Origin of the sequence: Rhizobium sp. Root149 (assembly GCF_001427345.1) — a bacterium.
GTDB classification, from domain to species: Bacteria; Pseudomonadota; Alphaproteobacteria; order Rhizobiales; family Rhizobiaceae; genus Neorhizobium; species Neorhizobium rhizoryzae.
In genome coordinates this window covers 228,238-285,908 of record NZ_LMGD01000012.1, presented here as the reverse complement: position 1 = coordinate 285,908, position 57,671 = coordinate 228,238, and the positions used below count along the sequence as shown (strand labels likewise).

50 protein-coding genes and 1 tRNA gene are annotated in these 57,671 nt (G+C 57.5%); 24 read left to right on the top strand and 27 right to left on the bottom strand.

Annotated features, from left to right (window positions below; all coding sequences use genetic code 11):
* Window positions 1–158: 158 nt before the first annotated feature.
* Entirely contained in the window at window positions 159–1,211 is a 1,053-nt protein-coding gene (locus ASD54_RS08310; protein WP_244484712.1) for a lytic transglycosylase domain-containing protein, read from the top strand.
* 78 nt (window positions 1,212–1,289) lie between these two features.
* Here ASD54_RS08310 and ASD54_RS08305 read toward each other — a convergent pair whose 3' ends face one another.
* The gene (locus ASD54_RS08305; protein ID WP_244484711.1) at window positions 1,290–2,603 is read right to left on the bottom strand and encodes a serine hydrolase; all 1,314 of its coding nucleotides are present in this window, start codon (window positions 2,601–2,603) and stop codon (window positions 1,290–1,292) included.
* A gap of 139 nt (window positions 2,604–2,742) precedes the next feature.
* Between ASD54_RS08305 and ASD54_RS08300 the strand changes: the two genes are divergently transcribed.
* From ASD54_RS08300 to ASD54_RS08285, 4 genes are all read left to right on the top strand, one after another.
* Entirely contained in the window at window positions 2,743–3,990 is a 1,248-nt protein-coding gene (locus ASD54_RS08300; protein WP_062554126.1) for a DUF3419 family protein, read from the top strand.
* Between the two features lie 47 nt (window positions 3,991–4,037).
* Window positions 4,038–4,673 carry a class I SAM-dependent methyltransferase gene (locus ASD54_RS08295; protein ID WP_062554753.1) on the top strand — a complete coding sequence of 212 codons (636 nt, stop codon included), beginning with the start codon at window positions 4,038–4,040 and terminating at the stop codon, window positions 4,671–4,673.
* 112 nt (window positions 4,674–4,785) lie between these two features.
* Entirely contained in the window at window positions 4,786–5,568 is a 783-nt protein-coding gene (locus tag ASD54_RS08290; RefSeq protein WP_062554125.1) for a GH25 family lysozyme, read from the top strand.
* A gap of 165 nt (window positions 5,569–5,733) precedes the next feature.
* A complete protein-coding gene (locus tag ASD54_RS08285) occupies window positions 5,734–6,888 on the top strand; it encodes a lytic murein transglycosylase (RefSeq protein ID WP_244484732.1) in 1,155 nt (384 codons plus the stop codon).
* Between the two features lie 535 nt (window positions 6,889–7,423).
* Here ASD54_RS08285 and metF read toward each other — a convergent pair.
* From metF to ettA, 4 genes are all read right to left on the bottom strand, one after another.
* Window positions 7,424–8,323 carry a methylenetetrahydrofolate reductase [NAD(P)H] gene (metF, locus tag ASD54_RS08280; RefSeq protein WP_062554123.1) on the bottom strand — a complete coding sequence of 300 codons (900 nt, stop codon included), beginning with the start codon at window positions 8,321–8,323 and terminating at the stop codon, window positions 7,424–7,426.
* Window positions 8,320–9,339 carry a metalloregulator ArsR/SmtB family transcription factor gene (locus tag ASD54_RS08275; protein ID WP_082547143.1) on the bottom strand — a complete coding sequence of 340 codons (1,020 nt, stop codon included), beginning with the start codon at window positions 9,337–9,339 and terminating at the stop codon, window positions 8,320–8,322. Before ASD54_RS08275 ends, metF begins: the two co-directional genes overlap by 4 nt.
* A gap of 128 nt (window positions 9,340–9,467) precedes the next feature.
* The gene (locus ASD54_RS08270; protein WP_082547142.1) at window positions 9,468–11,756 is read right to left on the bottom strand and encodes a methyl-accepting chemotaxis protein; all 2,289 of its coding nucleotides are present in this window, start codon (window positions 11,754–11,756) and stop codon (window positions 9,468–9,470) included.
* Window positions 11,757–12,004: 248 nt separating this feature from the next.
* Window positions 12,005–13,654, bottom strand: a complete 1,650-nt coding sequence (gene ettA / locus ASD54_RS08265; protein ID WP_062554122.1) for an energy-dependent translational throttle protein EttA — start codon at window positions 13,652–13,654, stop codon at window positions 12,005–12,007.
* A 218-nt stretch (window positions 13,655–13,872) separates the two neighbouring features.
* Between ettA and ASD54_RS08260 the strand changes: the two genes are divergently transcribed.
* From ASD54_RS08260 to ASD54_RS08250, 3 genes are all read left to right on the top strand, one after another.
* Window positions 13,873–14,844: an alpha/beta hydrolase gene (locus tag ASD54_RS08260; protein WP_062554121.1), complete on the top strand. Its 972-nt coding sequence runs from the start codon at window positions 13,873–13,875 to the stop codon at window positions 14,842–14,844.
* Window positions 14,845–14,924: 80 nt separating this feature from the next.
* Window positions 14,925–16,130 (top strand): CaiB/BaiF CoA-transferase family protein, encoded by a 1,206-nt coding sequence (locus ASD54_RS08255; RefSeq protein WP_062554120.1) that lies wholly within the window; start codon window positions 14,925–14,927, stop codon window positions 16,128–16,130.
* Window positions 16,127–17,776 carry a thiamine pyrophosphate-binding protein gene (locus ASD54_RS08250; RefSeq protein WP_062554119.1) on the top strand — a complete coding sequence of 550 codons (1,650 nt, stop codon included), beginning with the start codon at window positions 16,127–16,129 and terminating at the stop codon, window positions 17,774–17,776. The genes ASD54_RS08255 and ASD54_RS08250 overlap by 4 nt, the downstream gene beginning before the upstream one ends.
* A 45-nt stretch (window positions 17,777–17,821) precedes the next feature.
* Here the strand turns inward: ASD54_RS08250 and ASD54_RS08245 are convergent, their stop codons facing one another.
* Window positions 17,822–18,220 carry a RidA family protein gene (locus ASD54_RS08245; protein ID WP_062554118.1) on the bottom strand — a complete coding sequence of 133 codons (399 nt, stop codon included), beginning with the start codon at window positions 18,218–18,220 and terminating at the stop codon, window positions 17,822–17,824.
* Window positions 18,221–18,331: 111 nt separating this feature from the next.
* Between ASD54_RS08245 and ASD54_RS08240 the strand changes: the two genes are divergently transcribed.
* Window positions 18,332–18,928, top strand: a complete 597-nt coding sequence (locus tag ASD54_RS08240; RefSeq protein ID WP_062554117.1) for a TetR/AcrR family transcriptional regulator — start codon at window positions 18,332–18,334, stop codon at window positions 18,926–18,928.
* Between the two features lie 66 nt (window positions 18,929–18,994).
* Here ASD54_RS08240 and ASD54_RS08235 read toward each other — a convergent pair whose 3' ends face one another.
* The 3 genes from ASD54_RS08235 to ASD54_RS08225 all read right to left on the bottom strand — a co-directional run bounded on the left by ASD54_RS08235 (window position 18,995) and on the right by ASD54_RS08225 (window position 20,638).
* A complete protein-coding gene (locus ASD54_RS08235) occupies window positions 18,995–19,336 on the bottom strand; it encodes a RidA family protein (protein WP_062554116.1) in 342 nt (113 codons plus the stop codon).
* A gap of 47 nt (window positions 19,337–19,383) precedes the next feature.
* A complete protein-coding gene (locus ASD54_RS08230) occupies window positions 19,384–19,722 on the bottom strand; it encodes a TIGR01244 family sulfur transferase (RefSeq protein WP_062554115.1) in 339 nt (112 codons plus the stop codon).
* A gap of 76 nt (window positions 19,723–19,798) precedes the next feature.
* Window positions 19,799–20,638: a DUF4432 family protein gene (locus tag ASD54_RS08225; protein ID WP_062554752.1), complete on the bottom strand. Its 840-nt coding sequence runs from the start codon at window positions 20,636–20,638 to the stop codon at window positions 19,799–19,801.
* Window positions 20,639–20,874: 236 nt separating this feature from the next.
* Between ASD54_RS08225 and ASD54_RS08220 the strand changes: the two genes are divergently transcribed.
* Window positions 20,875–22,236: a L,D-transpeptidase gene (locus tag ASD54_RS08220; protein WP_244484731.1), complete on the top strand. Its 1,362-nt coding sequence runs from the start codon at window positions 20,875–20,877 to the stop codon at window positions 22,234–22,236.
* 66 nt (window positions 22,237–22,302) lie between these two features.
* On the opposite strand, the gene ASD54_RS08215 is transcribed toward ASD54_RS08220, so the two are convergent.
* The 6 genes from ASD54_RS08215 to ASD54_RS08190 form a co-directional block, all read right to left on the bottom strand.
* Window positions 22,303–23,019 (bottom strand): ParA family protein, encoded by a 717-nt coding sequence (locus tag ASD54_RS08215; RefSeq protein WP_062554114.1) that lies wholly within the window; start codon window positions 23,017–23,019, stop codon window positions 22,303–22,305.
* 218 nt (window positions 23,020–23,237) lie between these two features.
* Window positions 23,238–24,383, bottom strand: coding sequence for an iron-containing alcohol dehydrogenase (locus ASD54_RS08210; protein WP_062554113.1), 1,146 nt, complete (start codon window positions 24,381–24,383; stop codon window positions 23,238–23,240).
* A 6-nt stretch (window positions 24,384–24,389) separates the two neighbouring features.
* Entirely contained in the window at window positions 24,390–25,769 is a 1,380-nt protein-coding gene (locus ASD54_RS08205) for an aldehyde dehydrogenase family protein (protein WP_062554112.1), read from the bottom strand.
* Between the two features lie 92 nt (window positions 25,770–25,861).
* Entirely contained in the window at window positions 25,862–27,232 is a 1,371-nt protein-coding gene (locus ASD54_RS08200) for a glutamine synthetase family protein (protein WP_062554111.1), read from the bottom strand.
* Between the two features lie 72 nt (window positions 27,233–27,304).
* Window positions 27,305–28,879 carry an amino acid permease gene (locus ASD54_RS08195; protein WP_062554110.1) on the bottom strand — a complete coding sequence of 525 codons (1,575 nt, stop codon included), beginning with the start codon at window positions 28,877–28,879 and terminating at the stop codon, window positions 27,305–27,307.
* A gap of 102 nt (window positions 28,880–28,981) precedes the next feature.
* On the bottom strand, window positions 28,982–29,755 hold the full coding sequence (locus tag ASD54_RS08190) for an N-formylglutamate amidohydrolase (RefSeq protein ID WP_062554109.1): 774 nt from the start codon (window positions 29,753–29,755) through the stop codon (window positions 28,982–28,984).
* A 173-nt stretch (window positions 29,756–29,928) separates the two neighbouring features.
* Here ASD54_RS08190 and ASD54_RS08185 point away from each other — a divergent pair, with 173 nt between their 5' ends.
* The 7 genes from ASD54_RS08185 to ASD54_RS08155 all read left to right on the top strand — a co-directional run bounded on the left by ASD54_RS08185 (window position 29,929) and on the right by ASD54_RS08155 (window position 37,133).
* Window positions 29,929–30,816, top strand: coding sequence for a MurR/RpiR family transcriptional regulator (locus tag ASD54_RS08185; RefSeq protein WP_062554108.1), 888 nt, complete (start codon window positions 29,929–29,931; stop codon window positions 30,814–30,816).
* 136 nt (window positions 30,817–30,952) lie between these two features.
* Complete coding sequence (locus ASD54_RS08180) at window positions 30,953–32,059, top strand: ABC transporter substrate-binding protein (protein WP_062554107.1); 1,107 nt, start codon at window positions 30,953–30,955, stop codon at window positions 32,057–32,059.
* Between the two features lie 115 nt (window positions 32,060–32,174).
* Window positions 32,175–33,065: an ABC transporter permease subunit gene (locus ASD54_RS08175; RefSeq protein ID WP_062554106.1), complete on the top strand. Its 891-nt coding sequence runs from the start codon at window positions 32,175–32,177 to the stop codon at window positions 33,063–33,065.
* Complete coding sequence (locus tag ASD54_RS08170) at window positions 33,062–33,844, top strand: ABC transporter permease (protein WP_062554105.1); 783 nt, start codon at window positions 33,062–33,064, stop codon at window positions 33,842–33,844. Before ASD54_RS08175 ends, ASD54_RS08170 begins: the two co-directional genes overlap by 4 nt.
* A gap of 13 nt (window positions 33,845–33,857) precedes the next feature.
* A complete protein-coding gene (locus tag ASD54_RS08165; RefSeq protein WP_062554104.1) occupies window positions 33,858–34,916 on the top strand; it encodes an ABC transporter ATP-binding protein in 1,059 nt (352 codons plus the stop codon).
* Entirely contained in the window at window positions 34,913–35,776 is an 864-nt protein-coding gene (locus tag ASD54_RS08160) for a protein phosphatase 2C domain-containing protein (RefSeq protein ID WP_062554103.1), read from the top strand. Before ASD54_RS08165 ends, ASD54_RS08160 begins: the two co-directional genes overlap by 4 nt.
* Window positions 35,777–36,380: 604 nt before the next feature.
* Window positions 36,381–37,133 (top strand): hypothetical protein, encoded by a 753-nt coding sequence (locus tag ASD54_RS08155; protein ID WP_156379132.1) that lies wholly within the window; start codon window positions 36,381–36,383, stop codon window positions 37,131–37,133.
* Window positions 37,134–37,310: 177 nt separating this feature from the next.
* Here the strand turns inward: ASD54_RS08155 and metH are convergent, their stop codons facing one another.
* Window positions 37,311–41,078 carry a methionine synthase gene (gene metH, locus ASD54_RS08150; RefSeq protein WP_062554750.1) on the bottom strand — a complete coding sequence of 1,256 codons (3,768 nt, stop codon included), beginning with the start codon at window positions 41,076–41,078 and terminating at the stop codon, window positions 37,311–37,313.
* 160 nt (window positions 41,079–41,238) lie between these two features.
* Between metH and ASD54_RS08145 the strand changes: the two genes are divergently transcribed.
* Window positions 41,239–42,486: an AGE family epimerase/isomerase gene (locus ASD54_RS08145; RefSeq protein WP_062554101.1), complete on the top strand. Its 1,248-nt coding sequence runs from the start codon at window positions 41,239–41,241 to the stop codon at window positions 42,484–42,486.
* Window positions 42,487–42,532: 46 nt separating this feature from the next.
* Here ASD54_RS08145 and ASD54_RS08140 read toward each other — a convergent pair whose 3' ends face one another.
* The 3 genes from ASD54_RS08140 to ASD54_RS08130 form a co-directional block, all read right to left on the bottom strand.
* Entirely contained in the window at window positions 42,533–43,093 is a 561-nt protein-coding gene (locus ASD54_RS08140; protein WP_244484710.1) for a DUF2799 domain-containing protein, read from the bottom strand.
* Window positions 43,094–43,289: 196 nt separating this feature from the next.
* Window positions 43,290–46,178 (bottom strand): response regulator, encoded by a 2,889-nt coding sequence (locus tag ASD54_RS08135; RefSeq protein WP_062554099.1) that lies wholly within the window; start codon window positions 46,176–46,178, stop codon window positions 43,290–43,292.
* Between the two features lie 161 nt (window positions 46,179–46,339).
* Complete coding sequence (locus ASD54_RS08130; protein WP_062554098.1) at window positions 46,340–46,552, bottom strand: hypothetical protein; 213 nt, start codon at window positions 46,550–46,552, stop codon at window positions 46,340–46,342.
* Window positions 46,553–46,967: 415 nt separating this feature from the next.
* On the opposite strand from ASD54_RS08130, the gene ASD54_RS08125 reads away from it, so the two are divergent.
* Window positions 46,968–47,198 carry a hypothetical protein gene (locus ASD54_RS08125; protein WP_062554097.1) on the top strand — a complete coding sequence of 77 codons (231 nt, stop codon included), beginning with the start codon at window positions 46,968–46,970 and terminating at the stop codon, window positions 47,196–47,198.
* Between the two features lie 119 nt (window positions 47,199–47,317).
* On the opposite strand, the gene ASD54_RS08120 is transcribed toward ASD54_RS08125, so the two are convergent.
* The gene (locus tag ASD54_RS08120) at window positions 47,318–48,112 is read right to left on the bottom strand and encodes a polysaccharide deacetylase family protein (RefSeq protein ID WP_062554096.1); all 795 of its coding nucleotides are present in this window, start codon (window positions 48,110–48,112) and stop codon (window positions 47,318–47,320) included.
* 358 nt (window positions 48,113–48,470) lie between these two features.
* On the opposite strand from ASD54_RS08120, the gene ASD54_RS08115 reads away from it, so the two are divergent.
* Window positions 48,471–48,674, top strand: a complete 204-nt coding sequence (locus ASD54_RS08115; RefSeq protein ID WP_062554095.1) for a hypothetical protein — start codon at window positions 48,471–48,473, stop codon at window positions 48,672–48,674.
* 110 nt (window positions 48,675–48,784) lie between these two features.
* Here ASD54_RS08115 and ASD54_RS08110 read toward each other — a convergent pair whose 3' ends face one another.
* A complete protein-coding gene (locus ASD54_RS08110) occupies window positions 48,785–49,540 on the bottom strand; it encodes an SIMPL domain-containing protein (protein WP_062554094.1) in 756 nt (251 codons plus the stop codon).
* 254 nt (window positions 49,541–49,794) lie between these two features.
* Between ASD54_RS08110 and ASD54_RS08105 the strand changes: the two genes are divergently transcribed.
* Window positions 49,795–49,870 (top strand) — tRNA-Ile (locus tag ASD54_RS08105).
* Between the two features lie 8 nt (window positions 49,871–49,878).
* On the opposite strand, the gene ASD54_RS08100 is transcribed toward ASD54_RS08105, so the two are convergent.
* From ASD54_RS08100 to ASD54_RS08090, 3 genes are all read right to left on the bottom strand, one after another.
* The gene (locus tag ASD54_RS08100; protein ID WP_244484709.1) at window positions 49,879–50,853 is read right to left on the bottom strand and encodes a tyrosine-type recombinase/integrase; all 975 of its coding nucleotides are present in this window, start codon (window positions 50,851–50,853) and stop codon (window positions 49,879–49,881) included.
* 160 nt (window positions 50,854–51,013) lie between these two features.
* On the bottom strand, window positions 51,014–51,280 hold the full coding sequence (locus ASD54_RS08095; RefSeq protein WP_062554093.1) for a helix-turn-helix domain-containing protein: 267 nt from the start codon (window positions 51,278–51,280) through the stop codon (window positions 51,014–51,016).
* 10 nt (window positions 51,281–51,290) lie between these two features.
* Window positions 51,291–51,509 carry a helix-turn-helix domain-containing protein gene (locus tag ASD54_RS08090; protein ID WP_062554092.1) on the bottom strand — a complete coding sequence of 73 codons (219 nt, stop codon included), beginning with the start codon at window positions 51,507–51,509 and terminating at the stop codon, window positions 51,291–51,293.
* Window positions 51,510–51,574: 65 nt separating this feature from the next.
* On the opposite strand from ASD54_RS08090, the gene ASD54_RS08085 reads away from it, so the two are divergent.
* From ASD54_RS08085 to ASD54_RS08075, 3 genes are all read left to right on the top strand, one after another.
* Window positions 51,575–52,018 (top strand): helix-turn-helix transcriptional regulator, encoded by a 444-nt coding sequence (locus ASD54_RS08085; RefSeq protein ID WP_062554091.1) that lies wholly within the window; start codon window positions 51,575–51,577, stop codon window positions 52,016–52,018.
* The gene (locus ASD54_RS08080) at window positions 52,015–52,368 is read left to right on the top strand and encodes a hypothetical protein (RefSeq protein ID WP_062554090.1); all 354 of its coding nucleotides are present in this window, start codon (window positions 52,015–52,017) and stop codon (window positions 52,366–52,368) included. Before ASD54_RS08085 ends, ASD54_RS08080 begins: the two co-directional genes overlap by 4 nt.
* Window positions 52,369–52,564: 196 nt before the next feature.
* A complete protein-coding gene (locus tag ASD54_RS08075; RefSeq protein ID WP_062554089.1) occupies window positions 52,565–52,858 on the top strand; it encodes a helix-turn-helix transcriptional regulator in 294 nt (97 codons plus the stop codon).
* 82 nt (window positions 52,859–52,940) lie between these two features.
* On the opposite strand, the gene ASD54_RS08070 is transcribed toward ASD54_RS08075, so the two are convergent.
* Genes ASD54_RS08070 through ASD54_RS08060 form a run of 3 tightly spaced genes read right to left on the bottom strand, consistent with a single transcriptional unit; the run spans window position 52,941 to window position 56,382 of the window.
* Complete coding sequence (locus ASD54_RS08070) at window positions 52,941–53,942, bottom strand: HNH endonuclease (RefSeq protein ID WP_062554088.1); 1,002 nt, start codon at window positions 53,940–53,942, stop codon at window positions 52,941–52,943.
* Window positions 53,942–55,336, bottom strand: coding sequence for a restriction endonuclease (locus ASD54_RS08065; protein WP_062554087.1), 1,395 nt, complete (start codon window positions 55,334–55,336; stop codon window positions 53,942–53,944). The genes ASD54_RS08070 and ASD54_RS08065 overlap by 1 nt, the downstream gene beginning before the upstream one ends.
* Window positions 55,333–56,382 (bottom strand): DNA cytosine methyltransferase, encoded by a 1,050-nt coding sequence (locus ASD54_RS08060; RefSeq protein WP_062554086.1) that lies wholly within the window; start codon window positions 56,380–56,382, stop codon window positions 55,333–55,335. The genes ASD54_RS08065 and ASD54_RS08060 overlap by 4 nt, the downstream gene beginning before the upstream one ends.
* Window positions 56,383–57,671: the final 1,289 nt, after the last annotated feature.

The following is a 57,671-nucleotide window of genomic DNA, read 5'->3' as shown; positions in this document are numbered from 1 at the left end:
ATTGTGAACATGCGTTAATGGATTGCGTGGCGGTCAAAGACCGGCGGGCTGGAAACAATCATCTTCATGAAAGTGAGACGATGGCGATAACCCGATTGATCGGTAAGAAAGCGGTTGTTGCGGCAGCGGTTTGCGGAGCAGTTTCTGGTTGCTCCAGTGTGCAGACAGCATCCAATGCACCGGCCAAGACAGACGTTGCTGCGGCCCAGCCGCAAGTCGCTCAAGTCTCAGCATCCCCGGCAAATGGTCAGGCCGCTCCTTCAGGCGCACAAGCTTCCGTTACCGCCATGACAACCAATGCAGGCGCCGCGCAAAAGGGCGGCCGCGTCGGCACCGATCAGATGGCAGCGATGCAGCAGCAGGGACCGGTCGCCGTTCCAGTTGGCATGACCACGCAGGTTGCGGAAAAGGGTGGCCGTGTTCACCAGATCGCTCTGCCAACCGGTGCATCCGCCATCAAGGCTCAAAACGACTCCGTCATCGCATCGCTTGCTGAAAAGCAGCAGCCCTTCCCTGCTGCAGCACATCCGCAGGCTCTCGCGGTTGCGCCAACGTCGATCGACAAGAATGGTGGCCTCCAGGCCATCAATATGGCGACGGCTGAGCGAAGTGCATCTGCACCCGTCTCGTCGCCCGCAGCTCTCACAGCCTCCGCACAAACGGCCCAGGTCGTTCCTGCAGCACTTCCGCCCGAAATGACCGCGGCCTACACGGCAATCCCAACGCCGCGTCCGCGACTGACGACGTCGACACCGTCTAACATGGTGGCATTCGCCGGCCCGGTTCGTCCGGGCTCCGGGATGGCAGGTGACTTCTTCCCGCCAGCGCCCGGTGCGCCGATCCCGCCGACGGCAGAAGCAAGCACGCCAACGCTCAATGCTCTCATCCGTCGTTATGCCGGTCTGTACGGCGTGCCGGAATCGCTTGTTCACCGCGTTGTTCACCGTGAAAGCAAGTATGACCCGCGCGCCTACAACAAGCGCGGCTATTGGGGCCTGATGCAGATCAAGTATTCCACCGCGAAGTCCATGGGCTATGCCGGGACGCCGGATGGTTTGCTCGATGCGGAAACCAACCTGAAATACGCCATCAAATATCTTCGCGGTGCCTGGCTGGTGTCTGAAAACGACTCCGACGACGCGATCAAGATGTATGCGCGCGGCTATTACTACGATGCCAAGCGCAAGGACATGCTGGACGTTATCCAGTAATCCTCGAGACAGATCGCAGTCTACGGCTTCTACCGGCAACCGCTCAATCGAACGGTTGCCGAATTGCTTTTATGGACTTCAACGCAGAGCCAGAACGGCTGCCACCAGCGCGTTGGGGCTATAGTCGAGCTTTCTGGGGGTCAGCCCCATGCGCAGGATCACGGTGCGCGTGGCGGGAATGACGGTAATCGTCTGTCCGTCATGTCCCTGGAGACGGAACCAGCCTGCAGGGATAGAGGTTCCATCCGGCGCTTTCGGAAGCCAAGTCTGTGCCTGTGAATACCGCCCATCCGAAGCGTTGTTTGGCTTTGCCATCAGCGCGGTGAAACCTTCCGGCAGGATCCGGCTACCGTTCCAGACTCCATCCTGCGCCAGCAGCAGACCAAACCGCGCCCAGTCACGCGCCGTGGCATAGAGATAGGATCCGCCAACGAAGGTTCCTGCGGCATCCACCTCCATAACCGCACTGCTCATGCCAATCGGGTCGAACAGCGCCTTCTGGGGAAAGCGAAGTGCCTTGGCCGTATCGCCCATATGGTCCATCCAAAGCCGCGACAACAGCACCGGAGAGCCGGTGGAATACGTGAACACTGTACCCGGTGGCGCTGCTGCGGGACGTTGCGTCATGAACGACACCATGTCCGACTCCAGATAGAGCATCCGCGTCACGTCGGAAACATTGCCGTAATTCTCGTTGAAGGCCAGGCCATCTTCCATGGAAAGAAGATCGGCAACACGGATACTTGCGCGGGTATCGTTCTTCCACTGCGCAAAGAGAGCGGCATCATCGAGCTTCATGGCGCCCTGCCCCATGGCGATGCCCACAAGTGCTGCATTCACGGTCTTGGTCATGGACCATCCGAGAAGCGGGGTCTGGGGGCTGAACCCCTTCGCATAGCGCTCCCCGACAAGACGGCCGTCCCGGATCACGACGATCGCCCGCGCGCCCGGACCAGCGAGATCTTCGCGAGCAAGAACATCCTGCACTGCGGGGTCAAGTTGCACCGCGCCACCTTGCGGCCACAGGAGAGACGAGTCCGGCGCGGGCTTTGGCGCTTCCGCAATCACCGGCAGCGGAACGACCTTCGCGCCCGCAGGGAGAACGCGGCAACCGAGGCCGGCATGATATTCCGCAGTAGTCCTGGCAATGCCACCTGTCAGCGAAGTCGTGACTGTCTGACGTTCCCGGTCGACAGTCGCGCTCATCAGTTTGAGAAGCGGGTGGCCGGGCGCTTGAACATCATCGGCAAGCACCAGATCCGCATCACGGTTGGCGATGAAGACGTTCGAGCAGATGATCTTGGCTGCGTATCCGGCACCGACGCGCAGAAGTTCCGGCGGACGGGCGTAAAGCCACGCATACCCGCCCACCAGCAGCAAGACGATAGCCAAACAGGTCCACTTCAGTATTCGCTTCAAGAATATCACAACAAACTCCCAATCGTCTTTTGATGGCCTTTTAGCATCGTCATGAAACTGTAGCAGCCCCCGTCTACAGCCATGTGAATTCCACATGAGGCGGGATTCGCAAATGGCAGAACTGGTACCGGATGCCGGTTTCCTGAAAAACGGGAAGCTGAAAAACGCATTGCTTCAACACAAGGCGCTTTCCCGAAACGGATTGTCGGAACGCCTCTTTGGCCTGCTTTTCTCCGGGCTCGTCTACCCGCAGATCTGGGAAGACCCGGATGTGGATATGGCCGGTATGGAATTGTCGCCGGGCCACTCCATCGTCTGCATCGGCTCCGGCGGCTGCAACATGCTTGCCTACCTGTCACGCCACCCGAGCTCGATCGATGTCGTCGATCTCAACCCACACCATATCGCATTGAACCGGCTGAAGCTTGCGGCCTTCCGCTCTCTCCCCGGCCACTCAGACGTCGTTCGCTTCCTTGCCATGGAAAATGTCTCGGGCAATGTCGAAGCCTTCGACAGGGTTATCGCACAGAACCTTGACGCGACCAGCCGCACCTACTGGCAAAAACGCCGTTGGAACGGCCAGCGTCGCATCGAAGTGTTCGAGCGCAACATCTACCGGACAGGGCTTCTCGGTCGCTTTATCGCTGTTGGCCATCTGCTTGCACGGCTACACGGCGTGCAGTTGACGGAACTGGCAAACGCCAAATCGCTGCGCGAGCAGCGTAATGTCTTTGATACCCGGATCGCGCCGCTCTTTGACAAGCCGCTGATCAAGTGGCTCACCAGCCGCAAGAGTTCACTCTTCGGCCTTGGCATTCCGCCGCAGCAATATGATGAACTGGCAAGCATTGCGACGGATGGTTCCATTGCGCCGGTGCTGCGCCAGCGGCTGGAAAAACTCGCCTGTCATTTCCCGCTGAAAGACAACTATTTCGCCTGGCAGGCCTTCATGCGGCGCTATCCGACTGGCGATGAAGGATCATTGCCAACCTATCTGAAGGTCGAGACCCATGCCGCGATCCGCGAGAATGTGGACCGTGTGCAGGTGCACCACGCCACCTTCACGGAGCTTCTGGCGTCGAAGCCTGCAGACTCGGTGGACCGCTATGTCCTTCTGGATGCACAGGACTGGATGACTGATCAACAGTTGAACGATCTGTGGACGGAGATCTCGCGCACGGCAACCGGCGGCGCACGCGTGATTTTTCGAACAGCGGCAGAAAGGAGCATCATTGAAGGCCGCCTTTCTCCGGCGTTACGCGCACAGTGGACCTATCTGGAAGAGAGGTCTCACGCGCTGAACCTTCAGGATCGTTCCGCGATCTATGGCGGCTTCCATATCTATGTGAGGTCCGCGTGACACCTCTGGAAAACCTCTCGCAGCCGCTGGGCGATCATGCGCAACGCATGGATCGCATGTATCGCTATCAGCGGCACATCTATGACCTGACACGCAAACACTATCTGCTCGGCCGCGACAGGGCGATCGAGCAGCTCCAGATCCCCTCAAACGGCAGCCTCTTGGAGGTCGGTTGCGGAACAGGCCGCAATCTCGTTCTCGCGGACAGACATTATCCGCAAGCCCGCCTCTTCGGCCTCGATATATCGGCGGAGATGCTGGCCTCGACCACGAAGGCTTTCATACATCTGGAAAACAAACCACACCTGCGGATCGCAGACGCGGCCCGATTTTCCGCAGCAGAATTCGGCGAAGATGCAGGCTTTGATCGCATCCTGATCTCCTATGCGTTTTCGATGATTCCCGAATGGGAGACCTCGATTGAAGCGTCTCTCGCAGCGCTCAAGCCAGGCGGATCGCTTCACATCATCGATTTCGGCCAGCAGGAGCATCTTCCGGCCTGGTTCCGCAAGGCGCTTCAGGCATGGCTGAAACGTTTCCATGTCACGCCCCGTGTCAATCTGGCTGAGGCGGTCGAGGAAAGACTAGCCCGCTTCGGCGCGGACATGATGGTGGAAGGCTTGTATCGGGGCTATGCCTGGCACATCATCGTTCGGCGCCGCGTTTGCGATAAACCCGCTTGAGCGCCCTCTTGCGCTCATGAAAAATTTACGACGTTATGGTTAATTAGGAATGACTGTTCTGTCTTGCGCGGCAAGCCGGACGAAATCCTGAGCGCGAACCAGACGGAGCCCCATGTCTCGCATTTTGCTTGCCCTTGCGACCACAGCTCTTCTTCTTTCCGGCTGCACATCCGCCAGCTTCGATCTGATGGAGACGACGGCGATCCGCAAGCCGAAGTTTCAGGATCTGGACCCGCAGGATTTCGGCAGCAACCATCCGGACCGCCATCAGGTCCATGGCATCGACGTCTCCAAGTGGAATGGCAATGTCGATTGGCAGACTGCGAAACGGTCGGGCGTATCCTTCGCGTTTATCAAGGCAACCGAAGGCAAGGACATGATCGATCCGGCCTTCGAGGCAAGCTGGAAGGGCGCGTCCACGGCCGGCATACCGCACGCGCCCTATCACTTCTACTACTTCTGCTCCACGCCGGATGAGCAGGCGGACTGGTTCATCCAGAATGTGCCGAAGCGCGCTTCGCTTCTGCCACCCGTCATCGACGTGGAGTGGAACCCTGCCTCGCCAACCTGCAGGACGCGCCCCGATCCGGAGACTGTTCGCAAGGTCATGCAGCGTTTCATGGATCGGCTGGAAGCGCATTACGGCAAGAAGCCCATTATCTACACATCCGTCGATTTCCACCGCGACAATCTGGTCGGGCATTTCCAGAATTATCATTTCTGGGTCCGCTCCGTTGCCGCCCATCCGCAGAAGATCTACGACTCACGGCGTTGGTCCTTCTGGCAATACACCTCGACAGGTGTCGTACCGGGGGTTCCGGGCAAGACGGATATAAATGTCTTTTCGGGCTCCGAGAAGAACTGGCATGCCTGGGTGGCATCCGTTTCGAAATAAGGGCTTGAACTGCAACCGGTGACCTGTTGTAACGCGGTCAAATTGCGCTCTGCCCTTGTTTGGTCACAAATATTACCGACATGGCGGGGACTGTCCGTACGAGGTTTCCCAATGTCTTTTCCCCTGTTTCGCCGTGCTGCATTCGCTGCTTCACTCACCGCTCTCATGGGCACCACTGCGCTGGCGCAGGAGGCAAAGCCTGCGGTTGCCTGCGGCGGCGATCTGGCTGCCTTCCTGAAGGACGTTAAGGCTGAGGCGATCGCCAAGGGCGTGCCGGCAGAAGCCGCCGACAAGGCTCTCGCCGGCGCACAGATCGACCCGAAGGTTCTTGCGCGCGATCGTGCCCAAGGCGTCTTCCGTCAGACCTTCCTGGAATTCTCGCAGCGCACCGTCAGCCAGGCACGCCTCGATATCGGGCGTCAGAAACTCAAGCAGATGGCACCGGTCTTTGATCGGGTCGAGAAGGAATTCGGCGTAGCGCCGGGTGTTGTCACTGCATTCTGGGCCATGGAAACAGACTTTGGCGCCGTTCAGGGCGACTTCAACACGCGCAATGCTCTCGTCACCCTCTCTCACGACTGCCGTCGTCCCGAGATCTTCCGCAAGCAGTTGATCGCCCTCATCGAGATGGTGCAGCACGGCGATCTTGACCCGACGACCAACACCGGCGCCTGGGCAGGTGAGATCGGTCAGGTGCAGATGCTGCCGGACGACATCATCCATTATGGAGTCGATGGAGACGGCGATGGTCATATCAACGTCAAGACCAGTTCCGCCGATGCCGTGCTGACTGCTGCTGCCTTCATCAAGGGCATGGGCTTCAAGGCTGGCGAACCCTGGCTGCAGGAAGTTGAACTGCCCGAAAATCTGCCTTGGGAAAAGTCCGGCCTCGGAAATGAAATCCCGGCCTCAGAATGGTTCGCGCTTGGCGTCAAGCCGCGTGATGGGGATACGAAGTTCAGCAATCTGCCGACGGCGCTTGTCCTGCCGCAGGGGCGCAAAGGACCGGCTTTCCTTGCCTATCCCAATTTCGGCATCTACCTGAAATGGAACCAGTCGTTCATCTACACGACGTCGGCTGCCTATTTCGCCACGCGCCTCTCGGGCGCCCCGACCTATGTCAAGGGCAACCCGGAACCCGGCATGGATGATGCGACGATGAAGGCACTGCAGACCAAGCTTCAGGCCCGTGGTCATGACGTCGGCAAGATCGACGGCATTCTCGGATCCGGCACGCGCGTCGCCGTTCAAAAGGAGCAACAACGTCTGGGCTTACCCGCTGATGGCTGGCCGACTCAGTCCCTGCTTGACGCACTTTGAAATCAGTCGGGCCGCTGAATGTTCTGTCGTCAGCGGCCCTGATTTTCATTGAACTTCTGCTCTTGCAGCGCAATAAAAGTCACAAAATATGACGATTTTTAACAGTGTCGACGCGAGCATTAACGCTTTGCACACCAAAATCGCTAACGAATTTTATAGAGCAAAATCAAACTGCTGATACGTTTAATCAGGGCCTTAACCTGTCGTTCACGCCGCATTGCAGCACATTATTTACTTTGAAACTCAACGCAAATGCCTCATCTTTGACTCGTTAAACCAAGGAGGCAGACATGGGACGCACCTATTCCTTCAATGCCCTTCTCGTCGGTGCAGCGTTCGTATTTGTGGCGTCGATGCTATTCATGTGAACTGTCGGCAGGCTGTTGCGGTTCTGCCTTATTGGATATCGAAGCGGGCCCAAAGGCCCATGACGACCTGAAACTGGTAACTGATCGACATTGGTTCCTGCGTGCAAAGCAGCGCATTCATGGAAAGTGAAGGCCCGGCAGTAGCCGCGCCTCACCTATAACAAGGCTCAGGCCGCCGCCCCGGTCTGGGCCTTTTCCTTTGGCAATCGTCCAAGATTGGTCAGGACTGCGGAAACCAGCGGTGCGCGGTTCATCGTATAGAGGTGAAACTCGTCCAGACCACGTCGCATCAGATCCTGGATCTGTTCAGCAGCCACCTCTGCGGCCACCTTGGCGCGCTCTTCCGGCTTGTCGTCCAGACCCTCGAACCGAGCATCGAGGAAGGCCGGAATACCGGCACCACAGCGGCTAGCAAAGCGCTTGAGCTGCGTCAGGTTCTGGATCGGCATGATACCGGGTACGACCGGGATCAAAATCCCTGCCTTGCGTACCTGCTCCATGTAGCGCTCGAAAACGTCATTATCGAAGAAGAACTGCGTCAGCGCGCGATCTGCACCTGCGTCCGCCTTCCGCTTCAGCATCTCGATATCGGCGTTCACGTCCCGGCTTTCCGGGTGCTTTTCCGGATAGGCAGAGACGGAGATTTCGAAACCACCTTCCGCCTTCAGGGCCGCGACAAGCGCTGCCGCATTCTCATAACCATGCGGATGCGGCACATAGGCGGTGCCCACGCCGCTGGACGGATCGCCGCGCAAGGCAACGATATGCTTCACGCCCATCGCCCGAAGCTCATTGATGACGTCATGCGTCTCATCACGATCTGCATCGACACAGGTCAGATGTGAGGCTGTCGGCAGGTTCGTTTTCGAGATGAGGCGTTCGACCGTGGCGAAGGTGGGCCTTTTGGTAGTTCCGCCTGCCCCATAGGTCACGGATACAAACTCCGGCTCGAAGAGCGCCAGTTGATCCACAGTCTGCCAAAGCTGCTCCTCCATTTCCGGCGATTTCGGCGGAAAGAATTCGTAAGACAGGCGAAAGTCATGCGCGGGGCGGACCGGATGTGTCATTGGGCGGCTTCCGATTTCAGTATGTCATAGGTGTTGGAAGAAGCGGCTGGTTCTGCGCCGCTCCGGGCACGCGCGAGCCAGATCGTCACTGTCAGTGCAGGCGTGCCTTTGGTCGCAACAGGCTTGAGGTCCAGAATGTCTTCGACGACGAGACCCGCTTTTTCCAGCCATTCCTGAACCGTCTGGTGCGAGAAACCGAGCCGAACGTGGGCATGATCTTCGCGCAGATAATCCAGCGTATGCGGTGCCAGATCCACGATCAGCAGACGACCGTCACTCCGCAGCACGCGTGCTGCCTCCGTCACGGCCTTTTCGGGTTGATCCAGGAAGTGCAGAACCTGATGGACGGTAACGAGGTCGAAGTCGCCCGCTTCCGCTGGCAGGTTGAAAATATCGCCGTGCCGAACCGAGGCCTTCAGAATACCCGCCCGATCGAGATTGGCGCGGGCAACAGCCAGCATGTCGCGGCTGGCATCAATTCCGACGGCACGCCGATAATGTGCATGAAGCTGCTGGAGTACCCAGCCGGTGCCTGTGCCGAGATCGAGCAGAGAATCGATCTGCGCGTCACCAATCAAGTGCGCCAGCGCTTTTTCCACCTGCTCGTCACTCACGTGCAGGCGACGCAACTCATCCCATTCGGCAGCGTTACGGCTGAAATAGGCCTGTGCTCTCGCGGCTCTCTCCCGCTTTACGTCCGAAAGCCGCTCGCCATCGCGCACCAGAACCGGATCCGACAGATCGACGGCCCCCAGCAGTTGACGAACCACAGCTGCCGCCTCCCCTTCGTGGCTCAACCGGAAAAACGCCCATGCGCCTTCCTGGTAGCGCTCGATAAGCCCCTCTTCCGACAGCAGCTTCAGATGGCGCGAAATGCGTGGTTGCGACTGCCCGAGAATATCGGTCATATCGCTGACCGTCAGATCCCCTGCCGACAGCAGGACGAGCAGACGAAAGCGGGTGGTTTCACCCGTCGTCTTCAGCACGTCCACCAGCTTTTCGAGACCCAAGGTCATTACGCATCCACCACAATCAAGATATAAAGATATCTTTATGTGACATTGCAGAGGATGACAAGCCTAATTTTCCAAACGGGCATGGGCGGACCCTTCCATCCGCCCATGTTCGCTGCTTCCGTCAAAGATCAGAATTCTTCCCAATGCTGTGAGGCGGTTGCTGGCGATCCCATTGCCGAAACGGCGGCGCCACTTCGGATTGCCGATGCCGAAGGCTGCCGCATGGTCTTCGCGACCTGACGCAAGGCAGAACCTGATGACGTACCCGGACCCGCCTGAACCAGCTGGAAGCGCGCGATCAACTCATGCAATTTATGGCTTTCACCCGCAAGGCCTGCGCCAGCGGCGTTCATTTCCTCCACCATCGCTGCGTTTTGCTGCGTTGCCTGATCCATATGGTTGACCGCGGTGTTGACCTCAGCCAGACCGCTTGACTGTTCATGCGCAGCGGTCGCAATCGCGTCCATGTGGGTGTTGATCGTCAGCACCAACTCCTCAATCGCTGTCAGGCCCTGGCCTGTATCGCTGACAAGTTTCACACCCTCGGAGACAGCAGCGGTAGAGTTGGCGATGAGTCCCTTGATTTCCTTTGCCGCATTCGCGGAACGCTGGGCCAGCTCTCGAACTTCCTGTGCAACAACCGCAAAGCCCTTCCCGGCCTCACCGGCTCGCGCCGCTTCGACGCCTGCATTCAGGGCAAGCAGGTTGGTCTGGAATGCGATCTCGTCAATAACGCTGATGATCTGGTTGATTTGACGCGAGGCCTGCTCGATACGCTCCATCGCTGTCACGGCATTGCGCACCACGCTTCCTGACTTCTCCGCCTGATTTCGGGCGTGGCGGACAACCTCGCGCGCCTCAATGGTGCGGTGCGATGTCGAGGTGACGTTTGCCGTGATTTGTTCAAGGGCCGCTGCCGTCTCCTCAAGCGAAGCGGCCTGCTGCTCCGTACGACGCGCCAGATTGTCGGAGGCGTCCGAAATCTCGCGAGACCCTCCTGCAACGACAGTGACGGTCGAACCGACTGCCTTGAGCGTTTCACGCAACTGAGCCACGGAGGAGTTGAAGTCGGCACGCAGGCTTTCAAACTGTGACGCAAGAGGCTGATGAATATCGCACAGCATATCGCCACCGGCCAGTCGGCGAAGGCTCGCGGCCAGTGCGCCAGTCGCCTGGCGAAGCCGCTCGTCTGCCTCCCGTTCGGCCTCCGCCTGCAATGTCGCCCGTTCGGCTTCCATGCGAGCACGGTTTCCGTCGGCTTCCGCTTCCAGCTCGGCATTGCGCAGAGCCGCCTGGCGGAACACTTCGACCGAATGCGCCATGGTGCCGATTTCGTCGCGACGGTCCGTGTAGGGAATGGCTGCTGCGGTGTTACCTTCGGCCAGTACCGTCATCGACTTACTGATCCCGAGGATCGAAGACGACAGACTGCGGGTAATCAGAACGCCAAGAGCAATGACCAGAACGACGAACGCTGCAACGCCCGAGATGATGGCAACCATCGAGAACCAGGCGGCATTCAACCGCGCATCGGCACCCTTGATGAGGTTCTGACCGTTTTCACGAAGAAAGCCGGCGATGACTTGAGTTCGCTTGCCGGTAGCTTCGGTAAAAGCATCATAAACCTCGGGCTTGCCCTTATAGTCTTCCAGGCTTGCCATGGCCGCATATATGTCTGTTAAAACCTTGCCATCGGGCGATGCGAAGAAGGCATCGACACGCTCCTGGATAGGCTTGGACACGAAAGCGCGGAAGTCAGGGTCGAAGTTGCGGATCTGATTGGAACCCTCATCGAAAAGAGCCTGTTCAACCTTACTGAAACTGCGCTTCTGAATGTAGATTTGCCCCATACGTCCAGACAGAAGCTGACCTTCGTTGACCTTCATCCAGGCATGATAGCCGCGAATATCACGCGCAAGTGCTACGTCGTCGGTGAGACCACCGGCACGAGATGCCATGGCCATTCCAGCCTGTACAACCGGCTTTGCATATCGCAGCGGCATAAGCGGGTCTGTATCACCCGCATCCTGCTTCTGGCGATATTCCGACATTCTTGAATAGGCTGTCTCAAGATTTGACCGCAGCCTCAGCGTCAGCTCATCATTGTAGCCCAAGGCCTTCAAACGATCGAGTTGCTCGATCATGTTGTTGTATGTGGCATCCGATACGGTCCGGGTTTTCGGGCGTTCTGATGGCGGGAGCATGCTCTCCAAGGGAACCGTCAGCATCAACTCGCCGCCTGCATAGGCGAGCTCAGCCATGATCCGGGCTCGCTGAAGACGCTCATACTCTTGATAGCTCTTGAAGCCAACCATCATGCCCAATCCCACGACAGCAGCAAGCGGTACCAGCGCCAATGTAACGAGCGCCTTTCGAAATGGAAGCTTCCTTAATGACAGCAACAGTACATCCCCCATCTAAGTGTTCCTGCTTCCAGAACGGAAAGCTGAATACGTGTAATTTAGGGATATACAATTCTAAGATTGATAATTATTTAAAGCAAAAAATAACAAATTCAGCATTACTGTATATTATAATAAATAGACATATAAAAACTAATCCACGAAAAACAATAAAAGCCGCTATTCGATCATGAATAGCGGCCTTTAAAGAATTATCATCCATGATTATCGAGCGACGTTAAGTTCGCTCGACTAAGTCAAGACTAACGCGTCAGACGCTTGTAGGTCACGCGCTTCGGATTGACCGAGTCTGCACCCAGGCGACGGATCTTGTCCTGCTCGTAATCCTCGAAGTTGCCTTCGAACCATTCCACATGGCTATCGCCCTCGAATGCGAGAATATGGGTCGCAAGACGGTCGAGGAACATGCGATCGTGGCTGATGATGACAGCGCAGCCCGCGAAGTTTTCAAGCGCGTCTTCCAGCGCACCCAGCGTTTCGGTGTCGAGGTCGTTGGTCGGTTCGTCGAGCAGAAGAACGTTGCCACCAGCCTTCAGCATCTTGGCGAGGTGAACGCGGTTGCGCTGACCACCGGAAAGGTTGCCGACCTTCTGCTGCTGATCGCCGCCCTTGAAATTGAAGGCGCCGCAATAGGCTCGGCTGTTCATCTCGTATTTGCCGAGCTTGATGATGTCGTTGCCGCCCGAGATTTCTTCCCAGACATTCTTGGAACCATCAAGCGAGTCGCGGCTCTGGTCGACATAGCCGAGATGCACCGTCTCGCCGATACGGATATCGCCGGAATCCGGTGTTTCCTGACCGGTGATGATGCGGAACAGCGTCGACTTACCGGCACCGTTCGGACCGATGACACCCACGATGCCGCCCGGCGGCAGCTTGAACGACAGGTTTTCGAACAGAACGCGACCGTCGTACGATTTCGAGATGTTTTCCGCCTCGATAACCACCTGACCAAGACGCTCGCCAACAGGAATGATGATCTGGGCTTCGCCGGGACGACGATTTTCCGCTGCTGCCACCAGTTCGTCATAGGCACGGATACGGGCCTTGGACTTTGCCTGACGCGCCTTTGGAGACGATGCAATCCACTCCTGTTCGCGGGAAAGGGCCTTCTGGCGGCTGCCTTCCTCGCGCTCTTCCTGTGCAAGCCGCTTTGCCTTGGCATTGAGGTAGGCGGAATAGTTGCCTTCGTACGGGATGCCGCGACCACGGTCGAGCTCGAGAATCCAGCCAGTGACATTATCGAGGAAGTAGCGGTCGTGGGTAACCATCAGGATGGCGCCCGGATACTCGCGCAGGTGCTTTTCGAGCCAGGCGATCGTCTCGGCGTCCAGGTGGTTGGTCGGTTCGTCAAGGAGCAGCAGGTCTGGCTTGCGCAGCAGGAGCTGGCAGAGCGCAACGCGGCGCTTTTCACCACCGGAGAGGTTATCGACCGATGCATCGCCCGGAGGGCAACGCAGGGCGTCCATGGCCATTTCCACTTGGCTTTCGAGATCCCAGAGATTCTGGCTGTCGATGATGTCCTGAAGCTTCGCGCCCTCTTCCGCCGTTTCGTCGGAATAGTTCATCATCAGTTCGTTATAGCGGTTGAGGATCGCCGTCTTGTCGGCAACGCCTTCCATCACATTCTCGAACACGGTCTTGGTCGGGTCGAGCTGCGGCTCCTGCGGCAGGTAGCCAAGAGTGGCGCCGTCGGCAAGCCAAGCTTCGCCCGTCCACTCCTTGTCGAGTCCGGCCATGATCTTGAGAACCGTGGACTTACCCGCGCCGTTGGGGCCGAGGATACCAATCTTGGCGTCCGGATAGAAAGAGAGATGAATGTTCTCAAGTATCTTCTTGTTGCCGTAGGCCTTGTTGAGGCCAGCCATGTGATAAATGAATTGACGTGCCATAGGGACAATCGCTCCGGCGCCAGTGTGGGAAAAGTGCCCGCTATGTAAGCGAAATGGGCCTGAGGGGCAACAGCCAAAGGCACAGCGACGCAGGTGCCCCAAACTGCTCTCCACGAAAGGCTTGGACGATTGATGCGAAACATGCCCGTTGCCTTCCGAACGCACTCCCGTCACAACTGGCTTCACAGTCAGGAAGACGGCGAGGAGATAGCACGTTCATGTTCGAATCGATCGAGCGGCTGAAAAGCGGAAGCGGCGCAGATCTGGCGCTCCGGCATCAACAGGCTGTTGGCGAACCCAAAGGCGTGATTCAAATTTGCCACGGACTGGCCGAACATTCAGGACGCTACGAGCAATTTGCGCGCGCCATGGCGCAACAGGGTTTTGCTGTTTATGCGCATGATCATCGCGGGCATGGGCATACCAAGGCCGCCGATGCTCCTGTCGGCCGTTTCGCGAAGGAGGATGGCGTTGGGAAGGTCATTGCCGATGTGACCGCCGTTACCGATCACGCCAAAGCCGCCTATCCTGATCTACCCATCTTTCTCTTCGGCCACTCCATGGGTGGGCTCATTGCCCTGAATACGGCCGTAAGCCAGCCTCGCACCTATTCCGGGGTTGCCATCTGGAATACCAACTTCGCCGTTGGCGCAATGGGGAGGCTGGCGCAAGTGGTTCTCAAGACCGAACGCGCGCTGAAGGGCTCGGATGTCCCCAGCCTGATCTTGCCCAAGCTCACCTTCGAGACCTGGGGCAAATCCATGCCCGATTCTAAAACTCAGGCAGACTGGCTGAGCCGGGATCGTTCCGAAGTAGAAGCCTACGAAGCCGATCCGCTTTGCGGTTTCGATGTCAGCATATCCATGTGGCTTGATGTGTTCGAACTGACCTTCCGTGGGACGGAGGCGAGCCTTCTATCCAGACTGCCAAAAGCCCTGCCCTTCCACTTGGTCGGAGGCGGACAGGATCCCGCAACGGAAAAGGCAAAAGCCATCGACTGGCTCTCCCACCGTCTCGCGAGGGCCGGCTTCACGAATATCCACAAGCGCATCTATCCACTGATGCGTCATGAGACCCTGAAGGAAATCGGCCGCGAAGAGGCTATGCAGGAGTTTAGCGACTGGATGTCTGCGACGCTTTCTCGACCGACCGCGCCTATTCAAGCTCTTTCGACTGGAATGATGTCATGATTTTTAATCAAGTGTCGTTTGCGCGTGACGCCGCTATGAATGGATGAAACATCAGCCAAGGCGGAGCTTGTCGTCCCATCATGATTGCCTCACCTCCCCACGCCGCCCCTCTGCACGGCATTCGCGTCATTGAACTCGCTCGCGTTCTGGCAGGCCCCTGGGCAGGCCAGATGCTGGCTGATCTGGGTGCAGATGTCATCAAGGTCGAAAATCCAAATGGCGGCGACGATACACGGGCCTGGGGGCCTCCTTTTGTGGAAAGCGTGAATGGCGACAACCTCTCTGCCGCCTATTACCACTCCACCAATCGCGGCAAACGCTCGGTGGCGGTCGATTTCAGCGCGCCGGAAGGTCAGGAAATCGTCCGGGAACTGGTAAAGGATGCCGATGTCATCATCGAAAACTTCAAGCTCGGCGGCCTGAAGAAATACGGCCTGGATTATGAGAGCCTGAAGGCCATCAACCCGAAGCTCGTCTACTGCTCCATCACAGGCTTCGGTCAGAATGGCCCTTATGCCTCCCTCGCGGGTTATGACTACATTGTTCAGGGCATGTCCGGCTTCATGTCCATCACCGGCACGCCGGACGGCGAACCCATGAAGGCAGGCGTTGCGATTGCCGATATCTTTACCGGCATCTATGCGGTTACGGCCATTCAGGCGGCCCTCATCCATGCGCTGAAGACCGGCAAGGGCCAGCATGTCGACATGGCACTTCTGGATGTCATGTCGGCAGTCCTCGCCAACCAGAACATGAACTATCTCATTTCTGGCAAGGCGCCGGTGCGGCTGGGCAATGCCCACCCGAATATCAGCCCCTATGAAGTGGTTCCGACTGCTGACGGCCATCTCATTCTCGCCGTTGGCAATGACGGCCAGTTCGCGCGGCTCTGCAAGATTTTGCGGCTAGAAGAAATGAGCGCAGACGCGCGCTTTGCCACCAACAAGGCACGCGTGGCAAACCGCGAGGCGGTTCGTGCCGCCGTCATCGCCAAAACGGAAACATGGACGAAAGCGGACCTGCTGGCCGCCTGCGGGGAGAATGCCGTACCCGCCGGTCCGATCAATTCGATCGACGAAATGTTCGACGATCCGCAGATCAAGGCGCGCGACTTGAAGATCGATCTCGCTGCGCAGGATGGTACGGTCATTCCCGGCGTGCGTACGCCGATCATTCTGTCCGAAACGCCATTGACCTATCACAGACCAAGCCCTGCACTGGGCGAACACACAGATGAAGTCCTCGCAGAGCTTGAGGCAAAGAAACAGGAGAGGAAACAGGCATGAAGACCGGCGGCCAACTTATTGTCGATGCGCTGAAGGCCAATGGCGTCAAACGGGTTTCCTGCGTTCCCGGCGAAAGCTACCTCGCCGTTCTCGACGCTCTCTATGACAGCGGCGTCGAGGTGATGATCTGCCGTCAGGAAGGCGGCGCGGCAATGATGGCCGATAGCTGGGGCCGCCTGACAGGCGAGCCGGGCATCTGCATGGTCACACGCGGCCCGGGCGCCACCAATGCCTCGGCTGGCCTTCACGTCGCGATGCAGGATTCAATCCCGATGATCCTCTTCATCGGGCAGGTTCAGCGCGATGCGCGTGAACGCGAAGCCTTTCAGGAAGTGGAATATCGCCGCGCCTTCACCGAATTCGCCAAATGGGTCGGCGAGATCGACGATGCACGCCGTATCCCGGAATTTGTAACCCGCGCCTTCGCTGTCGCCACGTCTGGTCGCCCCGGCCCTGTAGTGCTTACCCTGCCGGAAGACATGCTGCGCGATGTCGTCGACGCGCCGGAAGCCAGACCCTACACACCGGTGGAAAGCCACCCGGGCGAATCGCAGGTCAAGGCGTTCGGGGAAATGCTGCGCGAGGCCAAGCGCCCGATGTTCATCATCGGTGGCACGCGCTGGAATGAACAGGCGGTCGTCGATTTCCGGGCTTTCGCTGAGAGGTTCCGCGTGCCCGTCGGCTGCTCCTTCCGCCGCCAGATGCTGTTCGATCACACGCATAGCTCTTACGCGGGCGATGTTGGCATCGGCATCAACCCGGCACTGGCGAAGGAGATCAAGGAGTCAGACCTGATCGTGCTGCTCGGTAGCCGCATGTCGGAAATGCCCTCCTCCGGCTATACGCTGCTGGACATCCCCTACCCGTCGCAGAAGATCGTGCACGTCTTCCCTGACCCGGAAGAGCTTGGCCGCATCTATCGCCCCGATCTTGCCATCGTTGCAGCGCCTGCCGAATTCGTGGCGGCCATCAAGGATCTGGAAGCGCCCGCACAGCCTGCCTGGGCTGAGCGTACCGCCACCATGCATGATGCCTATCTGCGCTGGTCCACCCCGCCGGAAACCGGACCGGGCGATGTGCAGATGGGCCCGATCATGAACTGGATCGAGGCGAATGTGCCGAAGACCGCCGTCTTCACCAATGGCGCTGGCAACTACGCAACTTGGCTGCATCGCTTTCACCGCTTCCAGGCCTACAACACGCAATCGGCCCCGACCTCCGGTTCCATGGGCTATGGCCTGCCTGCCGCCGTGGCGGCCAAGGCCCTGTTCCCGGAACGCGAAGTCATCTGCTTTGCGGGTGATGGCTGCTTCATGATGCACGGCCAGGAATTCATCACCGCGGTGCGCTATGGTCTGCCGATCATCACCGTGCTGGTCAACAACGGCACCTATGGCACCATCCGCATGCATCAGGAACGCGATTACCCGGGCCGTGTCAGCGGCACTGATCTCGTCAACCCGGATTTCGTCGCTTTTGCGCAAGCCTATGGCGGCCATGGCGAGCGGGTCTCAAAGACCGATGAATTCGGTCCGGCCTTCGAACGGGCCCGCGCAAGCGGCAAGCCCGCCATCATCGAGGTCATGCTGTCGCCCGAAGCCATCACGCCGACGCGCACGCTGACGCAGATCAGAAACAAAGCCTGACGTGTCAGTGGCTGCGGCACTTGCGAATGCCGCAGCCCGACAGGCTCAGTTGTCGCCCGGAATGCGGGCGATGACCTTGATCTCGAAATCAAAGCCTGCCAGCCAGTTCACGCCAACGGCAGTCCAGTTTGGATAGGGCTTTGTCGGAAATATTTCCTGCTTGACGGACATGATGGTCGGAAACTGGTTTTCAGGGTCCGTATGAAATGTCGTGACATCCACAATATCGTCAATGCTGCAACCGCCTGCCTTCAAGACCGCCGAGAGATTGGCGAAGGCCTGACGGACCTGGGCTTCGAAATCTGGCTCCGGCGAACCATCAGCGCGGCTTCCAACCTGTCCGGAGACAAACAGCAAATCGCCGGACCGGATGGCGGCGGAATACCCATGCTTTTCATACAGTGCATGCCGTTCTGCCGGGAAAACAGCTTCACGTCGACTCATCTCATACTCCTTGCGATTTTCAAGCGCCTCAAATACGCTTCGTATGTGAGAAAATAATTACATACGCGACGTATGTCAATTCAGATACGCAGCGTAGGTGAGAGAGGGTGGATGTCAGCAACACGCGTTGAGAAAGCCGAACAAAACCGGAAAAAGCTGCTTGCGTCAGCGCGGAAGGCCTTTGCAGAAAAGGGCTATGCCGAGGCTTCCATGGATGAATTAACCGCCGAAGCAGGCCTTACACGCGGCGCTCTCTACCACAGCTTCGGCGACAAACGGGGGCTTCTGGCCGCCGTCGTGGATCAGATCGATTCAGAAATGGCCGCCAAAGCGAAGATACGTGCATCATCCGCGCAAAATGATTGGGATGCGATGCTTCTGGAGGCGAAGGCTTACATCGAGATGGCTCTGGAACCAGAGGTTCAGCAGATCGTGCTGCGTGATGGACCGGCTGTATTAGGTGATCCGTCTCGTTGGCCAAGCCAGAGCAGTTGTCTGGCAGAAACGCTTCGCACGGTTGAGAGCTTGATCGCGAAAGGAATCCTGCGGCCGGTCGATCCGGAAGCAGCTTCTCGCCTGCTCAGCGGCGCAGCTTTCAACGCCGCCATGTGGGTCGCAGCCAAGGAAAATCCGCAGGCTTCGCTGTCGCAGGCAATCGAGGCATTCAAAGCTCTCGCGGAAGGACTTCTGCTTGATAGGCAGTCCTGAATTACGAAAAAGCCCGGCGGATCAAGCCGATCCACCGGGCTTTTGAATCAATATGTCAGGCGCTGATTACAGCGCAGCCGTGACGATGAACTCGACCTTGTAGTCCGGCGTGGCAAGCGCTGCTTCGCTCGTTGCGCGGGCTGGCGGGTTCGCCGGATCGATCCAGCTTTCCCAGACGGCGTTCATTTCACCGAAGGTGGACATATCCGACAGATAGATGATCGTCTGAAGAATCTTGGACTTGTCCGAACCGGCAGCGGCCAGCAGGCGGTCAACTTCAGCCAGAGCCGACTTGGACTGTTCGGTAACGCTTGCGCCTTCACCAACCTGACCAGCCAGGTATACCGTGTTGCCGTGAACGACGGCGCCGCTCATGCGCTTGCCGGGTTCGATACGCTTGATGCTCATAATATGCTCCTCAATGGATTGAGCTTGCAGAAGGTCGTAAACAGAAATCAGCCGCGCAGATGCAGGCTCTTCTCGTAGATGGCAGTCGAGCGCGCGCCCGAGCGGCAATAACCCAGCATGGGGCGCGGAAACTCATCCAGCGCATCCACCATGCCCTTTACCGCCTCCGCATCGACACCCATCCGACCGACCGGCACATGCGCGATGTCGAGGCCAAGCTCCTTGGCGCGCGCCGCAATCTCGGCAAAGGAAGGCTGCCCCGGCTCTTCTTCATCCGGGCGATTGCAGACGATGGATTTGAAACCCAGAGCCTTGATCTGGTCGAGATCGCTGGGAAGAATCTGCCCTGTGACGGAATACTCGTCGTTGATCTGGCGGATATCCATGGTTCAGCCTCCGGCTTGGAAAATGTTGGGCTTTCAATTACGACGCAGGCTCGCCCCCGTCAATCGCGGTACCAGTTCAAACGAAACTGAAGCGAAGCGCGTAGTCTGCGCTTTCACCCGGCTTCAGCATCTCCAGTTCTCCTGAGCGGGCCAATTCTTCGCGGCTTGCCAGACGATGCGACACGGGCTCGATGCCCAGCACATGCGCCGGTTGCTTCTGATTTCTCCACACCTGCAGATAGGGAAGCGTGCTGGTCAGAAACTTCACACGCAGCGTCACGCCGCCAAGGCTGGCAATCGGGCCGAGCGACACCTCTGCCCAATCCTCACCTTCAGCACGGGCTGGTACGCAGAACACCCCGCCCGGATCGTCCCCGAAATTCCATGGAAAGCCACCGCCCTCCAGCATTTGGCCATTGAGCCTTACATTGTCATCGAAGAGCCAGGCCCCGATGTTCATATGGTACATATGCACCTTGGCTATGGGCTTCTCGCCAACATTGGTCACCTTGTCAGAAAGGCAGACCTCCCCCGTCGCGCCATTCATCCGCCAGTGACGGTCGAGAACGACAGAGCCGCCATCGGCGGTTTGAACCGGAATGCGCGCCGTGCACTCCGCCTCGTCTCCCTGCGCATCCCAGAACAGGATTTCAGCCGGATGGGAGGAGAAGGATCCGTGCAACGGATAGCGCTTACCCGAAGCATCGCCATCGATCGGAACAGGGTGGCGGATATGATCAGGCCCGCAGGTGAACAGAAACCCTTCGAGCGAATGGTCGATGCGTGCATCTCCATCGTCGGGAATGGCGCGTCCGGGTGCAATATCGGTATTGGCGACAATACAGTTGCCGATATCCATGACGCTTGTCGGATCGAGATGGATGATCGGCCCACGGCCCGCAGAAAATTGCTTCACATTCGCCTCCCAGACCTGTGATTGGTTCACAGGCTAATAAAATGTTCACGTTAAGCTCGTGTTCACCCTGAATTTTTATCTTTTCCACACTTGCGTCAAAATCGGCCTGTCTGACAAAAGTCGGTAAGGTGGGGTGGAACGCGACGGCGGATTCGCCGTTTCCATTCGTGTTCTCTAACGGTGATATCGTGAAGCGCTTATTTGTGACAAGCCTTGGCATTGCAGCCCTCGTCAGTGTGCAGGTGGCATCCCCTGCCCTTGCGCAAACACGCTACGTGCGTTCGCCCTCCAACGTCGTGCTGGTCGCTCCCGATGGCGCCATTCTGGATTACACGCCAGATAGCCGCGATGTCGTGATCAGCCGAGACAATATGGGTCGCCGTGTCTATCTTGATCACTGGGGCAATCTCGTTGCCACCGAAATGCGCAACGATACCTACGGCGGCAATCGCTATGATCCGTCCGCCGGCGGCTATGGCCGGCAGGACCCCTACGCTCCGCGCTACAACGATCGCTACGGCCAGAGTGCGCGCGGTGGCGGCTATCAGGATTACCGCCAGTACCGACCGGGTGAGCCCGGAGAGGTGACAGGTTCCATTCCGCGTGATGCATCCATTGATCGCCTGCCGCTGGATGCCGATGGCGCGATCATGGACGATGGCCAGGAAGACGCCAGCATAGAGCCGCAGCGCGCGCTTCCGCAGCCTAACATTGCCCCGTCGAGCAACAAGCCCATCATCGCCGTGACCAAGAAGCCGCAGGCGGAGATTGCTGCCCTTCAGGTGTTCCTTGACCGGCAGGGCATTTCTCCCGGCGTTATAGACGGTCATCTGGGCGACAACGTCAACAAGGCTGTCGCCGCCTGGCAGGAAATGACCGGCGAGACGCTCGATCCGAACAATTCCGAAGACATCATGCAGCGCCTGACCTATGAGGGCGGGCTCCCAATCGTGGACTACACGATTACCGCAGCCGATGCGGCGGGCCCTTATGTTGCGTCCATCCCGGATGATTATGCCCACAAGGCGCAGCTTCCAGCCATGTCCTTTACATCCGTGACAGAGGCGCTCGCGGAACGCTTTCACATGGATGAGGAATACCTGAAGTCGCTGAACCCCGGCGTCGATTTTTCCGTGCCCGGCTCGATCATCAAAGTCATCAATCCGGGTCAGCCGAAAACCGGCGAAGTGGTTCGCGTCGTTGCCAACAAGGCCAAGAAGCAGGTCTTCGCCTATGGTGCGGACGGCCGCCTGATCGCAGCCTATCCGGCAACCATCGGTTCGTCCGACACGCCTTCCCCGAGTGGCACCCACACAGTGGAGCGCATTGCGCTGAATCCGGGCTATACCTACAACCCGAAGATCAACTTCAAGCAGGGCAATAACGACAAGATCCTGCAGATCCCCCCGGGGCCGAACGGGCCGGTCGGTACGGTGTGGATTGCGCTTTCCAAACCCACCTACGGCATTCACGGAACGCCGGAACCCTCCAAGATCGGTAAAACCAACAGCCACGGCTGTATCCGCCTGACCAACTGGGACGCAACCGAACTCGCCAAAATGGTAAAGCAGGGAACCGTGGTGGAGTTCGTGGATTGATCTGCTTACCTGCGGACATGCAAAGGGGCGCCGCGGCGCCCCTCATCTTTTCGGCCATTGTCTCATTCAAGCGGCTGAACGATTGAAGTTCAGCACACGCGCCACGCCGGAGCGAACGATGCGCATGGGCATCAGGCGCTTCACCTCATCGGCCAGAGCGCGAATATTGTCGCGGGCCTTGTCGAGGTTTGAAACCTTGGCCGCATCCAGCGAATAGAGCGTGCCGCCTACTTCGAACAATTCGCGGAAGGCCGTGCGTTCGCCAATCGGCGTATTCAGCACGTTCACACCGCGCTGAGCCAGCAGGCCCTTGATCGCGAGAAGAGAGCGCGTCGTGACCATGGGCGTGACGCGGGTCAGCACCACGGAATGGGCGACGGCATGGCCTGCCTTTTCCTTCATCAGCGCCAGGAGGTCGAGGATCTGTGCCGCGCCCTTGGCATCCATGGCAGAACCCTGGACAGGAATGAAAACGTGATCAGAGAGACCGAGCGCAGTCGTCACCAAAGCGTCGCGCGCGCCGGCAAGATCGATAACGAAGTAATCCGTCTGTCCCGCCATCTCGCGCAGATGACACTGCAGAGACGCAACAGATACTTCCGTAATGATGGAGATGTTTCGGACAGCGCCTGACAACTCATGCCACTGGCTGATCCAACGCTGAGGATCCGCATCGATCAACGTTACACGATAGCCCTGATGAGCGAGTTCGGTGGCCAGTAGCAGTGCTGCGGTGGTTTTGCCTGCCCCACCCTTGGCATTCGCGAAAGAAATCACGGGCATAAATCGGCATCCTCGTCTGTAATCGAGCCGCATCGCTCAAACGAGCACCGGAACATGTGCTCTTGATGCAAAGTTTCTCTAAACAGGGTTAACGATGTGTAAATTCACAATCCGTTAAATTTACCTAACAGAACTTAGGATTGGGCACGCCGGGGAATACGCGCAAAAAGAGGCCCGACGATAGGCCGGACCTCCACAGGTTTGATAATCGTCAAATCTCAGAAGCAGTCGCGGAAAAGCTGCTTGGTATTTTCCAAAGTCAGCGTTACCGGATTGCCGCCGCAGGACGGGTCCTCAATGGCCATGGCGGCGAGTTCATCGATTCGGTCCGGCTGAATTCCCATGGCCGTCAGGTTTTCCGGCACGTGAAGTTCGCTGCGCAGTTTCAGAACGTAATCGTAGAAGCCGTCAAATCCGCCCGCGATCCCAAGGTAAGCCGCGGCACGCTCGATCTTCTCCTCGATCTTCGAACGGTTGAACTTCAGCACGGGCGGCATCACGACAGCATTCGTCATGCCGTGATGCGTATTGTAAACGGCACCGATCGGGTGGGATAGCGCGTGGATGGCACCCAAACCCTTCTGGAACGCAACGGCACCCATAGCGGCCGCCGCCATCATGTTGGTGCGGGCTTCAATATCCGTGCCTTCGTGGAAAGCGCGCGGCAGAAACTCCTTCACCAGCCGCATGCCCTCCAGCGCAATACCCTGGCTCATGGGATGGAAGAAGGGTGAGCAATAGGCTTCCAGGCAATGGGCGAAAGCATCCATGCCGGTTCCAGCCGTAATTGCCTTCGGCATGCCGACCGTCAGTTCAGGATCGCTGATCACGACACCCGGAAGGAACTTCGGGTGGAAGATGATCTTCTTGACGTGCGTGACCGAGTTGGTGATGACCGAAGCGCGGCCCACTTCCGAACCGGTACCCGCAGTCGTCGGAACCGCAACGATAGGCGCAATGCCTTCCACCTTGGCGCGTGTCCACCAATCACCAATATCCTCGAAGTCCCAGACCGGGCGATCCTGCCCAACCATGAAGGCCACGCATTTTCCGAGATCGAGGCCGGAGCCGCCGCCGAAAGCAACGACACCATCGTGCCCGCCTGCGCGGAAAGCCTTGATGCCCGCCTCAAGGTTCTTCTCATTCGGGTTTGGATCGACATCCGCGAAGATGGCGCGGCCAAGGCCCGCCTCTTCCAGCACGTCCAGCGCCCCTTGGGTGATCGCCATATTGGCAAGACCACGGTCGGTGATCAGCAGCGGCTTCTTCATGCCCAGCGATTTGCAGGCGTCCGCCAGTTCCTTGATACGGCCACGGCCAAGCTTGACGGCGGTCGGATAGCTCCAGTTTGCGGTAATGTTCATGGCGTCTCAGGCTTTCTTGAGGTGATAGGACTTCGGACGGGTCAGGCTGTGGAAACCGAGAACGGAGAGCGAACCGCCCCGTCCGGTTTCCTTCACGCCCGTCCAGACCAGTGCCGGATCGAGATAATCGCAACGGTTCATGAAGACCGTGCCGGTTTCGAGTTCGGTGCCGATGCGGGAAGCGCGTTCCTCATCCTTGGTCCAGAGCGAAACGGTGAGCCCGTATTTGCAATCATTCATCAGGTCGAGCGCCTCGGCATCGCTCTTCACCTTCATGATGCCAACGGCGGGACCGAATGTTTCCTCGCGCATGAATTCCATGGAGTGGTCCACATTCACCAGGATCTGCGGCATCAGATAGGCACCACCATCATCCTGCGGAAACAGCTTCGGATCGACCAGCGCCTTGGCGCCCTTGGCAACCGCATCCGCCACCTGCTGACGCACGGTCCTGGCAAAACGTACATTGGCCATCGGCCCGAGCGAGGTTTCCTTGTCCAGCGGATTGCCCAGCTTGTAGTTGGAAACCCAGGCCACGGACTTCTCGACAAAGGCGTCGTAGAGGCTCTCATGCACGTAAATGCGCTCGATGCCGCAGCAGCACTGGCCGGAATTGAAGGTCGCGCCATCCATCAATGTATCAACGGCAGCGTCCAGATCCGCGTCTTCCATGACATAGCCCGGATCCTTTCCGCCCAGTTCCAGCCCCATGCCGGTAAAGGTTCCGGCAGCGGCTTTCTCCACGGCACGGCCACCTGCGACAGAGCCGGTGAAATTGATGAAGTTGAACGAACCGGCGGCAATCAGCTTTTCGCTTGTTGCGTGGTCGAGGAACAGGTTCTGAAACACGTCAGCCGGCACGCCTGCTTCCACGAAGGCACGCACCATGCGCTCACCAACCAGCAGTGTCTGAGCCGCATGCTTGATGATGACCGTATTGCCAGCCATCAGCGCCGGAGCGACCGTGTTGATTGCCGTCATGTAGGGGTAGTTCCACGGCGCGATGACGAAGACGACGCCATGCGGCTCGCGCTCTATGCGGCGCGTAAAGGCGGCGCTCCTCTCGATCTCGATCGGCGCCAGCGCCTCTGCGGCCACGCTTGCGACATAGTTCGAGCGCTCGTTGAAACCCTTGAACTCGCCGCCATAGCGAATGGGGCGACCCATCTGCCATGCCAGTTCCGGCACGACCTCGTCCACCATCTCGTTCAGGCGCGCAACGCCCTTCATCACCAGTTGAACGCGATCCTCCAGCGGGCGCTTGGCCCAGTCCTTCTGCGCCCGGCGCGAGCGAGCAACCGCTTCGCTGGCAGCTTCCAGAGAACTGGCAGGACGTTCGGCATAGACCGAACCATCTACCGGCGAGATACATTGGATCATTGTCATGATCGTTTTCCTGTTACCCTTCAAAGAACGACAGCGGCACCGCCGCTGCCATGATGACATAGCTGTTTATACGGCCAGACAGACCGTGGGCCTTACGCCCGTTCGAAACCGCGCGCTACTTCCCAATCCGTGATGCGGCGGTCATATTCTTCCTGCTCCCATTCGGCTGCGCGCACATAATGGTCGATGACGTCGTCACCGAATGCCTCCCGCAACATGGCAGAATTGCGCAACAGCTCGGTGGCATGGCGCAATGTGCGCGGAATTTCCCGCACGCCCTTGCCGCCATAGGCATCTCCGACGAAGGCAGGCTCAAGCTCCATACCGTTCTTGATACCCTCGATACCTGCCGCGAGCAAAGCTGCCATGGCGAGATAGGGGTTCAGATCCGAGCCACCAACCCGGCATTCAATGCGGATGCCCTTGGTATCTTCACCGCAAAGCCGAAAGCCTGCCGTCCGGTTATCCTTGCTCCACACGATCTTGGTCGGCGCGAACGTTCCAGCCACGAACCGCTTGTAGGAATTGATGTAGGGCGCGAGGAAATAGGTGATCTCTGACGCGTGGGCCAGCAGACCAGCGATATAGTTCTTCATCAGCGGCGAAATGCCATGTTCGGCGTCCTTGTCGTAGAACAAGGGCGTCTTGCCGTCGGCGCTCCAGAGCGACTGGTGAATGTGCGAGGAAGAACCGGCCGCCGAATAGTTCCACTTGGCGAGGAAGGTTGCAGCCTTGCCCTTGGTCCAGGCAATCTCCTTGACGCCGTTCTTGATGATGACGTGACGATCCGCCATGGTCAGCGCCTCGGCATAGCGCACATTGATTTCTTCCTGACCGGCGGACGCCTCTCCCTTGGAGTTCTCGACCGGCACCCCCGCCCCCTGCAGACCGGTGCGAATGGCGCGCATGACCTCTTCTTCCTTGGTCGTCTGGAAGATGTGGTAATCCTCGTTGTAGCCGCTGGCGAGCTTCAGGTTGCGATAGCCGCTCTCGCGGGCCGATTCGAAGCTTTGGTCGAACAGGAAGAATTCCAGCTCGGTCGCCATGAAGGCCGTGAAACCCATGTCTTCCAGCCGCTTGACCTGCTTTTTCAGGATGGCGCGCGGCGAGTGCGGCACTTCTTCGTGAGTATGATGGTCCAGCACATCGCACAGCACCAGCGCGGTGCCTTCCAGCCACGGAATCTTCCGCAGCGTCGCAAGATCGGGCTTCATGGTGTAATCGCCATAGCCTTTTTCCCAACTGGTGGATTTGTAGCCGGAAACGGTTTCCATCTCCATGTCGGTCGCCAGCAGATAGTTGCAGCTGTGCGTTTCCTTCCAGGCGCTTTCGACGAAATATTCTGCCTGGAAGCGCTTGCCCATCAGGCGGCCCTGCATGTCCACCTGCGCAGCGACGACGGTGTCGATCCGTCCGGCGGCAACATCAATCTTCAGGTCGTCGAAAGTATAGGTCGAGCTCATTTTTCTTTATCCGTTCTCGAATGGAAAACCGCCGCACCTCCCGTGCGGCGGCGATGATTGTTCAAAACCGTTTCACGCCTCGCCGACGGCCGCCTCCGCAGCAGCGATCTGCTCCTTGCGCTTGGCAATGGCATCGCCGATCGGCGGGCCCTGGAAGCGGCGGTTCTCGAAGCCGAACCAGACGATGGCGGTCAGAACCAGGAAGCCGAGCGTGATTTCAAGCGCCCAGTCATTTGGCGGCTGCACCCCGATATAGAAAATGATGGCCATCGAAACCACTGCGAGAATGGCCACGAGCTTGTACGCGCCTACCCCCATGTTCCAGGGGCCCATCACCGGCCATTTTGACGTGCCGATAGCGGCAAATCCCAGTGCGATGGGTAGGACGAAGGACAGGAATATGAAGATGACCGTGCAGGAGACGACGATGGAATAGGCAGGCGTCCCGGCAATGGTGATGGCAGACGTGAACCACACGAACAGAACCGCCAGGACTGCACCTGTCCAGATCGCAGCAACCGGTGTTCGGTACTTGCTGCTGACCTTCGCGAGAGCGGATGAGGCCGGAAGTCCCTTGTCACGCGAAAAGGCATAGATCATGCGTGAAACGGAGGTTACGGTCGCCAGCCCGCAAAGAAGCTGTGCGAGGAAGATCAGGACATAAAGGATAGTCTTTACCGTACCATTCACCTGTGCATCCATCGCCCAGAAGAAGACGTTCCAGCCCTGTTTGGCGGCGTCATCCATGTTCGGCAGCATCAGCACGAAGGCGCAGAGCATGATGTAGCCGAAGACGGTAGACCAGATGACGGATGACACCATGCCCTTCGGCACGGACACGGCAGCCTTCACGGTTTCCTCAGATGTGTGGGCCGACGCGTCATAACCTGTGATCGTGTAGATCGGCAGCAGAAGGCCCAGCAGAAATGCCATGCCAGCGGATACCGCCGTTGGCCAGACGGCAGCGCCGGTCATGGTGCCATCGGCTGCCATCGTCGGCTGGCCGGTATAATTGCCGAATGTGAAGAGGCGCGCGAATTCGTAGGATGGTGCGCTGGCAAGGCAGACAACTGTCAAAATCACTGCGGTTGCCAGGATCAGGTAGCCGGAGAAATCCGTCAGCTTTGCGGTGAGACCGATACCGAAATGGTTGATCAGGGCCTGAAGCGCGGTGATGACGGCCACAAACAGCACGCGGTGCGTCAGCGTGTCTTCAATGCCGAATGTGGAGCCGAAGGCCCCGAAGAAGAAATAGAAAGTGCCGACGTTGATCGCGCCGAGAACGGTGACAAGACCGAGCAGGTTGAGCCAGGCCGAAAGCCAGCCGGTGAACCGGTTACCCAGAATGGAGCCCCAGTGATAGAGGCCGCCTGCGGTAGGATAGGCAGAGCTGATCTGGGCGAGACCCAGCGCAAAGATGCCAGAGATCAGGCAACCCAAGGGCCAGCCTATGCCGATGGAGGCGCCACCGGCGCCCGCTGTTGCCTGTCCCAGCGAATTGATGCCGCCGGAAAGAATGCAGATAATGGAAAAGGAAATCGCAAAATTGGAAAAGGAGCTCATGCGCCGTTCGAGTTCCTGCGCATAGCCCATGGAGTGCAGGATCTGCACGTCCTCTTTCTTGTCATTCTCCGTGTAATTTGACATGACGTTCCCCTGTTATCGAATGGCCGCCTGAACGGCCTCGAATTCTCTCCCGCTCCCTTCTGGTTGCGGGCACGCCAACAACTGTCTCCCCGGGTCTTCTTTTTATTCCGGCTGCTGCAGGCTTTCCCGCAATAGGCCGGTCAGGAAATCAGCCACGACCCCTTGGCCGACTTCGTCTTCTATCAAATCGTTACGCACTTCGATCATCACGTTCAGAAGCCCGTTCGGTAGGGCATGAAGCTCCAGCGTATGGGTCACACCGTCCGCCGGACCGTATGGCTCATTGCGCTCCACGCGGTAGAGCGATGTATCGGCAGCAGCGGCAAGCATGCGGTCAGCCAGACGGCTATCGGTATCGTGCAGGATCCCGATCTCAACCTCGCGCGGCTTGCCGAAATAGACAGGTGTGAACGAATGCACGGTCACCAGAACAGCAGGTTGGCCACGGCTCGCGCGCGCCTCGAGCTCATCGCGGATGCGGTTCTGGAAAGGAAAATAGAGGGCCTGCGTCCGGGCCACCTTCTCCTGCTCGCTCAGGTTCTCGTTGCCAGGGATACGAAAGACCTCGCTGACATCGCGCATGGCGGCAGGCGATTCCGGAGGACGATTGCAATCATAGACGAGCCGGGAAAAGCGCTGGTAAATCAGCATGGCATCCAGACTTTTGGACATCAGCCGGGAGACTGCCAATGCACCCGGATCCCATGCGATGTGCGATGACAGCGCATCGTCCGAAAGCCCCAACGTGCCAACGGCCTCCGGCAGGCGCAAGGAAGCATGCTCGCAAACCAGCACAACGGCGCTACGCCCATCGGCATTTTCCACGGCGACCGGTTGCCCGTCGCGTTCAGTCAGGAAGTCCGTTTGCGCCAACATTACTTTTATCCAGCATCATGCCTTGAGGGTGTGGCGAAGAGAATTCTTCATCATCTTGTCATCGTCAACGATTTTTTGAAAATTTCTTTTCAGTCGCCGGATTGACTCTTGGGCTGTCACAAATGTTAACTGGCGCTAAACCGGCATAAGACCGGAAGGGGAATTGAAGACCAGTGACATCTCCATCGCACACCGTGCTGGAGGTAATCCGTCAGCGCTATGACGGGTTAACCCCGGCTGAGAAACGGCTCGCAGACAGCCTGCTGGAGAACTATCCCGTTTCCGGGCTGGGCAGCATTACTGCGACTGCCGACAATGCCGGTGTCTCGACGCCCACAGTCGCGCGCATGGTGCAGAAACTGGGCTACAAGGGCTATCCGGAATTTCAGGCGCACCTGCACGTCGAACTTGAAGCCACCATTTCAAACCCGATCACCAAGCATGATCGCTGGGCATCCGGTGCTCCGACGGCACATATCCTGAACCGCTTTGCGGAGGCCATCACCGACAATCTGCGCGAAACCTTGTCGACCATGGATGTCGCGACTTTCGATGCCGCAGCCGCCCTGTTGAGGGACGACAAGCGATCGGTCTATTTCGTCGGCGGGCGCATTACCGGCGCGCTGGCCGAATACTTCTTCACGCACATGCAGGTCATCCGGCCTCGCGCCACCCTCATCTCCACCAATCGCAGTTCCTGGCCGCAATATCTGCTCAACATGAGCGAAGGTGACGTCATCGTTATTTTCGACATACGTCGCTATGAGCAGGAGTTGGCGACGCTTGCAGAAACGGCTGCGGCCAATGGTGTGGTTATTATCCTCTTCACAGACGTCTGGGCATCGCCAGTGGCTCGTCATGCGCAACATGTTTTCAAAGTGCGCATCGAGGCCCCATCGGCCTGGGATTCGTCCGTGGTGACACTCTTCACTGTCGAGGCTCTGATCGAAGCCGTTCAGAGTGCGACGTGGGAAAAGACGAGAGAGCGTATGAACTCTCTCGAAACGCTTTTTGAACGCAGTCGGCTGTTTCGGCGGACTGCCCCTAGCAGGGAGCGTTAGTACAAGAAAAACAAGGGGAAAGCTGCCGAATAACAACAAGCATTTCCGCGGCAGACTACATTTTGAAAGTGTCACATGCCATTCATGAAGTGGCACTACGAGTTGCGCCCACACGAACCAGACAACGGAGGACATCGTGATGACCAAGACCAAAAGACTGCTGTCACTGACCACGGCAATCATGGTTGCATCAAGCAGCCTGGCACTCGCAGAACCAAGCGCAGAGCTGATCGCCGCCGCCAAGAAGGAAGGCATGCTGACCACCATCGCCCTGCCCCATGACTGGTGCGGCTATGGCGAAGTTATCGCTGCCTTCAAGAAGAAGTATCCGGAAATCAAGGTCAACGAACTGAACCCGGATGCCGGTTCGGCCGATGAAGTTGAAGCCATCAAGGCAAACAAGGACAACAAGGGCCCGCAGGCCCCTGACGTTGTCGACGTTGGCCTGGCCTTCGGCCCGCAGATGAAGGCTGAAGGCCTTCTGCAGCCCTACAAGGTATCGACCTGGAACGAGATCCCGGACAACGTAAAGGACGCTGACGGTTACTGGTACGGCGACTACTACGGCGTCATGGCGATGCTGGTGAACAAGGATCTGGTCAAGAATTCCCCGAAGGACTGGTCTGACCTTCTGAAGAAGGACTATGCTGGCCAGGTGGCTCTGGCGGGTGACCCACGTGCTTCCAACCAGGCAATCCTGGCAGTGCTTGCAGCGGGCATGGCAACCGGTGCCAAGGCTGGCAAGGAAGCTGGCGAAGCAGGTCTGAAGTACTTCGCCGAGATGAACAAGGCTGGCAACTTCGTCCCGGTCATCGGCAAGTCGGGAACCCTTGCGCAGGGTGCAACGCCGATCGTCGTCATGTGGGACTACAACGCGCTTTCCGCCAAGGCGACACTTGCCGGCAACCCGCCGGTTGACGTCATCGTTCCGGAAAAGGGCGTTCTCGCCGGTGTCTACGTGCAGGGCATCTCCGCCTACGCTCCGCATCCAAACGCCGCAAAGCTGTGGATGGAACACCTGTACTCCGACGAAGGCCAGATCGGCTGGTTGAAGGGCTACTGCCACCCGATCCGCTTCAACGCCATGGCGAAGGCAAACAAGATCCCGAAGGATCTGCTTGACAAGCTGCCTCCGGCAGCTGCCTACGAAAAGGCTTACTTCCCGACCCTCAAGGAAGTTGACGACAACAAGGCCGCAGTCACCGCTGGCTGGGACAAGGTCGTTGGCGCAAACGTGAAGTAACAGGCTTCAAGTGCAGCTGCCCCGGTTGCAATCATCGGGGCAGCACCGCAAAACTATCGGACTGACATCCACCAGAACCAATAACGTTGAACCACAACGAGCGGGAACGAGGGGAATGACCACACAGTTACAACCGGCGGCCAAGGCCCCGGTGAAGCGGCTTCGATTGCCCCTGCATTGGCTTGGCGTGCTGCCCTTTGCCGCCTTCGTCGTGCTGTTCATGGTACTGCCAACACTGAAGATCGTGGTCGGAGCCTTCCAGCGACCGGACGGCAGCATCAGCCTCGACAATATTGCCAACCTGTTCACACCCTCCATCATGGCCGCCTACGGCATCTCGATACGCATCAGCGTCGCCTCGGCCTTCTTCGGCTGCCTGATCGGGTTTTTCGTCGCTGCTGCCGTTGTGCTCGGAGGACTTCCACGCTGGATCCGCGGCCCGCTGCTGACGTTTTCGGGCGTCGCGTCGAACTTCGCAGGCGTCCCCCTGGCATTCGCCTTTCTCGCCACATTGGGCCCTCTCGGCATCATCACCGTCTTTCTACAGCAGCAGTTCGGCATAAATCTGCGTGCGCTCGGCTTCAATCTCCTCTCCTTCTGGGGTCTGACGCTCACTTATCTCTTTTTCCAGATTCCTTTGATGATCCTCATCATCACGCCAGCGCTCGATGGCCTGAAAAAGGAATGGCGGGAAGCAGCCTCCATTCTGGGCGCTACGAATGCGCAGTACTGGCGCATGGTTGCCCTGCCTATCCTGACACCCGCCATTCTGGGCACCTTTGCGCTTCTCTTTGCCAATGCCTTCGGCGCCGTCGCTACAGCCATCGCGCTGACGGGCTCGTCGCTCAGCATCGTGCCGATCCTCTTGTTCGCGCAGATCCGCGGTGACGTTCTGGGCGACCCTCATCTGGGCTATGCTCTTGCTTTCGGTATGATCGTCGTCACCGGAGTTGCCAATACGGTCTACATCGTGTTGCGTGCACGCAGCGAAAGGTGGATGAAATGAAGCGTCTCTGGGCCTGGGCCGCACTGATCGTCGGCCTTCTTTATTTCATCCTGCCGCTCATCGGCATGACGAATTTCTCGCTGAAGATGCGGCGCGGCGAATACTCGTTCGATGCCTATATGAAGGTGTTCGGCGACGACCGTTTCCGGGAGACCTTCACCTACTCGGTCACGCTCGCGCTCTTCACCATTCTGGTCGGTGTATTGCTGGTCGTGCCGACAGCCTATTGGGTTCGCCTGAAACTGCCCTTCCTGCGTCCGTATATCGAGTTCGTCACCCTCCTGCCGCTGGTCATCCCGGCCATTGTCATCGTTTTCGGCTATATCCGGCTGTACAACACGTCGAGCTGGCTGCCGCTGACAGGCAGCGCCTTCGGCACGGATCTGCTTCTGGTCTGTGGCTACACCACCCTTGCGCTTCCCTACATGTATAGAGCCGTCGACACCGGTCTGCGCACCATCGATGTAACGACATTGACGGAAGCAGCCCAGAGCCTGGGTGCCGGCTGGATTACCATCATCGGCCGCATCATCCTGCCGAACGTGCTGGTCGCGGTGCTTTCCGGCGCCTTCCTGACCTTTGCCATCGTCATCGGTGAATTTACCATGGCTGCGCTTCTGAACCGTCCGGCCTTCGGTCCATACATGCAGTTGCTCGGCGCAAACCGGGCCTATGAGCCCGCAGCACTCGCCGTCATCGCCTTCGTCATCACCTGGGGCTGCCTTGGCTTGATCCAGTTGGTCTCCCGCCTGCAAAAATCCACGCAGCGCCCGGTCTGAGGAATTCTAGTACATGAGCTTTTTGACACTCTCCCATATCAAGAAGGCATTCGGACCGGTTCAGGTCGTCCATGACTTCAACATGTCGATTGAAAAAGGCGAATTCGTCTCCTTCCTCGGGCCATCCGGCTGCGGCAAGACGACAATCCTGCGCATGATTGCGGGCTTCGAGACCCCCTCGGATGGATCGATCGTCATCAACGGAAAAGACCAGACGAGCCTGAAACCGAACCAGCGGAATATCGGCATGGTGTTTCAGGCCTATGCACTGTTTCCGAACATGAACGTTTTCGACAACGTCGCTTTCGGACTCAAGGTCGCGGGCAAACCGAAGGCTGAGATCAAGGCCCGCGTTGAAGAAATGCTGAAGCTCATTCATCTGGAGCATCTGGCGGACCGCTATCCCTACCAAATGTCCGGCGGTCAGCAACAGCGTGTGGCGCTTGCCCGTGCGCTTGCCCCTGCCCCGCAGGTTCTGCTGCTTGATGAGCCGCTTTCTGCGCTTGACGCCAAGATCCGTGTCTCGCTGCGCGAGGAAATCCGCCAGATCCAGCGCCAGCTGGGTATCACGACAGTTTTCGTCACCCATGATCAGGAAGAAGCGCTGTCGATCTCGGATCGTATCGTTGTCATGAACGCCGGCAAAGCGGACCAGATCGGCACGCCCTCTGAAATTTACAGCAAACCGACAACCCGCTTCGTCGCAAACTTCGTCGGCACCCTGAACGTCGTGGAAGCGCAGGTGCGCGAGCCTGCATCGGGCGTCGTCTCCATCGCAGACCACGTCCTGGTCCTGCCGAAACCGCTCGATGGCAAGAAGGCAGGAGACAAGGTCTCGCTCGCTTTCCGCCCCGAAGCAGCGAGCCTTGCACCGACGAGTTCGACCGGCACTCTCAAGGGAACAGTCATCTCCTCGCACTTCCTCGGTTCCGTTGTGCGCACGAAAGTCGATGTGCAGGGCAGCACCATCGCATTCGATGCCTTCAACGACCCCAACAATCCGCCGCCCATTTCGGGCCAGCCAGTCGCCATTCAGCTCAATCCTGAAGGCCTGATGTTGCTCGCGGAATGATCCGTCTCGAGATCGTCGAAACCCTCTCGGATCCGGGCAAGGCCGATCGCGCGAACGAGGATCGCTTCGGCTTTAACGAAGCGTGCGCCTTTGTCGTGGACGGAGCGACCGGATTGGGCGACAGGCAATTCATGCCGGGCTTCGGTTCCGACGCGGCCTGGATTGCACAGTTCGCCGCTGAGCGGCTTGCCCGCCAGTTGAACGCGACTGCCGATGTCGTTCAGGTCATACGCGGAATCTCGACACAGGCGCGGGATACCTTCCTGCAGACTGCAGGCCAGCAGCCGCGCTATGCCTGGCCGCTCGCTGCGTTGGCAGCTCTGCATGTGTCCGATACGGGCTTGGAGTTCATCGGCCTTGGAGACAGTGTCGTGTATCTCCTGCATGAGAATGGCGAGGCCGAAATATTCACCGCACTGCCGCATGCTTTTGCCAACGAACAGGCGGCAGCCCGCCTTCATATCGAGCGCGTCGGTGGCATCGGTGTCTCGGGCAGTGCTGTCAACGATCCGCAGACACTGGAGAAATTGCGCCGCGGGCGCGAACGACAGAATACCCCGGAAGGCACCGTCTGGTCGCTCGGTCTCGTTCCCGAAACTGCCGATCACCTCGTGCGAACAAAAATCCACTTAAACGGAAGCGCGACAGCACTCGTTTGCTCCGATGGACTTGCAGACCTCGTCAGCCTTTACGGGCGTTACGATGCGGCTTCACTGGTGAGACGTGCTGCGGCGGAAGGCCTCGCACCGCTTTTTGCAGAGCTGCGCCATATGGAACGCGAAGTCGATCCCGATGGCCTTACCTATCCGCGTTACAAGCAGTCGGACGATACGACGGCCATCCTTTTGACGATCGGCTGATTCCAAGCAGGTCTGCCACTCCATCAGGCGCAAACAAAATCTCCGGAGGATAGGCGAGAAAGCCCGCCATCATTATTATTTCATTACAGAAAAAATTACGTATACATAAATTTATAGTTAAATTTCACAATTGTTTCCCTTAAATATTTTCTGTATTAAAGGCGCCATTACTACCCGAAGTCACACGGCAATATGGACTAAGCGAGGTAACCGCAAGGAATATTGCGCTTGCCAAAGCTCAACGTCGCGACCCTTTCGGCAGCGCCTCAGGTTTTAATATTCAACAATGCGCCCTGAATCATTTGAATGCGGAAACGCAGAGCAAAACATTCCGCTCGATACTTTTTTTCACGAAATTGAAATCGCCTCAATAATCAAAAGAGCAGATAAAAATAAATATAAAATATTAATAATTACGTATTTTATTAATATGAAAAAATATTATTGAATAAAATACCGTATAGATGCGGAGATTTTTCTTAAATTACCATTGAAATTTTCCATAAAAGAGTCTAAATGGCGAGAAAAATACCATATTTCGCATTTGGCACATACAATAAGATCATTAAATACTTACCTCTATTGGCAAAAAGGAGAGCTTGCCATGAAAATAGGTAATCAGACCAATCCATTAGCAAACGACAGAATACCGACTGGCGGCGACAGCAAAGGCGCCATGCCAACGACGGGTGATGGCGGTTCGCCACGAAAGGTATCACCTGGCGAAGGGAAACCGATCCTGGTTTCATCCTTGCCGGGTATTCCAAACTCGGGCGCGGCGCAGCCAACCGGCGGTGGTCCAACGCCACAACCGGCCGGAAATGGTTCTCCCACGATGCCGACAGGCGGCGATAACCCGATCCCGGTTTCATCCCTTCCGGGTATTCCAAACTCGGGCGCGGCGCAGCCAACCGGCGGTGGTCCAACGCCACAGCCGGCCGGAAATGGTTCTCCCACGATGCCGACAGGCGGCGACAACCCGATCCCGGTTTCATCCCTGCCCGGCATTCCAAACTCGGGCGCAGCGCAGCCAACCGGCGGCGGCCCAGTGCCGCAACCGGCCGGAAATGGTTCGCCAACAATGCCGACAGAGGGCGGCGGAACGGGTCAAATGCCGGGTGATCCGGCGCCGGGCAACCAAAGAGAAACAGACAGATGGGGCAATCCGGCGGGCGGTACGCCTGTTCCAGGCATTGAAGGCGGAGTGGTTATCCGAACCCCAGACGGTCTCAACCAGCTTTGGATCAAGGGCGAATATCAGATGAGTTATCCCTCAGACGGCTTTATGTCTCAACCTACACCGGGAAATCCCAGCAAGGCCAATCCCGGCCCGGGCGACGGCATGGATCTGGCCTGACAAAAGATATTACTGTCCTATGCACATCCGACCCGCAGCTTTACCGCTGCGGGTTTTTGTCTGTTCAGGAAGAGGATGGCCCACGCCGCAGCGCAGCTGGGCACAGGATTAGTCAAAGGTCTGAATCTTGCGGGATTTCGCCGACTCCTACAGGGTCATGAGCTTGCTTGAAAGGTTTCAAGCCGCCTCTTCCGTCTCCTGTCGAGTGGGAACGTAGTTCAGCACAGGCCCAAGCCAGCGTTCAACGTCTGCGATCTCCATGCCCTTCCGGCGCGCATAGTCTTCCACCTGATCGCGCTCCACCTTGGCAACGCCAAAGTAATAGCTGTCAGGATGACCGATGTAGAGGCCGGAGACGGAAGAGCCGGGCCACATGGCATAGCTTTCCGTCAGTGTCACACCGGTTGTCTTTTCCGCATCCAGCAGATCGAACAAGGTCCGCTTTTCGGTATGATCCGGCTGGGCTGGATAGCCGGGTGCCGGGCGGATTCCGGCATAGGCTTCGGCGACGAGCTCCTCATTTGAGAATTGCTCGTCCTTGGCATAACCCCAATACTCGCGGCGCACCTGCTCATGCATGCGTTCGGCAAAGGCTTCCGCAAAACGGTCGGCGAGTGCCTTCACCATGATGGAGGAGTAATCGTCGTTCGCCCGCTCGAAGCGTTCGGCAATCGCCACTTCCTCGATGCCCGCTGTCACAACGAAGCCGCCGACATAGTCCGCTTTGCCGCTATCCTTCGGTGCCACGAAATCCGCAAGTGCCACGTTAGGCCGCCCGTCCCGCTTTGACAATTGCTGGCGAAGCGTGAAGAAGGTTGCCAGTTCCTCGCGGCGCGCTTCGTCTGTGAAGAGCTGGATATCGTCACCCACGGCGTTCGCCGGCCAGAAACCGATGACGGCCCGCGGACGGAACCACTTCTCCTCCACGATCTTGGCAAGCATGGCCTGCGCATCCGCGTAGAGTTGGCGGGCTGCTTCACCCTGCTTCTCATCCTCCAGAATTGCCGGGAAGCGCCCCTTCAGTTCCCACGTCTGGAAGAAGGGTGTCCAGTCGATATAGCGCACGAGGTCTTCCAGCGAATAATCGTCAAACACCTTCGTGCCGAGGAAGCTCGGACGAGTGGGCTGATAAGCTGCCCAATCCACCTGCTGGGCGTTTGCCCGCGCCCGCGCAATGGGAAGCCGCGTCTTCTCGGCTTCGGCACGTGCATGGGCGGCCGCCACTTTGGCATATTCGGTGCGAATGTTCTCGACATAGTCTTCGCGACCGCCTTCTGCCAGCAGACTGGAGACGACACCCACCGCACGGCTCGCATCCGTTACGTAAACCGCCTGCCCTGCCTGATAATTCGGATGGATCTTCACCGCCGTATGCACGCGGCTGGTCGTGGCCCCTCCGATCAGAAGCGGGATATCGAAGCCCTGCTTCTGCATCTCGGCAGCCACATGCACCATCTCGTCCAGCGAAGGCGTGATGAGACCGGACAGACCGATGACATCCACCTTCTGCTCTTTCGCCACCTCGAGGATCTTCGTCGCGGGAACCATGACGCCGAGGTCGATGATCTCGTAATTGTTGCAGGCGAGAACGACGCCGACGATGTTCTTGCCAATGTCGTGAACGTCTCCCTTGACGGTCGCCATCAGCACCTTGCCCGCCGCCTGACGCTCATCGCCGCCATTCTGGCGCTTTTCCTCTTCCATGTAGGGAAGCAGAACGGCAACCGCCTGCTTCATCACGCGGGCAGATTTCACCACCTGCGGCAGGAACATCTTGCCAGCGCCGAACAGATCGCCCACGACGTTCATGCCCGCCATCAGCGGACCTTCGATCACGTGCAGCGGGCGATCAGCCTGAAGACGCGCCTCTTCGGTATCGGCTTCGATATACTCGGTTATGCCGTTGACCAGCGCGTGTTCCAGGCGCTTCGCCACCGGCCATTCCCGCCAGGCAAGATCCTGTGCCTTTGCTTCCTTGGCCCCCGTGCCGCGGAAGCGTTCGGCGATTTCCAGCAGGCGCTCGGTCGAGTCAGCGCGACGGTTCAGCACAACGTCTTCGCAGGCCTCGCGCAGCTCGGGATCGATATTCTCGTAGATCGCCAACTGACCGGCATTGACGATGCCCATGTCCATGCCCGCCTGAATGGCGTGGTATAGGAATACGGCATGCATGGCTTCGCGCACCGGCTCGTTGCCACGGAACGAGAAGGACAGGTTGGATACACCGCCGGAGATGTGCACCAGCGGCATTTCCTTGCGGATCGTGCGCGTCGCCTCGATGAAATCGACACCGTAGTTATTGTGCTCTTCGATCCCGGTTGCGACCGCGAACACGTTGGGATCGAAAATGATGTCTTCCGGCGGGAAGCCCACCTCTTCCGTCAGGATCTTATAGGCGCGACGGCAGATTTCCACCTTGCGATCGTAGGTGTCCGCCTGCCCCGTTTCGTCAAAGGCCATCACGACAACAGCGGCACCGAAGGCACGAATGAGCCGAGCCTGCTTGACGAAATTCTCTTCGCCTTCCTTCAGCGAAATGGAATTGACGATTGCCTTACCCTGAACGCACTTCAGGCCGCCTTCGATAATCTCGAACTTGGAACTGTCGATCATCACCGGCACGCGGGCGATATCCGGTTCGGCAGCGATGAGGTTCAGAAACTCCACCATGGCGCGGCCGGAATCGATCAGGCCTTCGTCCATGTTGATGTCGATGATCTGCGCGCCATTTTCGACCTGATCGCGAGCAACGGCCAGCGCCGCCGTGTAATCCGCATTGGTGATCAGCTTGCGGAATTTGGCCGAACCCGTCACGTTGGTGCGCTCGCCAACGTTGACGAAAGGAATGTCCTTGGTCAGCGTGAAGGGTTCCAGGCCGGACAGCGACATGAAGGAGCGGTGCTCAGGCACCTGGCGCGGCTTGAATTCGGCTACGGCCTCGGCAATCGCGCGAATATGGTCCGGCGTCGAACCGCAGCAGCCGCCAACGACATTGACCAGACCTTCCTTGGCGAATTCGCGAACCTGCTTCGCCATAGCCTCCGGCGACTGGTCGTACTGGCCGAACTCGTTGGGCAGGCCGGCATTGGGATAGGCGCAGATGAAGGTATCCGCGACAGCGGAAACTTCCTGCAAATGCGGACGCATGGCGTCGGCACCGAGCGCGCAGTTGAAGCCGACGGTGAACGGACGCGCATGGCTGACGGAATTCCAGAACGCCGTTGGCGTCTGACCGGACAGCGTGCGACCCGAAAGATCGGTAATCGTGCCGGAAATCATCACCGGCAGGCGGATGCCCTTGGCGATAAAACGCTCTTCGCAAGCGAAGATCGCGGCCTTGGCGTTCAGCGTATCAAAGATCGTCTCGATCAGAATGATATCGGCACCGCCATCGATCAGTCCGTCGATCTGCTCGGCATAGGCTAAGTGCAAATCATCAAACGTCACGGCACGATAGCCGGGATTGTTCACATCCGGCGAGATGGAGGCGGTCCGGTTCGTCGGGCCGATGGCGCCTGCCACAAAGCGGCGCTTGCCGTCTTCGCGCGTAGCCCGCTCGATGGCGCGGCGAACGACCTGCGCACCTTCCTTGTTGAGATCGTAGACCGCGCCTTCCATCTGGTAATCGGCCTGAGCAATGCGGGTCGAGGAAAAGGTATTCGTCTCGATGATGTCTGCGCCAGCCTTGGCATAGCGATAGTGAATGTCTTCGATGGCCTGTGGTTGGGTCAGGATGAGCAGGTCGTTGTTGCCCTGCTGATGACAGGCACAACCGATAAAGCGATCCCCCCGGAAATGGTCTTCATCGAAGCCCAGCCCCTGGATCTGCGTTCCCATGGCGCCGTCGAGAATGAGAATCCGTTCGCGCGCAGCCTTTGCCAGCGCTTCGAAAATCTCATTGCCATCTCGTGACGCGCCTTCGGGACCAAACAGCTGATCAAACACGGGCATCTCCTCAAACCACCTTATTCCTTACTCGCTTAATCACATAAAGATATCTTTATGTCAATCTAAGCGACTGATATCGCAGACACGAGCATGACAGTTTCCTGCCTAAAGGATATACGCATTTTCTGTTCAAAGTTCCAAACCCCGGAGATCGTCCATGAGTGCAGCCGGCCACAACCCTTCGAACTGGGCTCAGCGTCCCTATCATTGCAGATGGCTGATGGCGCAGGCGGAAGGCCTGATGGATTTCTTCCAGTACCGGGCCATCAATCCAAAGGGCGGCTTCTACGATCTCGATCCGACAGGAGTACCGCTCGACACCAATAATCCGGCACGCGGCATCCACGCCAGCGCCCGCATGGTTCATTGCTTTGCCATCGCCGATCTTCTGGGTCGCCCGGGTGCAGCGGATGTCGTGGATCACGGCATGCGCTATCTCTGGGAAAAGCACCGCGACCAGAAACATGGCGGCTATTTCTGGCAGGCCAATGACGACGGCGCCGCAGATGCCTCAAAGCAGGGCTATGGCCATGCCTTCGTGCTGCTAGCTGCCTCTTCCGCGAAAGTGATTGGCCACCCGCTGGCGGACAGGATGCTGGCAGACATTACCGAAGTTCTGGAAACGAAATTCTGGGAAGAGCGCCACGGCGCCATCGCTGAGGAGTTTTCTGAAGATTGGCAGCCGGTTCCGGGCTACCGCGGCCAGAATTCCAACATGCATCTAACGGAAAGCCTGATGGCAGCGTTCGAGGCGACCGGCGAGCGGCACTATCTGCAGAAGGCAGAGCGCATAGCAGATCTTCTCATCAACCGTCGCGCCCGTGAGGAAGGCTTTCGCGTCGCTGAACATTTCTCGGAAGACTGGGTTGTCGACCGCAATTACTACCACCCCAACGAAATGTTCCGCCCGGCAGGCACCACGCCCGGCCACTGGCTGGAATGGGCGCGGTTGCTGCTGCAACTCTACGCGCTGGGCGGCAAGGCGCAAAGCTGGATGCCGCAGGCGGCTGAAGCGCTGTTTGAACGCTCCATGACGCTGGGCTGGGACACCGCAAAGGGCGGCTTCTTCTATACGCTGGACTGGCAGGATAATCCCGACAAGCGGTCCAAGCTCTGGTGGCCCATGTGCGAAGCCGCTGGAGCCGCGCACTTTCTCAACCATCATGTGCCGAACAGCTTCCACGAGGAAAGCTATCGCAAGATCTGGTCAACGATCGCCGCCCATTTCATTGATCGTGAAAACGGCGGCTGGTTCGAAGAGACGACGGAGGACCTGAAGCCGGCGAATACGCTGTTCCCCGGCAAGGGCGACATCTATCACGCATTCCAGGCTTGCCTCATTCCGCTGTTTCCGGCGACAGGCAGCCTGACCAAGGTGATTGCCGAAAACGGAGCCACCCTCTGAAAGAGAAAAGCCTCCGCTATTTTCCAGCGGAGGCTCCGTTCAGGAATCAATAGCGCCGGACCGGCGGTCGCATGTCGCCTTGTGGGTTCATGCGGAAAGCAGCGAGATCCCGCTCGGCGTTGGACAGATCGTAGCTCAGATCATCTGCCTCGCGCCGCAAACGGCGGATTTCGAAGTCGTTATCGTCGATGCGCATCTGAATTGCACGACGATCCTGATCCTTCGCATTCTTGAGTTCGCGGTAGCGCTGATCGGTATCCTGTTCGCGCGAACTAATGCTGGAGCGGATGGAATTCATGCGCTCACGCACCTCATGAACCCGCTTGCCCAGCGTATAGCCACGCATGAAACCCGGCTCCAGATCCGGAGGGCACACATTGTTGTAGCCGTCGCCTGCCTCTCCACGCTGAGCGCCGCTCAGCGGCGTGCAGTAGCGCTTGATCCCTTCCTGAAATCCCTGATACCAGGTCGTCTGGTCTGGAACGACCTTGACGCGTTCGCATGATTTGACGTGATCCGCAAAGCGGCTTTGCGGATTATAGCCAGCGGCCCCATCCGTATCGCCAATGACTTTCCAATTGGCTGCGACGCATTCTTCCTTTGACAAGGAATAACATGACGGCAAAAGGCACATTGCCCCCAAAGCGCTGAGCAACAGCAGTTTACGCATTCCCCTCGACCCCCAAGGTATGATGTTGTCGAGGAAGAATAAGCAAATAAACCGTTAACGCGCTAGTCTTTGAGCCTGCCGATTATGAGCCTTCGTTGATTTTCCACCGTCACGACAAGTGGCGACGGAGGATCTATCGGTTGCGCCCGACCATGTCCCGAATGCGTGCGGCCAGGAAATCATAATCATAGGGCTTGGTGATGAGGCTCGCCTGGTCCAGACCTTCCGAGCCGGGCACATGCAGATCGCCTGTTGCAAAGATGACCGGCAAGTTCGGATGCCCTTCTCTGAGCTTGCGGATGAGTTGCAATCCGTTCATGTCCGGCAGATGCACGTCGGTCACCAGAATGTCGATCGCGGCACCATCGATGGCTTCCATCGCTTCCTTGCCGTTCCCAGCCTCGACAACGACCATGCCGAAATCCTGCAGATAATCCGCCGTGGATATGCGGATCAGCGCTTCATCTTCACAAAGCAGCACGCGGATGGATGACGTACGAGCGGGCGTCTGCTGAGGCGCTTTTGCGCCCTCGGAACTGGACTGGCGTTCCTTGGCCTTGTCCAGCAGCATCCGGATCTTGCGGGCGAGTGTCTCGCGTCCATAGGGCTTGCTGAGCAGATTGACGCCGGGGTCAAGCCGACCACCATGAACGATCGAATTTTCTGTGTAGCCAGAGGTAAACAGAACCTCGATATCCGGACGGCGCTCCTTTGCCTTTCGCGCAAGCTCACTGCTTTTCAGGCGGCCCGGCATGACTACATCGGTGAACAGAAGATCGATCGAAACTCCGCTCTCGATGATAGCCAGCCCGCTGTCTGCATCCCGCGCTTTCAGGACGGTATATCCGAGATCGACCAGCATGGAGATGGTGATGTCGCGAACGGCATCGTCATCCTCGACAACCAACACCGTCTCGTTGCCACCTGCAATGTCACCTGCCGTCTCCTCCGCCAGCATATCCTCTGCCTGCATGGAACGTGGCAGATAGATGCGCACCGTCGTTCCGCTGCCTTCCTCGCTGTAGATGTTGATATGCCCGCCGGACTGCTTCACGAAGCCATAGACCATGGAAAGGCCGAGCCCCGTGCCCTTGCCTTCAGGCTTGGTCGTAAAGAACGGGTCGAATGCGCGCGCAAGAACATCAGCCGGCATGCCGCAGCCCGTGTCGCTGACAGCGAGCATCACATACTGACCCGCTTCGACATCGAACGCGTTCTGAGCGTAACGATCATCCAGATAGGCATTGCCGAGTTCGATGGTCAGGCGACCGCGCCCGTCCATGGCATCACGCGCATTGATAGCCAGGTTCAGCAATGCGTTTTCGACATTGGATGGATCGACGAGCGTATTCCATAAACCGCCGCTGACAATCGTGTCGATCTCGATCGCCTCGCCCAGACTACGGCGCACGAGGTGGTCCATCTCCCGCACAAGCCGTCCGAGATTGACGACCTTCGGCGCAAGCGGCTGCCGGCGACCGAAGGACAGCAGCTGCGATGCGAGCCTTGCGCCGCGCGAGGCGGCCGCGAGAGCGTTGTTGAGCCGACGTTCCGTCTGATCGCTTTCGGGGAGTTCACGCCCCAGAAGCTGCAGGTTGCCGGTAATGACCTGCAGCAGATTGTTGAAATCATGCGCAATCCCGCCGGCCAGGTTCCCGATCGCCTCCATCTTCTGGCTTTGACGCAGAACCTCCTGCGTTTTTAGCAGCTCGGCGGTGCGTTCTTCGACGCGGCCTTCGAGGGTCGTCGCCAAGGTTTCGAGACGAGTTTCGGTCTTTTTCTGGTCCTCGATATCTGTGCTCGTGCCCACCCAGCGCACGATGGCGCCATCGGCATTGCGAATAGCAACGGCTCGAGAAAGGAACCACCGATAATTGCCTTCATGGCATCTGACCCGCGCTTCAGCCTGGAACTGCTCGCCGCTGGCAACTGACGCAGACCAGACATCGCGGACCCGCTGCAAATCATCCGGATGCAAGGCCCCTGCCAGCAGGTCCGACGGCGGAGGATCGGCAGAATCGATCCCGATATATTGCGCCATCTGCAGATTGCACCAGTCGAGCATACCCGCCGGTATGGCTGTCCAGACGTGGTTCGGCACGGCTTCAGCCAGCGTGCGGAAACGATCTTCGCTTTCTCTGGCGGCATCCTGTGCGCGGCGTACTTCGGTGACCTCGTGCCCCTGCACGAAGATGCCGGTGACAGCCCCGGAACTGTCCCGTAGCGGCTCGTAGATGAAGTCCAGGAAAATCTCTTCGGCAGAAGTTGCGACACCCCGTTGCAACAATACGCGGGCGCCAGACGCACTGTATCCCTGCCCCGTTGAGTAGACCTGATCCAGAAGCTCGTAAAACCCTTGACCATCGATATCCGGCAGAGCGTCGCGAACACTCTTGCCGATCAGATCATCACGTCCCACCAGCGTCGTATAGGCTGCATTGGCTATTTCGAAGACATGTTGCGGGCCTCGCAGAATGGCCATGAAGCCCGGCGCCTGCTCGAAAAGGCTTCGCAGATATTCTCGCTCCTTGCCAAGCGCCAGGTTTTCGCCAGACACGGCATCGGCACGGCGCATCACGCCGGTCTGCACATCAAACCCGGTCGTCGATTGGCGCAACAAATGCAGTTCGGTCACGTCGACCGTATGCTGAAGAATAAACCGGACGCTTCCGTCCTCCCCGAGAATTGGGGTATGCGTCGCGCTCCAGAAAAGCTCGACCATTGAGCCATCGGGTCCCGCGATCGGATAGGGAATGAGCGGAAGATGATCGACCTGGCGCGTTTTCAGCACCTTGGCGAAGGATTGCCGAAGCATCCGTCCGCTGGCGCTTTCGGGATCACTGGGAAACGCATCGAATATGTTGCGACCGAGCAGCTTTTCGCGCGATTGCATGGTCGTAGCAAGGTAAGCATCGTTCATGCCGACGATGACAATATCGGGATCGACGATGACATAGGGGTTGGGAGAGTGATTGAAGAGCTCTTCGATATCCTCTCCGGACAGCCCGGCCCGTCGAAACATGTAATACCCCTGCGCCCCGCATTTCTAATTTCTCAGTTTATAGAGCGGTCAGGCAATTATACAAGAATTTTGATATAGATAGTGGCGAGCGGGTCACAGCACCGCGACTGCAGCAAATTTCGTCCAACCAGCCCATGAGGCGGCGCAACAACCGCTCAGGATCAATTGAAAACTGGAAAGCTATCCGCCAGTTGCGATGCAGCAGATGTATCGCGCTGATACGAGTGACGCATCCTGTCGGCACGCGTCTCTGGCGCCTCTTCCCGTGTCAGGGGAAACAATCCGTCTGCGTAGGTTCCCGTTGCAGCTTGGAGATCCTCCACCTGCATCGCGTCCGCCTGCCTCATCAAAACCTGCAGGAACTTCCTCATCATGTCGCCCTCCCGTCTTCTTCGTCTCGAAAACGGCCAATGCGCCCTTCAGTTCCAACCGGATTGGCCACCAGTCGTCACCGGACCTGTGCCATTCCTGTCCCGAAATCGACCCCGCCGAATTCGCAAAATTCCGTTCGGCAACGATGCTGGAACATCTGTGAACATTTTGGCAACCCACAATCGCCCGGTACAAGTCCTCCACAGGATGTCCACAATAGACGCCGAGAGTAAAAGTCTCGTGAAGGCTCTGGAATCAAATTGGTTTATCGGCGGAATTTGCCCGACCTGTAGACAAGTGCCGCTGACGGTGGCTGTGGACGGTTTAAAACACCGGCGAGTGCTGAATTTCAGAGGCCTGATTCATTTTTGTCGCAATCGTGCGTCATCGTCGATTCGACTAAAGGAGGACGGAGACATGGAACACGAACTGACCCTGAAAGAACTGGCGGCGGATCCTTTGATCCTGATGGTCATGCGTGCAGATGGCGTCGCGGAAGATTCGCTTCAGGATCTGATGAAGCAGGTCGCAGAAAGTGAAATCAGCCGACTGCAGCTCCAGATGCACAAGACGCGCGCCGATGAGTTCTACGCCCGGCTTGACGAAAGCCTCGCACATACCGCGAAATCGCTTCGCCGAAACGCTTGAGGCGACACTCAATCCTGTCGTCGAAGCGCGAAAATCCCGGTTTGAGACACACCGTCCCCCCGGCGCCACTTACCACGCGCGCGACACGACTGAAGGACGTAGAAATCTCATCATTTATCTTACCGGGTCGTCCCGGCATCGCCCTCGCCGTCCACCTCGGATAATTTCACGAAGACTGTTCCCTTGCGCTTTAGCGCCATAAGGCCCCGAACCACCCCTGCCCCGGCCTCATGCGTCGGCTGGTTGATATGGGCGATCACGACATCGCCATCCCTTGCGCCAGCGATCTTGCGCTCCGTCATTGCTGCTCCAAGCAGCGAGCCGCCATCGCCGTTCAGGGAGTAGCCGGCAATCTTGTATCCCATCTGCCGGATCTGATGGATAGCGCTTTCGTCATATTTGGCGGTCGCGCCACGAAACCAGCGTGGCGATGAGAATCCCGCGGCTGTTACCGCCGCGGCACCAGCAGCCACCTCCCGCTCGACGGCGGCGCTGCTGCCGGCCGCGGGGATGCCATAGATCTTGACTGGCACGTCCACGGCCGGAATATGATTTTCCCCGTGGTTCTCAATGTCGAACAGGTCGGGATGCGCACGCAGGATCGCAATGGCGTCCGCGTTGTTTCGAAGCCACCGCGCCGTGACGAACAGTGTCGCTGGAATGCGTTCGTCGACGAGAGTGGAGAGAATGCGGCTATCGGCCTGCCCCATGCATGCGTCAAACGTCAGCGCCACACGCGGTGTGGTGCCGGACGGCGCACCGCCGAGCTTCAACTTCGGTTCCAACAACGCATGCGCTGCGGCGGAATGTGGTGCTACATTGGCCGCAGGCCCATTGACAGCAACCTGTGTTTCCCCGGCAGCCAGAGCGGGCGCAGCAAGACACACCAAACCAAGCAGAGCAAACGTGCGCATATCCGATTTCCAACCAGTTCCATTTCGGCTTGATCGTCCGCTATAAGACAGTGGCGAAATTTGGTTGTCATCTCATTTTTTCATGTATCACTTCGGAACAAATATGATAAATCGGGAAGTCTTCGTATACCAAAAGCAAGGACAGAATGGCCGCTTGGCCAATCGTTGCTTTGAAAGGCGCGGCATTTCGGACTAGTCTGTCGCAACATGTTTCATTTTGGATCATGTTGATAATTTCAAGATATAAGGTTGCAAATTTGCAATGTGCACGGCAGGGAACTTGGAAGATCAACGCACATTGAACTATGCTGAATCACAAGCATCGGTACCAGGTGGTACAGGTTGTGGAGTTGTTGCAATGAAATTCGATTATCCGGCGCCCGAGGGTGTCCTCATGCCCTATGAGCTGGCAATGTTGCAGCGCCTGTTTAATCGTGCGTTGCGCAAGCAGGGTTACGCGAAGACTGACGTTGAGGCGAAAATGCTGGCCACGACGATGATGGATCTCTACCGCCGCGGCCTCAGAGATGAACGCAAACTCCGCATCATGTTCGCAATTTAGTATCTCGCCCAACGATCCAGCGGGCGTTGCGAGCGCTTGGCTCGCCCTCCGACTGCGATGAGCTGCATTCAAGCAACCCCGGTTTCAAACCGGGATCGCTTGGCACATGATCAGGGCCGGATATCGAACCGCATTTCGACGGTCACCGTATAAGTCGTTTCACCTCCCGCCACAGGCACGGAATCGGCCTCTTTCGCCATCGCCATCCGCATCATTGGAGCGGGCGCAACCGGCTGCAGATTGGTTTCGGAAATAGTGGCGACAGGCCCTAGCATCACTCCGGCGGCCTCGGCCAAGGTCTTCGCCTTTTCCATTGCATCTTCGACGGCCTTGCGCCGCGCATTCTGATAGGCAGCTTTCGGCTCATGGTTGGTGAAGGTGATCTGTCCGCCCTGATTGACGCCGAGTTTCACGGATTGATCGATCAGCCCGCCCAGCTTCGACAATTCGCGCACACGAACAGTCAGGGAATTCGTGACCTGATACCCGATAATGACCGGTTGTTGGTTGGTGTTTTGTGGCGTGGGCTGCCGGTCACTGTAGCGTGGGAATATCGAAAAATCGCCGGTCTGAATATCCCGATCCGCTACCCCGTTCGCCTTCAGCGCGTCTAGCACCGATCGCACCGCCTCATTGTTCTGGGCAAGCGCTGCCTGAGCCGTTTCCGCCATGCGCGTGACCGAAAGATTGACGATGGCCATGTCCGGCGCGATGCTGGCAGTTCCCTCACCTGAAACGGTGATCGCCCTTGGTTGCGGTGGTGGAGGCGGCGCCTGCGCAAACGAAACGGCAGGCAGCACAAGGCTTGCCATCAGCGCGAGGCTAGCTGCTTTTGCAGGGACAGATGGACGAAGACGGAAGGACATGAATTTCTCCGTTTATGATTTCAAGTCTGCCGAAACATTGTAATGCCCGGCTCGAACATTGATGCGGCCTGACCGCTGCCGCGCACAGAGGATAGGCTCCTTGCACCGAAAGCTGTGGAACAGGAGTGATAGCTGCACTGCGATTGTGTAGCCATTACGGCAGCGCTTGCTGACAACCATTTTTTGCGTTACAGCCCGTTTCCTGACGACGAGCGAACCATTGCGCTCTTCGCTGCGCCTTCCACATAAGGCACGGGCCTGTAGCTCAATGGTTAGAGCCGGCGGCTCATAACCGCTTGGTTGGGGGTTCGAGTCCCTCCGGGCCCACCACCTCAATCTTATGACGTTGTTTTTTCATCGTTTTTCTCTTGATTTGCCTCACCAGAGTCCTGGGCAGGAGAAAGTGGGACATTTTTGTGGGCCACGTAGGTTTTGCGACGCTCGAAACCGGCATCAATGATGCGCTTGGATTGAGCGGCTTTGGTGTAGTGCTGCGCCATCTTGGAATCAGACCAGCCAAAGATCGCCATCAACTGATGTTCGGTAGCACCTGCCTCGGCGAGGATCGTTGCGGACGCTTTTCTAAGGCCGTGCGACGAGCATTCGGGCAAATCGGCATCGTTGCACCACTGACGCATCTTGTTGCCGAACCCGTTCCCGGTGAAGGCCTTGCCGTATTCGGTGATAAGGAAAGTCGGCTGATCATGGGTGATCGCGTCCAGCACCTCTCGAAGCTCGTCAGTGACTGGTAAGCTCAGGGACTGCGTGTACTTACCGGCCCCCTTCTCTGGCGTGAACTCGATGCGATTGCCGGTCAGGTTTCGCCAGCCGAGCTTAACGAGATCGGAGCGCCTGACGCCCAAATTCAGCATCAACTCCATTGCAAGGCGAGCCATGGAGCCGACTGGATAGGCAGCGCGGAAGCGCGCCACTTCTGCTTCGCTCCATGTGTGGAAGCCCGGCGAGTTGTGAATCTTGGTGACGCCGTTCGCAGGGTTGAAGGTCGCAAGATCGGCGGTGATCGCCCAATTGAAGAGCGCCTTTAGATATTTCACCAACTTATCGGCCGCGCCGGGCGTGTCGCTGCGCTTCATCTGGCTGGCCTCAATGTCCGATTTGCGGATTTTCTTGAATGGTAGCTCGCCCACATTGGCGCAATAGCGATTGAGAACACTTTTCTTATCCTTTTGCGTTGCCGGAGACTGGCTTTGAAACGCCTTGGACCGATAGTAGGTCTCGACAAGCCAGCGAACCGAGCCGGGCTCCAGTCTTGAAATCGGGATGGTTTTCTCACCACGATCGCCAGCCAGCACTCGGTGATACTCTTCCGTAAAGGCCTGAGTGACGCTTCCTGCCTCGTCCAGATAGGCGGACGTCATCCTGTATTTCGGCATACCTGGCAGGCGGAGATAAAAACGCTCGTTGCCGTGCCGATCGATATCCCGCGAACAATATTTAAAGGGGACCCGCTGGCTACCCGACCGCGTGATCAAACGGGTTCTCGCCATCGTCTTCGTCTCCGCTCAGTCCCTGTTCCTTCATGTCGTACCAGGACGCGCGGATTTCCTCGGCATCCCAGCGGCGCAAGGCGCCGATCTTCACACCTCTCGGCATCAACCCACGACGTACCCAATCATCAAAGGTGCCCGTCGAGACGTCGAGAAGTTCCGCCGCACGGACCCGGCTGACTGCGACCTTGTAAATGGGGCGCGGGGCCAACGCTTCAGCTTGCTGCTTCATGTGCTGTTCCTCACGCTCTGGAGGTGCTGTCAGCAAGCGCCAAAGCCTTCTGCTTGGGCTCGACCATATTCGCCGCAAGATACTCATCCACGGCGTTTTCCGGCAGAAACAGGCTTCCGCCGATCCGGACATGACGGATTTCCTGCTTGGCGATCAGGTTTCGGATGCGAGCAACCGGCCATCCGGATCTGTCTGCGAGTTGTTTGGGGGACAAGAGTTGCGCCTGCATTGGAAATTCACCTCCAACTGATGATAGACTGATATGAACGCAAAAGAATCACATCGATCCTCAAAATGCAACGCGATTATCAGAAAAATAATATTTCGACGCAAGAGACGCTGCTCATTCAGATGGGCAAACGGTTAGCGATGATCCGTGAAAACTCGGGACTGAAGCAGATCCCGTTTGCGGAAGCGCTTGAGGTCTCCCAGGGCGGCTACAATACCTATGAGCGCGGCCAGCGAGAGATTCCCGTTCGCGTACTGCGCGCGCTTTACACAAAGTTCAACGTCAATCCAGTCTGGATGATGACCGGTGAAGGCACCCCCTACAATCGGGACGTGGTCGATCTGTATCACGAGGTCACGAACCAAGTTGATGCCTTTATCGTGCGGGAAAAGTGTCAGGTGGAGCCGGATAAGCGCTTGAAGCTCATCCGGTTCCTAATCGACTACGCCGAACAGCACGGCGAATTCACAGAGGAAATTGCGGAAAAATATCTGAGGTCAGCGATATGAGTAAATCGAGCTTCGAAGAGCAGATAATGCAGGGCGCCTACGCCCTTGGTCGCCAGCGCGACCAACTGGCATCCGAAAAACGAAGGCTGGCAAGGCAGTTGCGCTATACTCAGCACTCGGCCCGACTCAAAAGCCTTTCAAAGCAATACGATTTTGGGATGGTCTTCTTCGCTGCAATGGGAGCCGTTTCGCTCATCTTGTTCGACGCAAACAGCGGCTCCGAAGCATGGATGACACCAGTGCTCAGCCTGTCGCTCATTCTGTTCGCGTGTGGCAATGCGCTGCGTGGCCGAAAGATGGTCAGCCGTATCAGAAGCTTTAATGACCGCTTCGGTAGCTGGCAGTTCTGACAGCAATTATTCAACCCACTTTGATGGGTTGAATAATTTCGGAAACGCATTATTTGAACCATTCAAAGGGTCAATTAATGCGCCTTACCGACAGTCACGCGGTGATGCTGGATCTAAGTGCGACGCACTAGCTTCCTCGGCGCGTCCGCTGACAAAACGACCGTCTCGGCATCGTGCCGCAGGAGTAAACTCGCTAATGGCGCGATGGAAAATGCCATCGAAGGATGAAATACTGGAGAACCGACGAACGCTGGCGGAACGAGCGCGATGCGGCGATCTGAGGCTGCCTGCAGGCGTGGCCGAACTCCGCAAGGGTATCGGTATGAACCAGGAAGCGTTCGCAAAAGTACTTGGTCTTACCCGCAGACAGATCGCTGAAATTGAGGCGGGCACCGCGAATCCAACTCTGGATACGTTAAGAAAAATCGGTAGGCTGTTCGGGTTCGTCGTTGGTTTCGTGCCGAGACCACAGGATGAGAAAGAATTTTAGCATTTTTGACCACCGTCCGTAAGAACATGACATTGCGATCAATCATTTTTTTGTCGCACCATCTCCTAGCTTTCAGGATGACTCAAAATCTCCAACCACGCAGTTTATTGGCTGCGCTAATCATTCGATGCGAAGGATGATGGGCCAATTTGTGAGGCAAGAGAAGGGATGGTTTCAAAGCCGCCTTGAATTCGGCGAGGCCACCGTGCAGTCCCTGTGAAGCAAGTTGGCTAGATAGCGTTCGATTGACTATGACCTCGTAGGTGTTGTTGAAGGTCACCAAGGACGCATCGTAGGCGCGATGATGAAGTGCGCATAGCGCAACGCCGTTTGTAACCGCGTCGTCGCTTTCGGGGTGCGCCACCGGAAGAATATGCGCGGCGTCCAATAAGCGAAGCTGCACTCCACACATAGCGCAGTGATGACTATATGCGCCGAGGACATGCCGACTGAAGCGTCGGTCTCGAAGCTGCCGCAATGTCTGGGTCATCACTTGCCGGCGCGGTACCGGCATGTGCTTATTCACATCCTCGACATCAACCGTCAGTGGATCTGCCGCCATGCGCCTAAATATTGCTAGCTGATCTGGGTCTTTTCCAGAGGCATGGAGGGCATTCATTTGCTCCACGTAAATTCCGAGCATGTCCGGACGGACAGCAATAGACAATTCGCCAGTAGCCTTGGCAAAGACGCCCAAACCGTTTTCCGCAGCATCTTTTAAAGCCTTAAGATCGGTCTGAGTAGATGAGGAACTCCCTATTTTCCCAGCATGATAATTGTAGTCAAAAGCGGCAAAAACACCCGTCTCGTCTGACCATCCCAATATCAACGTCCGAAAGCCTCGAGATGAACGAAAGTGATCGCCTATCCCGGTGGGTTGTATGCGCCGCTCTAGCGGCATCTGTTTAGGCCGCCCTCCGGGAGTCAGATTCCAAATGTGTAGCCACGCATCGATGGCCAGGTCATCTTTTATAAGTCGGACCTTTGCAGGGTGCCCGTCGTGAAACCACAGTATACGCCATTCTGAAAGCTGCAGGCTTTGAGCGACAAGGTCAAAAAGCTGGGCCTTCCGTACCAGAACCATTAAAGAGCGCCTTGCGGAATAACTGGTTGTCCACGCTTCTGGGTCATCACGCCAGCGGCGTTTGCGGCAACATAATCAAGTAAAAATCCAGCCCCTTTTTCGAGGTAGCTAATAACCGCTGGCCCGTTGACTAATAAGAACTGCAGATGAGTCTCAGCCGTGATCTGACGGGCATAGTTGATAGCCTCGCTGGAGAATTCGCTGGTAGTAACAACGGCGACTACGTGGGCCTTAGAATATATGGCAAGCCCTACTTCCTTTGCAACATCGCCAAGGCTCACGCGAGTGCCTACGCATTTGCATTGAAAGTTCCAACGGGAAAAGAGCAGATTCCTGCCCTCAGCCGTAAGATCAACCTCAGCGTAGGCCGTGTCCCGACTGCGCAACCGAAAGGCACGCGGCTCAAGCCCTATATCCAGGATCATTTTGAGAGCTAAAAGCTCCAGCCCCAGACCACGATCATACGTCTGACTGCTCTCCAGTAGCTGTTTCACCTCTGCTCGTGGCAGGTCAATTTTGGCGCGCAAGTCAGGTGGTATCACTTGGTCAAAGTCTGGTAACACCTGCTCAATCGGGACACCCATCAGCTTTGCAGATGGGATGATTATTCCACTTTTGCCACCACGACCTGCCGGCGCCCCAGTTGTAGGCGCTTCGATCCAACCAGCATCAGCAAGGGGCCTAATAACCTTTGCTCGAACCTGATCCTCATCAAACCGTTGACGGTGTTCGCGAAGGCATTCGTCTATCACTTGCTTTGCAGGGATTGCGCTACCACCTTCTGCTACGCGTCGCAAAATCTGCAAAAAGATCTGTTGGCTCAGTGGTAGCTCAGCAAAACTTGACCTCTCAGATGCGGAGATACCCAGCACCGATTTCATCGCGGACTCATCCGGCTGCGGGTTGGCCCGACCGCTGCGAACAAAAAGTCCAGCCTCGATCATCCAATTTAGCAAAGTCGTGTGATCGGTTGTAGCGTTTGACAAACCTTCTATGCCGTTGACCTCTAGCTCACGTTTTAGGGTTGCCTTCGTAAGCATTTCTCCCCGAGCGTTGAGCGAGCGAACCGCGTCGACGATTGCCATCCCATTGGCAACCTCAACAATATGTCGAACAAGCTGGCGCGCGGCTTCGATCCGATCTGGTGCCCCTAGTATTGCTTTGCCGGCATCTGTCAACGCAAGTGGGCTACGGCTCATCAATCCTAAGCTGGTGAGTGTCGCAGGTATGTTTGTGCTCGCGCGCTTGTTGCCCGCGGAAGCGAAGAAAGTCTTATCCCACTCAGCGACGACCGCCGTCATATCTGGTGCGAGTTGATCTAAAATCGCTAAAGGCCGCCGGACATCTCCGATGATGCCCGGAGAAAAGTCATTGAACGAAGGGAGCCGCTTCATGCCGCGTCACGCAATGGAGCGCCGATGGCCTCTGCAACACTCCGCCCAACCGCCGCCGCAAGAACTGGCGGCACTGCGTTTCCAATCTGGCGCCATTGCTGTTCAACCGTTCCCGCGATGTGGAAATTGTCAGGGAAAGTTTGAAGCCTTTTGATTTCCTCGATTCTGAGGATACGGTTTCTCCAATGAAAGGGTCCCATGTTATTCGATCGCCGCGCCTGTATCGTCCAAGACGGCATGTCAGGGCTTAACTTGAGCAGGAAAGACCAATAGCGTCCACGCCACTTGAATTTGGGATCTGGGTGACCACGCTTCTCAGTGAAGTAAAGATAGTTGTCCCCTGGGGGGACCTGCCGCAGAAGATCATGATGTTGACCGCCAGCGAAATGCCCATCATCGCAAGCATTCTCTTCGGTATCCAAGTCAGATAGCACAGAACCAGCTGTAACCCACGGCAACAATGAACTGTCAACATCCTTAGAGTGCGTCGGGGGAGGCAATGAAATACTGCCCTCAAGTGAGCCGAGAACAAAGCATCTCTCGCGAATTTGTGGCACGCCGTAGTCTGCCGCATTTAATACACCGGTGGTGACTTTATATCCGAGTTGTTCCGCACGAGAAACTATCGTGTTAATAGCGTCCGCGTGAACTTTGTAAGCTAATCCTTTAACGTTTTCGAGAATAAATGCACGCGGACGGACCCAATCAAGCATGTTAAGGTAGCCATTGACAGTTTCCCAGCCATTGGGGTCATCCAGGGCTCGTGGCTTGTCCTTCCGGTAAAAGCGGCTTTTTGAGAAAGGTGGGCATGGGGGGCCGCCGGCCACCAGGTCAATTTCTCCTATTCGGCCACCAAGCGCTGCAAATATGTCGCTTCTCGACAGCGAGCCAATTCTACTTGCAAGAAATGGAACTGTTGGCAGGTTCCGCTGCCAAGTTTCCCCGCAAAGCGCTTCTAAATCGGAAGCCAAAACAGTCCGAAAGCCTGCCGCCTGGAGACCTAAGTCTAGTCCGCCGCAACCGCTAAATAAACTAATACTACGCACGGCGCCTCTCCCTCTATCTATTAACCATTTCGGCAACGGCCTCAACCATCCTTCGCGCGAGCGGAGGGGGAACTGCATTGCCTAGCTGGCGGACACGGTCGCGCCTGCTACCTGCCAATTGATACCCCTCAGGAAACCCCTGCAGCGCGCCCATCTCGACAGTCCTTAACCGTCGATTGGACCAATGAAAGGGACCAGTCCAAGGACCAGGTGAAGCCGCAATCGTCCAAGACGGACGTTCTGGAGCGAGCTTCAGTAGGAAGTTCCAAAAACGTGTTTCAGTGACGAAAGTTGGATTAGGATGTCCGGCCCAAGCGGTGTGTGCTTTATAATTCCAGCCAGGCGGAACGGTACGTAGGTGTTCGGCCCAACGACCATTAACTAGCTCTTCTGGTTCAAAGAACTGTGGCCGGTCAAAGCCGTCCAGTGCTTCGCCCGCAGTTACTGCCGGCCTTAAGCTTGCTTCCACCTTGAGTGTGTGCGTGGGCGCTGGCTGAACTGGAGCTCCGCGCTTTGCACCGAGTAGGAAAACCCGTTCGCGCGTCTGGGCGACACCGTATTCAGCAGCGTTCGCTGTGACCTGTGTGACCTCGTAGCCGGCAGCCTCAGCTGCTTGGCGAAATCCCTCCAGAACCGGCCGGTTACGTGGATGCTTGATACTGGGCACGTTCTCGAAAACGAAGCCATCAGCATTTGATTCGAAGATCAAGCGCCAAAACTCCTCGACCAAAGTGCGCCTCGCATCAGGGCGCGCTTCGGTGGGTGCGGGCGGCCGAGCCATAGCGACGCCAGCGGCCCGCGCCCGTCGATAGCGCGATTCCTCGCCGTTCTCGACCCAATAAGCTGCTTTAGAGAAGGGCTGACAAGGCGCGCCACCGACAACGATCAAAGGATCACTTGGACCAAGGCGCGCGGCCTGCCGCAGATCTAGGCCGCTAATATTTGCAACGTCACTTTCGATGACGGTGCCATGATACTGGGGGTTCATGCGCAATGTGCGACAGGCTATCTGATCAATTTCAACACACGCTCGGACTTCGCAGCCGGCGTCGGTTGCTCCTATGCTCAATCCACCAGCACCGGCAAATAGGTCAATAACTGGTAAGCGCGCTTTTCCGCGTCTAACCGATGAATATACGACGGCCTCACCCTCCAAGGGCGTAGCTACACAATCAAAGGATTCCATGGCTAGTTGCGTGTAGTGAGATCGAGAGGCAGTTGCGCTTCTCGACCCTGATTGACTAGCTGATCAACTGCGTAGCGGACCAGCCAAGCCACGCTGACCTTGT

Bases quoted from the DNA above. Each gene is read 5' to 3' on its own strand.
- ASD54_RS08170 (WP_062554105.1), top strand. From the start codon at position 33,062: ATGAAGCGTCTCTGGGCCTGGGCCGCACTGATCGTCGGCCTTCTTTAT.
- ettA (WP_062554122.1), bottom strand. From the start codon at position 13,654: ATGGCACGTCAATTCATTTATCACATGGCTGGCCTCAACAAGGCCTAC.
- metF (WP_062554123.1), bottom strand. From the start codon at position 8,323: ATGACACATCCGGTCCGCCCCGCGCATGACTTTCGCCTGTCTTACGAA.
- ASD54_RS08095 (WP_062554093.1), bottom strand. From the start codon at position 51,280: ATGAAGCAGCAAGCTGAAGCGTTGGCCCCGCGCCCCATTTACAAGGTC.
- ASD54_RS08085 (WP_062554091.1), top strand. From the start codon at position 51,575: ATGCAACGCGATTATCAGAAAAATAATATTTCGACGCAAGAGACGCTG.
- ASD54_RS08210 (WP_062554113.1), bottom strand. From the start codon at position 24,383: ATGAACATTACCGCAAACTGGAGCTATCCGACCGCCGTCAAGCTTGGC.
- ASD54_RS08125 (WP_062554097.1), top strand. From the start codon at position 46,968: ATGGAACACGAACTGACCCTGAAAGAACTGGCGGCGGATCCTTTGATC.
- ASD54_RS08275 (WP_082547143.1), bottom strand. From the start codon at position 9,339: ATGACCTTGGGTCTCGAAAAGCTGGTGGACGTGCTGAAGACGACGGGT.
- ASD54_RS08075 (WP_062554089.1), top strand. From the start codon at position 52,565: ATGGCGCGATGGAAAATGCCATCGAAGGATGAAATACTGGAGAACCGA.
- ASD54_RS08090 (WP_062554092.1), bottom strand. From the start codon at position 51,509: ATGCAGGCGCAACTCTTGTCCCCCAAACAACTCGCAGACAGATCCGGA.
- ASD54_RS08160 (WP_062554103.1), top strand. From the start codon at position 34,913: ATGATCCGTCTCGAGATCGTCGAAACCCTCTCGGATCCGGGCAAGGCC.
- ASD54_RS08230 (WP_062554115.1), bottom strand. From the start codon at position 19,722: ATGGATATCCGCCAGATCAACGACGAGTATTCCGTCACAGGGCAGATT.
- ASD54_RS08240 (WP_062554117.1), top strand. From the start codon at position 18,332: ATGTCAGCAACACGCGTTGAGAAAGCCGAACAAAACCGGAAAAAGCTG.
- ASD54_RS08115 (WP_062554095.1), top strand. From the start codon at position 48,471: ATGAAATTCGATTATCCGGCGCCCGAGGGTGTCCTCATGCCCTATGAG.
- ASD54_RS08110 (WP_062554094.1), bottom strand. From the start codon at position 49,540: ATGTCCTTCCGTCTTCGTCCATCTGTCCCTGCAAAAGCAGCTAGCCTC.
- ASD54_RS08165 (WP_062554104.1), top strand. From the start codon at position 33,858: ATGAGCTTTTTGACACTCTCCCATATCAAGAAGGCATTCGGACCGGTT.
- ASD54_RS08200 (WP_062554111.1), bottom strand. From the start codon at position 27,232: ATGAGCTCGACCTATACTTTCGACGACCTGAAGATTGATGTTGCCGCC.
- ASD54_RS08285 (WP_244484732.1), top strand. From the start codon at position 5,734: ATGGGCACCACTGCGCTGGCGCAGGAGGCAAAGCCTGCGGTTGCCTGC.
- ASD54_RS08205 (WP_062554112.1), bottom strand. From the start codon at position 25,769: ATGACAATGATCCAATGTATCTCGCCGGTAGATGGTTCGGTCTATGCC.
- ASD54_RS08080 (WP_062554090.1), top strand. From the start codon at position 52,015: ATGAGTAAATCGAGCTTCGAAGAGCAGATAATGCAGGGCGCCTACGCC.
- ASD54_RS08120 (WP_062554096.1), bottom strand. From the start codon at position 48,112: ATGCGCACGTTTGCTCTGCTTGGTTTGGTGTGTCTTGCTGCGCCCGCT.
- ASD54_RS08190 (WP_062554109.1), bottom strand. From the start codon at position 29,755: ATGTTGGCGCAAACGGACTTCCTGACTGAACGCGACGGGCAACCGGTC.
- ASD54_RS08135 (WP_062554099.1), bottom strand. From the start codon at position 46,178: ATGTTTCGACGGGCCGGGCTGTCCGGAGAGGATATCGAAGAGCTCTTC.
- ASD54_RS08070 (WP_062554088.1), bottom strand. From the start codon at position 53,942: ATGGTTCTGGTACGGAAGGCCCAGCTTTTTGACCTTGTCGCTCAAAGC.
- ASD54_RS08270 (WP_082547142.1), bottom strand. From the start codon at position 11,756: ATGGGGGATGTACTGTTGCTGTCATTAAGGAAGCTTCCATTTCGAAAG.
- ASD54_RS08245 (WP_062554118.1), bottom strand. From the start codon at position 18,220: ATGAGTCGACGTGAAGCTGTTTTCCCGGCAGAACGGCATGCACTGTAT.
- ASD54_RS08215 (WP_062554114.1), bottom strand. From the start codon at position 23,019: ATGCCCGTGATTTCTTTCGCGAATGCCAAGGGTGGGGCAGGCAAAACC.
- ASD54_RS08195 (WP_062554110.1), bottom strand. From the start codon at position 28,879: ATGTCAAATTACACGGAGAATGACAAGAAAGAGGACGTGCAGATCCTG.
- ASD54_RS08155 (WP_156379132.1), top strand. From the start codon at position 36,381: ATGAAAATAGGTAATCAGACCAATCCATTAGCAAACGACAGAATACCG.
- ASD54_RS08250 (WP_062554119.1), top strand. From the start codon at position 16,127: ATGAAGACCGGCGGCCAACTTATTGTCGATGCGCTGAAGGCCAATGGC.
- ASD54_RS08130 (WP_062554098.1), bottom strand. From the start codon at position 46,552: ATGATGAGGAAGTTCCTGCAGGTTTTGATGAGGCAGGCGGACGCGATG.
- ASD54_RS08175 (WP_062554106.1), top strand. From the start codon at position 32,175: ATGACCACACAGTTACAACCGGCGGCCAAGGCCCCGGTGAAGCGGCTT.
- ASD54_RS08145 (WP_062554101.1), top strand. From the start codon at position 41,239: ATGAGTGCAGCCGGCCACAACCCTTCGAACTGGGCTCAGCGTCCCTAT.
- ASD54_RS08295 (WP_062554753.1), top strand. From the start codon at position 4,038: ATGGATCGCATGTATCGCTATCAGCGGCACATCTATGACCTGACACGC.
- ASD54_RS08300 (WP_062554126.1), top strand. From the start codon at position 2,743: ATGGCAGAACTGGTACCGGATGCCGGTTTCCTGAAAAACGGGAAGCTG.
- ASD54_RS08235 (WP_062554116.1), bottom strand. From the start codon at position 19,336: ATGAGCATCAAGCGTATCGAACCCGGCAAGCGCATGAGCGGCGCCGTC.
- ASD54_RS08260 (WP_062554121.1), top strand. From the start codon at position 13,873: ATGTTCGAATCGATCGAGCGGCTGAAAAGCGGAAGCGGCGCAGATCTG.
- ASD54_RS08255 (WP_062554120.1), top strand. From the start codon at position 14,925: ATGATTGCCTCACCTCCCCACGCCGCCCCTCTGCACGGCATTCGCGTC.
- ASD54_RS08065 (WP_062554087.1), bottom strand. From the start codon at position 55,336: ATGAAGCGGCTCCCTTCGTTCAATGACTTTTCTCCGGGCATCATCGGA.
- ASD54_RS08290 (WP_062554125.1), top strand. From the start codon at position 4,786: ATGTCTCGCATTTTGCTTGCCCTTGCGACCACAGCTCTTCTTCTTTCC.